A 57,671-nucleotide genomic window follows, 5' to 3' on the forward strand; every position below is an offset into this window, starting at 1 on the left:
AGAGGCATCAGCGGTCGCGCTGGTTTCGCGGGCGATGTTCACGGCGGGCGATCTGCTCACCGCGGGAGTTGCCGCACTCGCCGCTTTCGTGATGCATCGTAGACTGCGGGCGGCGGACGAAGCTGGCTCCGAGTACTCTGACGTGCTCGACTGAGCGACGTCCTTCCATCGATCAGCCCAGAGGTTTTCGTGTCTGAAGAACGCATTGATCCGCTCGCCTTGGTCATCATCCCGACATACAACGAAAGCGAGAACATCGAGTCGATCGTCTCCCGTGTCCTCGCAGCGGCACCCTCGGTTCGCGTACTTGTCGTCGACGATGGCAGCCCCGATGGGACGGGTCGGATCGCTGATCGCCTGAGCTCGGAGGACCATCGCGTTCACGTGCTCCATCGCACCGAGAAGAACGGTCTGGGTGCCGCATATTTGGCGGGGTTCTCCTACGGCATTTCGCAGGGCTACAGCCTCCTCATCGAGCTCGATGCCGACGGATCACACCCGCCAGAGCGGCTTCCCGCCCTCATCTCCGCGGTAACAACGGACACGACAGGTAGGGTCGGCGGGTCGATCGGGTCACGATGGGTACGCGGCGGCTCTGTCGTCAACTGGCCGTGGACGCGGCAAATCATCAGCCGTGGAGGCAGCTGGTACGCACGTACCATGCTGGGTCTTCCCATCCGGGATGTGACAGCTGGGTACCGCGTCTACCGCTCCGACGTCCTCGAGCAGATCCTCGCTGAGTCCGTCGAATCACGCGGGTACTGCTTCCAGATCGATCTCACACGCCGCGTCATCGGCGCGGGATACGGACTCGTCGAAGTGCCCATCGAGTTTCGAGAACGCGAAGCCGGTGAATCCAAGATGAGCGGCGCGATCGTCAAAGAGGCCATGGTCAGAGTCACGCAGTGGGGATTCGAGCGAATCTTCCGACACTGACCGGCGCGGGGAGTCCCGATCAGCCGGACGTGTGGGCCAAGATGTCCTCGCACAGGATGTCGATCGAGCGATCCGGCGCGACCGGCAGAGTCACCGCTTCCGGCGCGCTGGAGTTGCCGCAAACGACGACGGCCTCCCGGACAGCGGGCGACCAGCGATCGACCCAGTCACGGAGGGAGATCGTATACAGGCTCCCGTTGGCGAGGATGAGCAACAAAGCGACGGTGGATAGCCACGCCAGAATCCGAACGACCGCGTTCCGCGGATATCGACGCAGGACGACAGCCGCGGCGATCGGAACTACCGCGACGAGCATCATTCCCGATGCGACGCCGTACCTGATGTTGACGACGAGGTTGGCGATACTGTCCAGCCCCTCCTCCGCGTACATGAACCACACATCGCTGTTCGCCCAGGCACTCCCGGTGTAGATCGCGGCTGACCCCAGGAGCAACGCCACGGTGAGGAGCCGCTGGTCACCGTTTCCCCAGATGAGCGCCACAGCGGCGGCGGCGGTGATGGGGAGGAGGATCACCAGCGCGACCAGCAGTCCGTAGTCGAGAACCCAGGCTCGAATGGTGTCCGGGTCGGCGGTGACGAGCGGCATGACCGAGTTGATCATCCAACCGATCACGGTCGATGGGATGCTCAGCGGCCCATTGCCCGTTCCGCGGTCAACGGTGATGGCCGTCAGCAGTTGCAGGGCGGAGGCGACCACGAATGCGCCGATGATCGGCCAGGACCGGCGTTCATCCCTTCTCAGACGGAAGAAGATCAGGAAGATGAAGAAGACCGATTGGATCTCGGTCATCACCACCGCGAAGGTTACAGCGGCCCACCCCGCGCTCGACCACCAGCTCCGCGGTCGATAGAGCAGCAGCCAAGGGGTCAGCCACATGGCGTAGGTGTGAAGATCCGCCAGGTTGCCGATCGTTTCTTGCGTTGCGAGCGGTATGACCACTGTGATCAGCCCCAGCGCCACACGTCCGGGCTGCCACGGCACGAGGTCACGGGAAAGCCAATACACAGCTCCAGCAGTCAACCCCGTGAGCACCGAGCACACCGCGAAAATGACGACCGGATAGGCCTCAAGGTCCAGGAACGGGAAGAGACCGGCGATCACAAGTCGCGGAACGAAATGCTGGTACCCCGCGTAACCATTGAAGAGAACCGCCAGCGGCCCCTGATCGAGAGCCTCGCCGAGGAAGATGTTCGAGTCCTCGGCCCACACTCGGTCCCGATGGTCATCCGGCACCCTGAACCAGGTGACAACGGTTCCGACGAGCACGAGGAGCGATAGGACGAACAGATCGATTCGAGACGACACGTGTTCCGCATTCGTGCCGGTCGACGCCGGCACCGTCCGCGTCATTTCGAGATCTCGCGAAGCCGCGGATGCAGGCGATCCTTCTCTGACAGCTCCGCTTCGCTCAGCGGGATCGGCCACGCGATGGCGGCATCCTCGTCGGCGAGATTCAGGAAGGTGTATTCGCCCTGCGAATGCGGGCTCCAGTGGTCGTTGACCAGATACGTGTAGGCGGTGTTGGGTTCGAGGGTCTGATAAGAGTTACCCACGCCTCGAGGTACGAAGATCGCCGTCGAGGGGTCCAATTCGGCGGTGAACACCGAACCGAAGTCGTCGCCGGCACGAAGATCAACCCACGCTCCGAAAACCGATCCGTACGCGATCGAGATGAACTTGTCCCAGGGCTCGGCGTGGATTCCCCTTGTGGTTCCCACGGCGTCGTTGAAGGAGATGTTGTTCTGAACCGGCCCGAAGTCGGGAAGGCCGATGGCCATCATCTTCTCGCGCTGCCAGTTCTCTTTGAACCAGCCACGGTTGTCGCCGTGGACCGGGATGTCGATCAGGAGAAGTCCGGGTATCGGGGTGGTGTGCGCTTGCAGGGGCTTTCCGTATTCGAGTGCCACCGGCCCATCCTACTCAAGGGCATTCAGGGCCCACTGCCCGCGGCCAATCACCGACCGGAGATGCCGCCGGCGTCGGTCATGATCTGCCGGATCCGCGTGGCATCCCCCCAGACCGCTGGCGAGTCGTAAGGACGATCCGGGAACGCACCGTACTCAAGGGAGATCGGAAGGCGGTTCTCCTGGATGAAGGCTTCCACCTGATCGCCGAGGGAGACGGGGTTGCCCGAGGAGCAGTTCACGATCCCGGAGACGCCGGACGTGAGTGAAGCGACAGCGATCTGTTCCGCGAGCGCGTGCACCTCGATGAAGTCGTACTTGTTGAGTCCCGACGTGAACGGCAACGTGTCCTGTCCCCGGTCGACCGCCTCGAGCAGCCGGGTGAAGATCGAGTTGTTGCGGCGGTCATCGCCGTAGATGTAATAGCAGCGAAGCCACGCCACCTCGGCCTGCCCCGGCAGGCTGAGCAACACCGCCTGCCGAAGCGCATTTTTCGCGATCCCGTACAGTGAGCGCGGACTGGGCGGCGTGTCCGCATCTATAGCCCCCTCCCAGTATCCGATCTCGTGCATGGTCCCCAGCACACTGATCCTTTGGACTCCGAGGTCGGCCATTGCCGTGATGAGACGGTAATGCGACGACAACGCCAGCATGTGCGAGGGTGCGTTGTGTGAGAAACCGTCTTGCCAAGCGAGGTGGATGAAGACATCGGGAACCTCCTCGAAGACTGTCACCGGATCGAAGTCCGGGGCGAGGATGTCGGCTTCGACGATGCGCGCGCGAGGATCGACCTCCCCGGATCGGCCCGGCCGGACGACGGCGACCACCGCGTGCCCGCGGTCGAGGAGAGCAGAGACGACGTGTCGTCCTATGTATCCCGCTGCTCCTGTGACGACGACGCTGACCGCTTGCTGAGAAGACCCCATGATGGGGTCAAGTATATTCTTGTTGTGTCCATGACCCTTGCCTGGCGGAGCCCGTCAGATGACAGCTGAGGCCCGCTACGCCCGACTGGCCGAACTCCCGATGCGACCAGTGGGTGGGACCTCCAGATCACCCAAGCACCGCCTCAGGGAGATCGCCCAGCACCGCGAATTGCTCGTTCTGCTGACGAAACGAGACCTCCAGGTTCGCTACCGCGGGAGCGCGCTCGGTTTCCTTTGGACGCTTATTCGGCCACTCGTCATGCTGCTCACGTACTACCTGATCCTCGGTCAGGTGCTCGGAGCCGCGAGAGGGGTGCCGAACTTCGGCATCTACATCTTCTCGGGCTTGACGATCTACATGCTTTTCTCGGAGTCTGTCGGAGCTGCTGCCGGCTCGATCGTGAACAACGGGGGCTTGGTAAAGAAGATCTATCTTCCGCGCGAGATCTTCCCGCTCGCGAGCGTGGGGGGCGCCATCTTCCTCTTCGGCATGCAGATGATCGTCCTCATCGGATCGGTCGTGGTATTCCAGCAATGGCCTGACCCGTTTGGGCTCCTGTACCTCATCCCGGCGATCGTACTGATGCTGATCTACTCCCTGACGCTCGGGCTCCTTCTTTCCGCGCTGAATGTGTATCTGCGCGACGTGCAGTACATCACCGAGATCATGCTCACCCTCTTGATGTGGGCGTCTCCCATCGTCTATTCCTGGCAGATGGTCGCCGACGTCATCGCGCGTTTCCGGTTGCCCGAGTGGGCTCTGGAGGTTTACACGAACAACCCGTTGACCCTCGCCGTCCTCGGATTCCACCGGGCGATATGGTCGGGGGGGACACCGAGCGATTACCCGCCCGACCTCGCTTTGCGCATGCTGATCGCCGCCCTGGTGGGGCTCGTTCTTCTCGGCTTCGCCCACCTGCTGTTCCAGCGCATGCAGGGCAGCCTCGCTCAGGAGCTGTGATGACCTCCACCATGGCGCAACCCGAAGTCGTGCGGATCGAACACGTGTCCAAGTCCTTCGTCGTACGCACCGACAACACGATCAAGGATCGTGTCTTGAGCTACTTCAAGGCTCGACGTCACCGCAAGGTCCACACAGCTACGGACGACCTTTCGTTGTCGATTCAGGCCGGGACGACCGTCGGTCTCCTCGGCGCCAACGGGTCGGGCAAGAGCACGTTGCTGAAGTTGATCGGCGGGATTCTCAGCCCGGACACCGGCGAGGTCCTCGTCCGCGGCAGAGTGGCGGCCTTGCTCGAGCTGGGGGCTGGCTTTCATCCCGAACTCAGCGGTCGCGAGAATGTTTACCTCAATGCGTCCTTACTGGGGCTGAGCCGTCAGGAGACGGAGGCGCGCTTCAACGAGATCGTCGCGTTCTCCGGTATCGGCGAGTTCATCGAGACGGAGGTGAAGTTCTACTCCTCGGGAATGTACATGCGTCTCGCTTTCGCGGTCGCCGTGCATACCGACCCGGACATCCTCCTCGTCGACGAGGTCCTGGCGGTGGGCGATGAGGCCTTTCAGCGCAAATGCATGGACAAGATCCGCACTTTCCAGCGCGAAGGCCGGACGATCATCATCGTGAGCCACGCGTCCTCTCAGATCGCCGAGCTATGCGATGAGACGTACGTTCTCGATCGCGGCAAGGTTGCCTTCCACGGGAACGCGCAAGGCGGTCTCTCCGCGTTGCGCGACATCCTGGAACATGGCAGGGTCGGCGCGAGCGCAGCGATTGCAGAGGAAGAATCCGAGGAGGAGGAAGAGAACGCCGAGGCGTCCCGTGTTCTGCGCGTCTCCTCCGTGAGCGCGATCGGGCGCGACGGAGGATCGACCGATCACTTCACGCAGGGCGCGCAATTGACGCTCCGCATACGGGTGACCGCGACGGAGCGCGTGGACGACTGGACGGTCGGATTCGGCATAGATACTCCCAACGGCCAATTCGTTCTGGGCACGAGCAGTGACCGACTCCAGCAGGATCTGACGCCCCTGGAAGCCGGCGATTCGAGGGATGTCGATTTCTCGATCCGCTCCCTACATCTGGGCGTCGGCGAGTATTACGTCAACGCCCGCGCAACCGACCTCGGGCGCTCCGATTCCGACATCTCGTGGCAGGCGGCGATGATTCACATCGATGGAAGCGAGCGAAGTGTCGGGACAGTGGCCGCAGACGTCGAATTCGCTACGAACGGCTGAATGACACGCCACCGCCGTTGGACCGAGCGACTCCGTTCTGAAATTGCTGGGTGCACCCTGAAGCATCACAAGTGGCGGGGGCAGTGGGCCAGCCGAGCCATGTCGATTCCGCGCCGTACCGGTACCACATATCGATGATGGGGCCGTACGCGCTGAAGACGGGATCAGAGCCGACCCGCTGCGTGAGGATGCCAGTGGTGTAGTGCTGACTCCAGCCACCACCGCTCGCCGACCCGAATCGGATCGAGTTGACCGCGGGCCCTGGGCCTGCCATACCACCCAACGACCTCCACGCGGAGGCCAGGGATCCGAAAGTGGCAAAGCTCCCCCACGATGAGGACGACAAGACGCTTCTTTGGAAGGTCTGGGTGCAGCCGGCGGCGGTGCACGCCTGCGCCCCTGTGGGCCAGCCGTCGCCACCCGCCTGTGCTCCCGCTCCGGTCCAGAGTCGTTCGATACCTCCGTACGGCACAAGGAATCGCCCGGCGGGGCTTTCCACGAGCACGCCGCTGGCGAAGTTCTGTCTCGACCCACCACCGGAAACCGAGCTCGAGGACTGCGTGTTCAGCGCGGCGCCCAGGCCCGACATGGCGCCGCGAGACAGCCATTCGTTTGCGAACGGTCCGACGATCGGGTGCGCGCGATAAACGGGGTGGTCGGTCACAGCACCGCCGGTGAAACGCTGAAAGCAGCCCGCAGCCTCGCAGGCGTAAGCCGTCGTAGGCCAGCCGAGCTGGCCCTGCCCACTCCCACCCGCTGTCCACACCTGCTGTATCGGGGAGTACGGCACGAGAACGAAGCCTGCGGCGCTCTGCACCAATATGCCCGCTTCGAAGTTCTGCACCCACGCCACCCCCGCAGCGGGGGTCGAGTAGACCATGGTGTTGACCGCAACGCCGAGCCCGCCGGCCAGACCACCGCTCTGTAACCAATGGTCCTTGATCCCGCCCCAGAGCGCATGACCGCCGTATGTGGGCGTGGAGGTCATCCACGCCCCCACGAAGGATTGTGCGCATCGGTTGCCGCTGCGGCACTCCTGCTCCCCATTGGGCCACCCGACTGCCTGATACGGCCCGCCCTCTCTGTTGTAACCATCGAGCAGAGGACCGCGCGGTATGAAGACGGTTCCTCCCTGGTAACTGCCGTAGAGCGTGCCGCCGGAGAAGCGCTGATACCAGCCCTGACCGTTCTGTTCCACGAACACCGCGTAGGACACGGGCGCTCCGATGCGGCCCGACGCCCCGCCGTTTGCGTTGTAGTACGACGCGAAACCATCGAGGACCGTATAGCGGCGCGGGTCTCCGAACCAGTCGGTGAAAAGCCGCCAGAAGTTGCGATTCCCGTAGCTCGAGCAGGCGTCACCCGTGCCGTAGAGGTTGTTGAGTGCAGCCTGATTCGGCGTGTAGGGCGTGTAGATGTAGAGGGACGCCGTCGCCTGATTGGCGATGTACACACTCTTGGTTCCGCAGGACAGGGTCGGACTGTACAGGATGTTGTTCGTTCGTCCCGCCCGGTAGCCGAACGAGTCAGGATTCAAGCGATAGATCTCGAACTGGCGCGCTGCGTAGTAGACCTGGTAGAAGAAGCCCGACACAGAGGCGTCGCAGGGGGCGGTATCGGGACACCCCTGACCCGTTGCCGCGGCATAGGCGTTCTTCGACGGGGCGCGGGACGTCACGAGGCTCTGTTCTTTCTCCAGGAGAACCAGGAGCACTCGTTGGCTGATCCCACAGCTGCGAGCAGCCGAGTCTATGATCTGAGCCGCCGTCTGATAGGAAGATCCGGAGTAGCCGTCGCAGTAACGATCCGCTGCTATCGATGCCGTCGACTGTCCGTAGGACTTCAGGCAGGTGAAGCCGGATGCACACGATGCGACGCGGCTCTCCAGAAAAGACTGGATGTCGGCCGCAGTCATCGCATTCGAGTCGTAGAACACCGTGTCATCGATGATGTAACCGGCGTCCCAGTCGGCCGCCGACGCAGCCGACGCTGACTGCCCTGGTCCCGTGATCGGGACGAGAATCGCCAACATCACTGCGAGGACCGTGAGCGCTGCCCTGCGGCGACGGAGTGACTGACGCATCACGGGACGCTCACCGTCATCGGAGATGATTCCCCGGTCGCGCCTGTGGCGTCCTCGTAAGAGAGGACGACCGTCCAGTCGCCGGAAGTCAGGGCGTCGCGAGGGATGCGGAGAACAGGACAATACGAGTTCTCGCCATTCGGAGTCGCGGAAGCCTGCGTCGCGCGAACGGTCCCTCCCGCCGAAGCCGTGACGGTGCAGACTCCGGTGGGGTCCGTCCGCCCGACGACGATCCCGCTTACCTCAAGACCCGATTCCTCAAGCTCCGCGGTGATGATGCTTACTCCGGCCAAGCTCGACGGAGCTTCCGGCCCGGAAGGCTGCGCCTCTGGCGGAGGCTGCGACGCCGGTGGGGCGGTGGAACCCCCCGGTTGCGCTGTCGACGCGGTCTCATTGTCCGTCGGCGCCGGACGATCAGCGCCAGCGGAGCTTCGTGTCGAGGACGTCGAAGGGGTCGATGAAGGTTCGGGCACACAGCCGGTGAGTATGACCACCAGCATTGCCGTTATCAGCAGCCGGACGTATCGCACGAGGAATGTCCTGAAGCCGCCGTCACGCGTTTCAGGCTAGTACGCGGCCCCCGCAGGCGGTGTATTGATGAGATGTCGTTCGGCGAGTTGCAGAACGACGACATCAGGAGAGTGCTGCGCAACGAGATCCCGATAGTTCGGCCACGCTGAGAAATCCGTGTAGTCGTGCCCAACCTGCCACGTTGGAGAGTAGGCCTGGCCCCAATAAGGCGAGATCGCGCCCCCCATCGAATCGCGGATGATCAGGGCACTCTTCCCCGTCCACGGCTCGGCGACGGTCGTTTGGAGCGGAAGCCAGCTGGCATCCATCACGGAGTCCCCGGGCACTGTCTTGGTGATCCCGTCCTTATCTGTGAACGTCACATCCTGCATCGGCTCGGAGAACCTCGGGACAGCCCAGTCCGCGCCCGGACTCGACACGCCAAAGCTCGCCCACTCGTTGAAGTCCCCCACCACCTCATACCCGGAGATCGCCGGTACACGCATCGCGGGATCCTCCGGGTTCATCGCGTTCACGCAGCGCGCGATCTGTTTCCACCCCACGTAGCCGCCGAAATCGGTCCAGTGGCTGTTGCTCCAGCTGAACAGATTGACATCCGACGTCTTTTCGGCGATCAAGCTCGCACGCAGATCGATGACGGGGAGGTCCCCCTCGACCGCCATGAACTGATCGAGAATAGTGGAGCCGCGCAATTCCTGCATCCAGGTGGGTAGTTGCTCGGGATAGATGCTCGAAGTCGACGGCGTGACGATGATCTGGAAATCGACGCCCTCCGCGGCCAGGCCGTCGCGTATCGAGCTGTAGTAATCGACCCAGCGATTCAACTCCGACTCGCTCAATGTGTCCCGCCCCACAGCCTGCGACGCGTATTGCTCGATGTAGTCGCTCCAGAAGATCCATCCGTTGGGTCCGACAAGATACGGCTGTGCGACTTCAGCGGCGTTCTCCTGCCACACCCGCTCCGCACTGCCGTCACCCTCAAGCCAGGGTTCCTGCGTGGCCGGCTCCATTGCAGGTCGGCAGACTTCGTCGGTTGAGTCGGACTGCTCCGCCGGGACAGGTACGGGGTGCTGGTCGAGGCGGGCCGAGACCGACGCACCCGCGATGAGCGCCGCTACGGAAGCGACGCCGAGGACCGTCAGCGGCGCATACGACGCGCGCCGCCACCATCTACGCGGTGCAGGCGCGCCGGGGCCATGGCTCTGGACGTCTGGTTGATCGGTCACCGCGCCATCTCCGATCTCGTCAGGACGAGGCGCGTACGCGATCGATCACCCCACCACGACCGGAATGAACTGGTCCGCTGCAGCACCCACTCCCCCCACCGCGGCGTCCAGCGCTTCAGGGTCATGGCGGGCTTTTCCACCAGATGCCAGCTGAGGTAGGCATAGACGTGACAGGCGACGACGACGATGACGTGGTAGGCGACCCAGCCCCACTCCTCGATTTGGAAATAGGTCGCGAGCCACATCAAGGGCCATCCCGCGATATAGATCCCGTAGGACAGATCGGCGTGGCGGTCCCAGCCGGAGAGCCGGGTCACGCGGATCGCGAACCAGATCAAGACGTAGCAGAAGGCGAACTGCCCGACCACGAGCCACCCCCCGCGAGCGTAGGTGACCACTGCAACGATAAGACAGGCAACCGCGATCCTGTCGTCGATCGGGACCTTGTCGCGGAATAGGCAGAACAGCATCCCCCAGGCGAAGGGAGCCAGCAGCAGGAGAAGTCGGAAGTCGGCGAAGACGAAGCTCAACCCCGGGAGGTTCCCGATCGAGAGCCACTGCATCGCGGAGAGCAGCAGGATGCCGCCGGCGACGATACCCCCTACGATCCGGTTGGCAAGCGCGCCGAAAACACCCAGCAGCGCAACGAGGATGTATGCGGCGAACTCGAAAGCGAGTGTCCACGCCGAACCGTTCCAGTCGAGGATCCCGTGATCCACGTAAAGCGGTGTGGTGGTCCCCATGCCTGCGATGTTGAGTTGTCCGAGCAGAAGAGTGAAGTTGTTCGAGAAGTACGTGAAGGGCGACTCACTCGTAGCGTTCCAGAAGCCGTCCCAGCTGCCGTTCTCGCGGATCCACGCGATGGGCGCGAAGACGAACGCGGTCGCGATCAGAATCAAGAAGAACCCGGGGTAGATCCTCAAGAACCGGTGCCAGAAGAATCTGAGCGTGCTCGTGGACCCCATCTTGCTGCGAGTGATGAGGAAGCCCGAGAGGAAGAAGAAACCGCAGACGGCAACGCCACCCAGTGATTGCTCGTCGCTCCACTGCGTGCCGAGGTCAGCACCGCCGTAGAAGCCCGCGATGGGCCCCGCATGCGAGAAGATCACCATGAAGGCCATCAGCCACCGGAGGAACCCGATTGAATTCCTTCGTGGGTTGAAGGCTTCGGCAAGGGTGGTCACAGAAGGTCCATCTCGTCGATGGCCTCATCGACAGGGGAGCCCTTCAGCGACTTGCGCCATCGACGGTAGCGAGGATCGATCGCGTACCGGGTGCGGCGGTAGACGCCGCGCAACGGGCGATAGACGTTCTCGATCAGCGGGTACCAACGAGGGTAGTGAAGACGCGCGTATGCGAGGGCGTAGCCGAACGGGCCACCCCCAAGGAAGTCACCTGACGCGTCGAGGACGTGGACCTGATCGATGGCATACCCCTGGATATTGGCGCTGATCCGGTCCAGCTTGTACTCCAGAGAGGTGTGGCTGATCGCCGCGTACCGCGTCGTCGCCACGGTCTTGGTGTAGAACCCCAGCTCAGCGACTGCGTAGCTGAAGAGTCGTTCTTGAATGTGGGCTACGCTTCCGTCCTTGTGCGCCTTCGGCGACGGGAAATCCGCATACTGCCAATCGACCTGAGTGAGCAAACGCAGCGCCTCAGGCCGGAAGGCGAACATGCATCCGTAGGGTGCGAGCGGAGAGGGCTCGTCGAAGGGAACGTGGATGCCGAGTTCGTCCGCGAGTTCCTTCGCCGCGTCCTTGTTTCCGAACCAGCCTCGCCCCAGGGTCGGATACCCGATGTGGATCGTCGGCGCATATACCATCCCCAGACCCTCCTCGCGCTGGAACAGCCCGAGGAGATTGGAGGTGTAGCCGCGGGAGTTCAGAAGGTTCATCAACTGGTGCCGACGGAAGAGGTCGCCCGCGTTCTTGCCCTCCTGCTCAGTCCTCTTCGAGTGGATCTTGAAGATGACGTCATAAGAGTCGTCGCTGATCACATCGGCGCAACCGACGAAGAAGGCACCCATATCCCGACCCCGATTGGACGGAAGGACCCTGATCTCGACCGTTCGCCGATTCGGATCCTCATGCTCGTCCATGATCTTGCGGATCTCGTTGGCTCGCGTCTCATCGGTGGTGGTGACGAATAAGTCGTAGTCACTCGGAATGGTCGCGGTGTAGTCGAGCATCTCCGCAGTGAGGTCGACGTAGTAGATGTGAGCGACGACGGCGATCTTGAGGGGGTTGTCCTCGTCGTAGTCCGCCACGACGTCGGGCATGACTTCCATCATCGCAGCATTGGTATTGAATGCCTTGGGCTGAGAATTGCGGGAGATGTTCCGCCAGATCATCTGCACCGGATAGCCGAGCGCCGATGCCTTCTCCGCAAAGCGCTTCGCCACGATGGAGTGACGATCCAGCAGCAGCGGGTCGTGGAAGAACGGTCTGCGTTTGAGGACCGGACAACCATCGTCCAGCAAGGCCTCCGCGTCGTAGAAGGCGGGGTGCCAGGTCGAATAGTTGGTGAGGGGAAAAGCCACTTCATAGTCGAAACCACGGGTACGGAAGTAATGCGTGAACTTCGACTCGTGACTCAAAATCGAATCGACGTAAGAGACGATCGGTGGCATATCGCGCCAGTATGATCGCCACGCCTCACTGAGGAACATGCTCTTTCGGACCGCGATCCAATGCGACTGGATGTGACTGTGCAGAACGCCTTTCCGGGTGAAGGGATTGGGAACCTGCTTGTCGTGCATCGTCATGCCCCAGAAGTCGAGGGCGAGGGCATCCATTTTGCGGAACACGGGCTCGAACGGGTTGACGGGCCCGAACCAGGTGTAGTTCATCAGAATGAGTTCGTCGTACTCCGCGAGCTTGTCCTCACCGAAGTGTGCCAGCGCTTCCTTGTACCCCCAGACATCGAACCCGACGTTCTCCCGCTGCCAGAGAGTGTCCGACACAGACTCCAACCTGGCACGACCTTCATCTGTGAGGTGGCCGTTCACGACGATGAAGATGTGGTCCGCGAAGGGGCGGAGCCGCTCGAGTTTGTAGGGGACGTAGTCGTCCACGATGCCCTGCGGATCGTAGTAGAGGTAGAAGATGATGCGCCGCCCGTTCGAGGGAAACGCAGAGAGCTCGCCGACTCGTTCGCCCACCAAAAAACTCCTTGCTCCTGCAGATTCTCTGCGCGCGGTCGAGCGCCCGCCGGTACACATTCAACCGGGGAGTCTACCTGGCGGAGTTTGTGAAGTGCCTCACCGCCGCGTCGAGGTCCGCCGCCCTCGCATCGAAGGAGTGATGGACCCGAACTCGCTGTGCGATCGCCCGCAATTCGGACTCCGCCGGAAACAGGGCGTCGATGTCACCCTGGAGAAGCTCGATCAACTGGTCGACGTCTTCGTACTCCACGACCGCACCTTCGAAGACGTCCCGCAGGAGAGGCACCGACTCGCTGATGACTCGGCCGCCGGCCGCGACGACGTCGAAGGGCCGCATCGCCATGAAGCCCTCGCGACGCATCGCCGGCCAGTGATCGTTGAGGACGACTTTGGCTGTTTCGTATCTCTCGCTCAGATCTCGATTCGGGATCGTGTTGGCAGCGATGGCGCTCGCCGGTATGAAACCACGCCAATCAGGCCCGTACACCATGACCTTCAGACCGGCGTTGATCGGCGCCACGACAGAGGGTCGCGGTATTCCCCGGGCCGTGCCGACGAACACGATGTCATCGCCGCGAGCGTGCCCGCGTGGCGCGAAGAGATCGGCGTCCGTTGCTTCCAGAAGCGGGTTCACCAAGACGCCCCATTCAGCGGTCACCCGTTCTGCCCATCCAGGTGAGACCGCGAATCGGAGATCGAATCGAGCCAGCTCATCCCTCGTGATCTCGTCTGGGTGACTGATGATCCATTCCACTCGGACGCCGTTCTGAGGAGGCGTGATCGGACGGGGGCCTCGGATCACCACGTGGACATCGTCGAGGTACGTCGTGGGCCGGTTCGCTGCGTCGAATGCGTCCACAACGACTTCGTGACCGAGCCGGCGCAACGCATTTGCCAAGCCTCGCGCGAAGTGAGTGTCTCCCCAGACCTCGCCCTTTGGCCCGGCAGGGGCGCACGTCTTGATGGCCCACCGCTGGGCGTCGCTGACCCGACGCAGACGCGGCCGAGCAGCGCCGGTGCTCGACCAGGTCCAACCCTCGAGCGTGAATCCCGCCGCCTCGAAGAATGCGGTCGCAGCCTCGCGGTCGACGGGTATGTCTGACGACGGCCCGACGTCGCCGGATTCGTCCCACTCAGTTCCGGCATCGTCCAACCTCGTCGTCATCGAGGTGAGAACAGTCACAGGCACACCGATGCGATGAGCAGCCACGCTGAGCCCCTGCCCGAGATTCTCTACTTTCCAAGGCGACTCATCGAAGGATCGGAGCAGACCTGCCGGGACCGCCAAAGTGGAACCCGTCAAGAGGGGGACCCGCATGGCTCGGCCACCTAAGCCGGCGAGATCTTCGGTGGGGTGGCCCGCCAGGAGCCGCGCGATGCCTTCTCGGCCAGCGTCGGACACGGGCACCGCGCCGACCGAATCGATAGTCCCGTCGACGGCGAGCATCACCGGGGCGACGAGCTCGTCGGCCCCGTGATCGAGGAGTTCGCGGTAATCGCGCGGCCCCAGGACCGCACGAGGATCGGTCAGAACCACCGTTTGCTCGACACGGTCCGCCAACGAGATCAGAAGGTCTCGCGCCGAAATGGCTGGTGACGATGTGCGGACGATTTCGGTCTCGGGCACGAGCGCGGCCGCAAGCGCGGCAGCGGACCACGTCGAAGGCGTGGGATCCAGGCAGATCAGGCGGACGGCACACTCCGACGAAGCAACGTCGAGGGCTGCGGCGACTTTCGCGTACTCGTCGATCCCCCCGCTACGGATGGAGCGCACAATCAGGTTGCGAACACGGAAGGGAGCTCCCACCGCGTTCGTCGCTCCCGAAAATGCAGAGAGGACCAGACGTCGCCACTCCGATATGGACACCGGTATCGAGCGCCCTGCGATGTGCGCGACGATCGTCGGATCGGTCGAACTCGCCCACACCTGCTCGAGCGCCCCGAGCGAGTCGTCCTCCCCGTGTTCCGGAGCGTCCCACCAAGGGTGCACGGAAACAGTTCGCCTGTCGCTGACGAGGTACGCGTAGAGCGCAGGAACCCTCCCCTCATCCGGAAGCCCCGCACCTGCGTGATGCTCGTCGAAAAGCGGATTGGGCGACACACCTTCTCGGAACCCGCTCCACACGTAGTCCAGCGTCGCGCGCGCAACACCACCGACCTGCCATCCGCGTTGGGCTCGGTAGTAGTCGGCATCGACGAGCCGACTGCCTGCGATCACCCGGATCCACCACAGGCGGTCCACGCCGCGAAGGAACGCGCCAACAAAAGGGGCCGATCGTGCGGTACGCCAGAGTCGTCGCAGAGGTCTCATCACTCCCGCGTTCCCCGGCGTCTCTTCCAGGCCCTCACTCCCCTCCTGCCAAGGGCCATGATTGGGCTGTAGCGACTCAGCTCACGGATGATGGTCGCTTCGAGCTCGACCCTCAGGCGGGCGAACTCGCCCGCGATCATGAGAGGCAGCCCAGGTCCCTCGCGCACGACCCACTCTCTCAATTCCCTGTCTCGCACGAGCGAGTCATCGCGCCGATGTTCAGCCGACAGCGCGAACATGCTGTTTGCCTCGGCGCCCGCGGCCGAGGGTCGTTGCGTCCAGATCGCGAGGACATCCGGGATGAAGCCGATCGTGTGTCGTGAGAGGACACGCAGTGTGAACTCCCAATCTTCCACCGCGTCGAGCGTCTCGTCGTATCCGCCGACCTCGTCGTGGACGGATCTTCGGTAAAGGAAGCTGATGGGGACCGCCCGATTCACTTCGAGCATCTCCGACAACGAGATGCGCGCGAGCTCAGGCCAGAAGGGCGCAATTCCGACGGTCGTCCACGTTCCATTCACGAGCTTCTCGTAGCGGATCTCCGTTCGGCACATCACGCCGATATCGTCGGGGTGTTCGTCGAGCCATTGCACCGAAGACGCGAGAAATCCATCTCGCCAGAGGTCATCGTCATCGTGAAGGACGACGAACTCTGCTCTCGACGCGGCGATTCCGGTGTTCGCTGCGCGGCAACGGCCACCTTCTCCTGCAGGGAGGTGTATCACCCGCGCTCGGCCGTCCATCGGACTACCCGCGACAACAGACTCCACCGTCGTGGCGTCGCCACCGTCGTTGACAACCACGACGTCGACAGGAAACCGCTGTGATGCGACGTCCTTGAGCGCGCGGGCGAGAAACCAGGGCCGATCCTTCGTCCGGATGACCACACTCACGCGAGACATGGCGTCAACCCTAATCGGATCGAGTGAATCGCTTCCGTCACCCCCGCGACAGCCGTTGCGCTCAGCGCTTCTCAGCGCGGGAGGTCTTGAGGAGATTTCGCTGCGTCATCTCGTGGAGCGACCGTTCCAGCTCGTCTCGACCGATGGGCTCGTTCATCACCCACTGCGCGAATCTCTGCACACCCTCGCGGAATGTAACGCGGGCTTCGAAGTCCATGACTTCGCGGATCCGGCGTGTGTCTGCCATGTTGTGACGGATATCGCCGAGTCGGAACTCCCCGGTGACCTTCGCGTGGACGCGTGCCCCGTACGCGTCGAAGAGTGCTTCGACCACCTCGAGCACCGTTGTCGGGACACCAGAGCCTACGTTGAAGACCTCGCCAGCGGCGTCAGGATGCGACACCGCCCGCGCGGTAGCGGCAACGACGTCGTCGATGTAAACAAAGTCCCGTGACTCGAGCCCGTCCTCGAAGATCCGGATCTCCCGTCCCTGTCTGATGCGTGTGGAGAAGATGGACAGAATGCCGGTGTACGGATTCTGCAGCGATTGCCCAGGCCCGTAGACGTTCTGGTATCGGAGCGAAACCGGTTCGATCCCCAAGGTAGGGGCGACGGTCATCACGAGCGACTCCTGCATCTGCTTCGTGATCCCGTAGACACTGGATGGGTGGAGTCGCGCGTCCTCGGCCGTGGGAATGACCTCGATGCGGCCCTCTCCGGGCATATGGACGTCGAAGTCCCCGACCTCCAGATCGGTCTCCGCGCGATGCGGTGGGTGAACTGTGCGACCGTCCTCGGTTCGATAAGACCCCTCACCGTAGATCGACCGCGACGATGCGACGACGATTCGCTTGACACCGTGCGGTTCCCTGGTGAGGAGGTCCAGAATCTTCGCCGTGCCCCCAACATTGACGGACACGTATTTGTCTATCTGGTACATGGACTGGCCCGTGCCCGTCTCCGCGGCCAGATGAACGATCTCCGAGACCCCTCGTAAAGCTTGGCGGAGGTCGGAATCAGACGTCACGGACCCCACGATGACGTCGGCGACGGTCCGCAACTCGTGAAGGGCCGCCATTTCGTCGGCAGGTACATCGCCATGAACCTGCGGCGACATTGAATCGAGGACGACGACATCGCGACCCTCGTCACGCAGTCGACGGGCCAAGCGAGACCCTATGAACCCTGCGCCGCCGGTGATCAGTACGCGGCCATCTGTCGATCCACCCATTTATCGAGGCCCCTGGTCGTCTGAGAGTCGCGGATTATTGCCGTTGGACGGGAAACCCGATCCGCCAGACACCGTAGCATCGCGCGACACACCTGATGATTCAAAGGTCGGCGTGCAGCTGCCAGACACGATCGCTCGAGCCGGCCCACGAGAACGCCCGACCACGATCAGCGGCGAGGACGCCCAGCCGCTCGGCGGCCGACACCGACCCGAGCGCCTCGGCCAGGGCAGCGCCGAGCGCCTCACCGAGCACAGCGTCCTCCGACTCGTCGACGAGCTGACCGCCGTCCGAGATCACCTCGGCGTGCGAATCGGATGCCGCGGCGAGCACCGGCACGCCGAGGGTCAGCGCGTCCACGACGCGCCAGGGGAACGCCTCACGCCGCGACGGCGCGAGGAACGCCAGCGCCGCACCGAACACGGCCGCCCGGTCCCAGGTCTCCAGCGCGCCCCGCACGTGCAGGCGACGCTCCGGCAGCCCCGCGGCCTCGGCGAGGTCGGCGATCGCCGGCTCCTCCCCCTCGGGCGCGTCGATGACGACGACGGGCAGATCCACGCCCGACCGCGCCACCGCGCCCAGCCCGACCGCAAGCCCGTCCGAGGCGCGCGATGCCGACCCGGCGAGCAGCACGAACCCCTCGGGCAGGTCGAGGGCACGCCGGCGCCCGACCTCGTCGTTCGGCACGGCGAAGCCGAGCGGCGATGCGCCGGGGATCACGCGGATCCGCTCCCCCAGGTTCACGACCCCGGCGATCCGCCGTGCGAGCGCATGGGTCGGCACGACGACGGCGTCGGCATGCTTGGCGGCGCGCTTGATCATCGCCCGCTGGAACGACAGCGCTCCACGCGAGAGCTCTCCCGGCGCATCCCAGGCCCGGCTGTCCCAGACCGTGACGACCGTCTGGTCGTGGTTGTGCACCCGGTCGTGGCGGACGAGCGGCGCGAGCAGCGTCGGCGAGTGGATCATCCCACCACCGATGCCCGTCGGCGCGCCCAGCTGCACGGCCATGGCGAGCTCGCGGCGCGGCAGCGCCGCAGCATGCACCCCCGCGAGGCCGGGGACGGCGGCACGCAGCGCCGTGGCATCCGTCTGCGCCGGCACGACCGCCTCGACGTCGGTCCCCGAGGGGGCCCCGGCCACGAGCGCGCGTGCGAGTTCGCGGGATGCTTCGGCGAGATCGTGATCGGTCGGCACCGCGACCTGGTCGAGCATGACTCGGAGCGTGGCGGTCATCAGCCCTCCGGCGTCGGCGTCGGGGTGGGCGGATGCAGGGCGTTGCGCACGAGCTCCTGCACGTAGGCGTAGTCGGGGTCGTACTCGTCGATGCCGAACTCGGGGATGAGCTCGATCGTCGTGACCGGTTGCTCCTGCGCCTTCAGCGCCAGGTCGGCGAGGTAGGGCAGGAGCGACTGCGGCAGGTCGGTCTGGACGATGTCGGCGCCGGCGGCGGCGATGTCCTGGAACCGGGTCAGCACCGTCTGCGGCGTGAACTGGTTGAGGATCGCCTGCTGCAGAATGCGCTGACGCTGCATCCGGTCGAAGTCGCTCGTGGTGTAGCGCGAACGGGCGTACCACTGGGCGGTGTCGCCGTCCATGCGCTGCAGGCCCGGCTCGATCCAGCCGATCGCCCACTCCTCGGCGGGCTGTCCGTCGTACTGCGGCCCGCCGCCCTTGGGCAGCCGCTCGGTCACCTCGATCTCGACCCCGCCGAGCGCGTCGACGAGCGAGGCGAAGCCGTGCATGTCGATGAAGACGTAATACGGGATCTCGATCCCGAGGATGCCTTCGGCGGCATCCTTCGTCGCCTCGATCCCGGGAGCCGAGCCGTTCGCGACGGCGTCGGGGTAGAGGGCGTTGCCGTCCTGGCAGACCTCGACCTCGGTGCGGAGCTGGTTGATGCCGCTCCCCCACCCGCAGCTCGGATCGGCGAACCCCTGGTGCCCGTCGGGATAGCGGTCCTGCATCGGCCCGGGCGCGAAGGGGAAGTGCGGCATGTCCCGAGGGATGCCGGTGATCGTCGTCGCACCGGTGTCGGCGTTCACCGACACGACCGAGATGCTGTCGAACCGCATCGAATCGCGTCCCTCGCCGCTGTCGGCGCCCAGGAGCAGGATGTTGTAGTACCCGTCCGAGGGAGGAACGGAGGGGCCGCTCACGCCGAAGATTGCCCCGAGGGTGTCGCGCGCCGTGCCCGTGACCTGCGCGGCGTAGCCCACGGTGCCGCTCGCGACGACGAGCAGGGCGACGGCGAACGCGGCGATCCCGAAGCGGGCACCCCGGCCGGTGCGGACGAGCCGGACGAGCCGCAGGGTGTCGATCGTCAGCACGATCCACAGCGCGGCGTAGGCGATGAGGATCCCCTGGATGAGCAGGAGCACGAACCAGTTGGTCGCGAGGGTGAGGAACACCGTCTGCGCGAAGGTGGAGGTGAGGACCGCGCCCACCGCGAGGAGCCACGACACCAGGGTGGCGGTGATGCCGACCCGGCCGAGGCGGCGATTGCCGGCGACGACCTGCGCAGAGCCGGGGAGAAGGAAGTTCAGTCCGACGAGCCACCAGCCGCGCTTGGTCATCATCGCGGGCGAGCCGGCGTCGGGGAAGCGCAGGGGGCGCTCTTCGAGCACGCGATTGCGCGCACCGGATGACCCGTGCGCCGCGGTGCGCGGCGGGCTCGCCACGCTCACAGCGAGTCCTTCAGGCGACGGTTCTTCTCCTCGACGGCGGCTTCGAGGTCACGGGCGTATGCCTCGACCTGCTCTGCGATGCGGGGGTTGCTCGCGCCCAGGATGCGGACGGCGAGGAGCCCGGCGTTCTTGGCGCCGTTGATCGACACGGTGGCGACGGGGATGCCTGCGGGCATCTGGACGATGCTCAGCAGCGAGTCGAGTCCGTCGAGGGTCGCCAGCTGCACCGGCACGCCGACGACGGGAAGGGCGGTGACCGAGGCGAGCATGCCCGGCAGGTGCGCGGCGCCTCCGGCGCCGGCGATGACCACCCGGATGCCGCGGGACCGCGCCCCGCGCCCGTAGGCCATGAGCTTGTCGGGCGTGCGGTGCGCCGAGACGACCTCGACCTCGTGCGGAATGCCGAAGTCGGTGAGCACCTGGGAGGCGTCGCTCATGACTCGCCAGTCGGAGTCGGACCCCATGACCACGCCGACCAGCGGATCGGTGGCCGCGTGCAGCGGGGTGTCGTGATGCAGAGCGGTGCGCGCGTCGGATTCAGCGCTCGCGAAAGACCCAGTCACCCGACAAGGGTAGGGCGCCGAACTGGAAGAAGCCCGCAACGGCGCGCAAGCGCCGGTGCTGAGGTGCCGTCGGCGCGCAAGCGCCGGTGCTGAGGTGCCGTCGGCGCGCAAGCGCCGGCTCAGTCCACGAACACCGCCGCTGCCGCCCGCGCAGCGTAGGCGACGTCGTCGAGGTCGTCGCCCGAGACGTTGACGTGCCCCACTTTGCGTCCGGGCCGCGGTGACTTGCCGTACGTGTGCACCTTCGCCTCGGGGTGGCGTGCCATCGCGTCGCCGAATCGCTCGACGAGGCCGCCCTCGGCGGGCCCGCCGAGGATGTTGATCATCACGGTCCACGTCGCCTTGGGCGAGGAGTCGCCCAGCGGCAGGTCGAGCACGGCGCGCAGATGCTGCTCGAACTGGCTGGTGACGGCCCCGTCCTGGGTCCAGTGACCGCTGTTGTGCGGTCGCATCGCGAGCTCGTTGACGAGTACCCGGTCGGCGGTCTCGAACAGCTCGACCGCCAGCATCCCTGACACGTCCAGTCCCTCGGCGATGCCGACGGCGATCTCGCTGGTGACCTGCTGCTCGCGCTCGCCGGTGCGCTGCGCGGGAGCGAGCACCTCGGCGCACACCCCATCGCGCTGCACGGTCTCGACGAGCGGGTACGCCCGCACCTCGCCCGAGGGGCGGCGCGCGACCTGCTGGGCGAGCTCGCGAATGAAAGGCACGAGCTCTTCGATGAGGAGCTCGCCGCCGCGACCGTCTTCGGCGAGCGCCGTGAACCAGTCGTCGGCCTCGTGCGCCGACGACACCACCCGCACGCCCTTGCCGTCGTACCCGCCCCTCGGCGTCTTCACCACGGCGCGGCCGCCGTGTTCGGCGAGGAACGCCTCGATCCCGGCGGCGTCGCTGACCGCCGCCCAGTCGGGCTGGGGCATGCCGAGCTCGTCCAGGCGTCGCCGCATGTGCAGCTTGTCCTGCGCGAACCGCAGCGCGTGCGGCCCGGGCCGCACGGCGATGCCGGCGTCGACGAGAGCGCCGAGGACATCCTGCGGCACGTGCTCGTGGTCGAAGGTGACGACATCCACGTCGCGGGCGAAGCGCACAACGGTGTCGGCGTCACGGTAATCGCCGACCGCGGTCGCGGCGAGCGCCGCCGACATCCCGTCGTCCTCGGCCAGCACGCGCAGCTCCACACCCAGTTCGACCGCCGGCGCGATCATCATGCGCGCCAACTGTCCACCGCCGACGACTCCGACTCGCAGGGTCATGGACATCCTTCCGCTCGAACTTCCATCTTGGCGCAGTCCACGTCGGTTGCGCAGACGCGGTCCGCGCGCGGGCGCCCGCCATCACCCGGATGAAGGAGGTCAGCCGAGCTGCGGGAGGGGCGGAGGGGGCGCGGGCGGCATCGGACCCGAAGGGAGGGCCTGCGCGTCGCGATGCGCGAGGATCTGGTTGACCTCGACCTGGTCGACGAGCACCTCGTGCACGAGGACCACGCCGGGGATGTTCTTCATCCGGAGCGGCTCGTCGGCGCCGTTGGAGAGTGTGAGGGTCCCGGCTCCCCACATCCGCTGCAGGATGCCGCGACGCACCTGGATGGTGTAGCCGCGGACGTGCGAAAGGTCGCGGCGACGGGTCGCGAGGATGCCGGAACGCTCGATGACCCGGCGCGTGGTGATGGTGTAGACGCGGCTCCACCAGGCCACGAACGGAAGGAGCACGAGGAGGAACACGACAACGGCCGCCGCGGTCAGCAGCATCCAGTTCTCCAGCGGCGCCGGGAGGTTGCCCCAGAAGAACCCGGTCGCCCCGGAGACCGCGATGAGGATGAGGGCCGACCAGAAGAGCCTCCGTGCGTGCGAGCGCACCCGCGCGATCCGCAGCTCGGGCGTCGGCACCCCCGGTGCGGGAGTGGCGGGACGCCCGGCGATGCTGGTCGGGTGCGTCATACACCCATTGTCGGGGCAGCGGCGGACATTCCGGCGCACCACACCCGGCGCGCGGCGGTCTGGCCCGCGATCGGCTCAGCGCACGTGCACGACGTCTCCGGCAGATACCGCGGTCTCGCGGCCGGTGGCGTCTTCGACGACGAGCCGTCCGTCGGCGTCGAGCCGCGCCGCGCGGCCGGTGAGCCGGGTGCCGTCGGGCAGCTGCACGGCGACGTCGGCGCCGAGGGTCGAGCACAGGGCGCTCACCTCGCCCGAGACGCCGGATGCCGCGGCATCGCCTCGCGCGGTGACGAGTGCGGTGAGCTGCTCGTCCAGAGCCGTGAGGAAGTCGGCGACCAGCCGGTCGTCGTCGCAGGTGAGTCCGAGGGCGGCGAACGAGACGGCGGTGTCGACCGGGAGGTCTGCCCGGGTCATCCGCGTGTTCACTCCGGCGCCGACGACGACGGTGTCGGGATCGCCTCCGACGACCTCGGCGAGGATGCCGCAGACCTTGCCCCCGTCGACGAGGACGTCGTTCGGCCACTTGAGGGTGGCCGAGTGCGGCGTGCCGCGCAGTTGCGCGCCGACCGCGCGGGCCATCGCGGCACCGGCGACGAGCGGGATCCAGCCGCGGGACTCGAGGGGAAGCGCCGGCACGCGGACCACGACCGACAGGGCCAGCGCAGTGCCGGGCGGAGTGGTCCAGCTGCGGTCGAGGCGGCCGCGACCGGCGCGCTGGTCCGTGGTGAGGAGCACCGACAGGTGCGGCCAGCCGTCGGGGTCGGCCGCGGCGGCCGCGAGGACGTCGGCGTTAGTGGAGTCGGTGGACTCGGTGATCTGAACGCGGGGGCTCACGGCGGCGGCGCGGGGATACCCGTCGGTGGGGATCGGCATGCCTTCACCCTATGCGGGGGCGGTCACTGCGCGCGGGGGCTTGCATAAGGCGCGGTCACTCCTCTTCTCCCCCTCCTCGCGCGTACGATCGGCCGGCAGGCGGACCTTGCGCGCGCGGTGTACGCGTCTCGGCCGGTCGTACGCGCGCGGAAGACGGCGCCGTCGCGGCATCCGTTCCTGCCCATGTGGCGCCGGCGCCGAGTCATCCCCAGATCGCCGTGAGGCACGGTCGACCGCCCTGCGACGTCGCGATGCTGACCGGATGCGACGCATCATCCTCCCCTCTCAGGGGTACCTGCACCGCGCCAGCCTCCTCGAGACCGGATGGCGCCCGGACGCCCTCCGCCGAGCGATGACCGAGCAGGGCCTTGAACTCCTGCGACGCACCTGGGTGGTGGCGCCCGACCTCGATTCGCGGCTGCGCCACGCGGCGACCCTCGGCGGCGTCGTGACCTGCGTGAGCGCCACGGACGCGTTCGGCCTGTGGCGCCCCGACGGCACGACCCGCCCGCATGTGCGCCTCCCGCCCCATTCGAGCAGCGTGTCGGATGTCGCGCGGCTCCACCGTTCGCAGGCGGTCACTCTCGCTCCGGCGCGGCAACTCGTCGACGCGATCGAGAACGTCCTGGCCGCGGTCACGGCCTGCCTCCCGTTCGCCGACGCCCTCGTCGTGTGGGAGTCGGCCCTCCAGCGCGGCGTCGTCGCATCCGCGCATCTCCGCGCGGTCGCCTGGAAGACCACGGCCGCACGCCAGTTGGCCGACACCGCGGGGGCCCTCTCGGACTCGGGCCTCGAGACGCTGTTCGTGGACGGGATGCGGCGTGTGGGCGTGGGCGTCCTGCAGCAGGTGGTGATCGGGGGTCAACCCGTCGACGGTCTCATAGGAGATCGCCTGGTGGTCCAGATCGACGGGTTCGCGCATCACTCCGATGCGGCGCAGCGGCGGAAGGACATCCGCCACGACCGGCTCCTGCGCTCCCTCGGGTACACGGTCTTCCGCTTCGACTATGTCGACATCGTGCACAACTGGCCGCGAGTGCAGGCCGAGGTGCTGCGCGCACTCGCGCAGGGCCTTCACCTCGCGCCCCGCGGGGCGCTGGCGTGAGGACGATCGGTCGAGCGGAGTACAGAAGGGCCCGGAAGGTACGCGTGCGGGCCGATCGTACGCGCGCGGGGAGGGGAACGGCCGGATGGCGCGGGCGCGGGCGCCCGGGGGGGAGGGGAGGGAAGGACCGATGCCACGCGCGGGAAGGGGGACGGTCTCATGCCGCGGGCGCGCGGAGGAAGGACGGATGCCGCAGGGCGCGGCGTCGACGGACGGATGCCGCGGGCGCCGTGGGCCGCGCACAGGGCAACCCCGAACCGCTTGTGCGAACCCTCCAAGGGCTGGCAGGCCCCCGCCGATAGGGTGGAACCCGTGACCGATCAGCCCGACCTCTTCACGACCGCCGGCAAGATCGCAGACCTTCGGGCGCGCTATCAGGAGGCCGTTCTCGACGCCGAGGCGACGGCGCAGCAGAAGCAGCACGCCAAGCACAAGCTCACCGCCCGCGAGCGGATCGAGCTGCTCGTCGACACCGGCTCGTTCGTCGAGTTCGACGAATACGTCCGCCACCGCACCACCGCCTTCGGCATGGACAAGTCCCGCCCCTACGGCGACTCGGTGGTCACGGGCACCGGCACGATCCACGGCCGGACGGTCGCGGTCTACGCGCAGGACTTCTCCACCTTCGGCGGTTCGCTCGGCGAGGTGGCGGGCGACAAGATCATCAAGATCATGGAGTTCGCCCTGCGCGGCGGCATGCCCGTCATCGGCATCCTCGACTCCGGCGGCGCGCGCATCCAGGAGGGCGTTGTCGCCCTCGGCAAGTACGGCGAGATCTTCCGACTGAACACCGCCGCCTCCGGCGTCATCCCCCAGATCTCGATCATCATGGGCCCCGCCGCGGGAGGTGCGGTGTACTCCCCCGCCCTCACCGACTTCGTCATCATGGTCGACAAGACCAGCCAGATGTTCGTCACCGGCCCCGACGTCATTAAGACCGTCACCGGCGAGGACGTAGGGATGGAAGAGCTCGGCGGCGCCCACACGCACAACACCCGGTCGGGGGTCGCCCACTACCTCGCCGAGGACGAGGACGACGCGATCGACTACGCCCGCACGCTCCTGGGATTCCTCCCCGACAACAACATGTCGGAGCTGCCGGTGTACGAGACGGCGTTCGAGTTCGAGACGACCGACGCCGACCGCACGCTGAACACCGTCATCCCCGACTCGGCGAACCAGCCCTACGACATCCACGGGGTGATCTCGCACCTGGTCGACGACGGCGACTTCCTCGAGGTCCAGCCCCTCTTCGCCCCGAACATCGTCATCGGATTCGGCCGGGTCGAGGGCCGCACGGTCGGCGTCATCGCCAACCAGCCGTCGCAGATGGCGGGAACCCTCAACATCGACGCCGGCGAGAAGGCGAGCCGGTTCGTGCGCTTCTGCGACGCGTTCTCGGTGCCGATCCTGACCCTCGTCGACGTGCCCGGCTACCTCCCCGGCACCGACCAGGAGTGGACGGGCGTCATCCGCCGCGGCGCGAAACTGCTCTACGCCTACGCCGAGGCGACCGTTCCGCTGGTCACCGTCATCCTCCGCAAGGCCTACGGCGGCGCCTACATCGTGATGGGCTCCAAGCAGCTCGGCGCCGACGTCAACCTCGCCTGGCCGACCGCCGAGATCGCGGTCATGGGCGGCCAGGGCGCGGTGAACATCCTTTACCGCGGCGAGATCAAGCGCGCGGAGGAGGCAGGAGAGGATGTCGCGGCGGTGCGCACCCGCCTCGCCAACGAGTACACCTACAACGTGGCCTCCCCCTTCCTCGCCGCCGAGCGGGGCGAGCTCGACGGCATCATCGAACCGGCCCAGACCCGGGTCGCCGTCGCGAAGGCGCTGCGCTCGCTGCGGGGAAAGCGCGCGAGCCTGCCGCCGAAGAAGCACGGGAACATCCCGCTGTGAGCGCGGCTCCCGACATCCCCTCCGAGGCGACGGACACGCCCGGCGCACCCGGTGCGCCCCTGCCCCCCGTGGCGATCGACGTGCGCCGGGGCGCTCCCACCGAAGAGGAGCTCGCGGCGCTCATCGCCGTGGTCAGCGAAGAGTACGCCGCCGAATCGGCCGAAGCCGTGGCCGACGACCGTGCCGCCCGGAGCGCCTGGTCGCTCTCGCAGCGCGGGCTTCGTCAGCCCCTGCGTCGCGAGGTGGGCTGGGGACGCTACGCGGGCTGAAAAAAAGTCCCGAAATCGCCCATTTGTCCCCCAAACTACCTACAGACAGACCGTTTCGGACCTTGCATACTGGAGGAGCTGGAACGCTCTGCGTTCGGCCCGACCGCCCGTCGTCTCTTCGACGGTCCAAGCGGTTTGGCTGCGCGAACGGTTTTCGGGTAACCGTTCGCTCAGGCGAGGGGCGGGCGGCTTCGCCGCCCCTCGCCTCCTCCCCCCGGATGTGTCGGCGGTCGCAGACTGTGGGCGGGGTGTGAGGACGACGCGTGCGGGCGACCCGCCGCTGTCAGCGACCGGGGTGATCGATCTCGCGCCACAGGTCGACGGCGTCCTCGTCGGACAGCCCGTTCTCGGTGCCCGAGCGACCGACCACGGTCACCGCGACCCGCGTGTGCGGCGACGTCCGGATGTAGAGCCGGTCAGACGTGGCCGAGCGGAGCGTCTCGGCGAGCTCCGAGCGGATGATCGCCAGCGAACGCTCGTCGATGCCGTCGAGGCCGCCCTCGTCGAGCATGGTGACCGACGCGCCGCGCCGCCGGAGGCGTTCGACTTCGGCGCGCACGTCGTCATCCAGGAGGCGCGGCCCCCGCATGTCGTCGCGCAGTCGACCCTCGGCCAGCCGCGCCTGGAGTCGCTCCTCGGGAGTCAGGCGACCGCCGGTCGACACGGTGCGGGTCAGGAGCGGTCCCGCGATCGCAAGGGCACGCTGCACCTGGATGCGTCGCTCGCGCTGGCGGGTCAGCTGCGACGCCTGCCAGGCCGATGACACCCGCTGAAGCTCGGCGAGCTGGGCGGTGTCGCGCGCCGCGCGGTCGAGCCCGCGGATGAGCAGCTGCGCCACGACCACCCACACCACCGATCCCACGAGCCCCAGCGCGAGTGCGTTCAGCGGGCCCATCCACAGCGCCGAGAGCGCCGCGAGGATCACCGTGCCGAGCCAAGCGAAGAGCGGGCGGCGGCGGGCCATGACGATCGTCATGAGAGCGCCGATCCCCCCGAGGTACCAGGTCGCGAACGGTTCGGTGCGGATGTCGTCGGTGACCCCCATCGAGATCGCCGCAGGAACGACGACGGCATTGGCGATGGCGAGGAGGGAGATCCACACCGGCAGGCGCGTGGGACCGCGCACACCGGCGGTGACGGAGCTCTCCACCGGGTCGTCGTCGTCGGCGGCCAGGCGCGGCTCCCAGAAGATGCAGAGCCAGGTGGTGGGGAGGTAGAGCAGCAGCGCCGCGATCACCAGCGAGGGGTTCTGCACGTCCTCGGTCCACCACAGCCCGCGGGCCGCGAGGTAGGCGGTGAAGGCGAAGGCCAGGCCGAGGAGGATGCTGCGGACGCTGATCATGCGGTCACCGGCCGCCATTCCAGGGTCACCGTGGTCCCCTGCGGTGTCGGTTCGACGATCGCGACCCCGCCGACCGCGGCCACCCGGGCGACGATCGAGGCCCGGATGCCGAGGCGGTCATCCGGGATCGCATGCAGGTCGAAGCCCTGCCCGGTGTCGGAGACGACGACGGCGATGCGGTCCATTCGCCCCGACAGATGGACGGCGAGTCCCGCGCCGCGAGCGTGTTCGACGGCATTCGCGACGGCCTGGGTCGCGGCGAGGGTGAGCGCCCGGGCCACGCGCCCCGGAAGCGGCGGGGTTCCCGGTTCGATGTCGCGACTGCGCGCGGGCCGAGCACCCAGGTTCTCGGCGGCGCGTTCGACGGCGTCGGCGAGCGTGTGAGCGTCGGTGGGTTCGTCGCTCCCCTCCTCCACCCCCTGCTCGGCGTTGGCGAAGCGGGTCAGCGCCTCGCGGGCCATCGCCACCGCGAGCGTGCGCTCACGCTCGGTCTCGGCCCGTTCGCTGGCGATGAGGGCGGCCAGCACGCTGTCGTGCATGAGCGCCGCCACCGCGATCCGCTCCTCTTCCGCGGCGTTGGCGGCTGCGGCGCGGGCATAGCTGGCGACGGCTTTGGTGCGCGCGTCGTCCACGTCGGCGGCGATCCGCCGGAACACCCGGCCGAGGGTGATCAGCATCATCCCGAGGATGAGGGCGAACGAGACGTCCAGCACCAGCGGGATCCACAGCTGCGGGGCCGCATCGGTCTGGAGGATGCGCACCGACCCGAAGAACATCGGCACCATGAGGGTCCACGCGACCTGCCACAGGAAGGGCACGACGACCACGGATGCCACGGTGGCGACGTTGACCAGGTACCAGATCCACGGCTGCGTGGTGGGATCCGACGGCTGTCCGACGGTCGCCGCGGGCCACAGGGCGAGCGCGACGACGTAGCTGATGCAGAACAGGGACGCGAAGAAGCGCACGCCGCGCCCCACCGCGCAGGCGATCAGCATCGCCGCCAGCGGGCCGAAGGTGAGGACCATCAGCGGGACGTGCCACCCGGGGGCCTCATCGCTGGGCCCGAGGGCGTCGACGAAAGCCTGGGCGCCGAGGATGAGGCATCCGATCGCGATGGCGATGGTTAGGACCCGCTCGACCCGGCGGCGGGTGAACGAGCCGAGGGATGCCGCGCCCTCCGGCCCCTGCGGGACGCGCCCGGCGATCTCGGGCGGCACCGCCCGCTGCGCCTCAGCGCCGACGCTCATGGCCGACCGATCCGTCAGCCGCCGGCGGGGTGAGGATGCCGTCCTCGATCGCGCGACGCATGAGATCGAGCTTGGTCGGGGCCGGCCGTCCGACCTCGACGTACTTCACCCGGACCCGGGTGATGTTCTCCTTGGCCGTGGAATAGGCGACACCGAGCCGCTCGGCGACGGCGCGCAGCGGCAGGCCGGCCGCGTACAGGCGCAGCACGTCGCGCTCGCGCGCCGACAGCTGTGCGTCTGCGAAGGCCCGGTCTCCCTCGACCGCGCTCGCCCATTCGACGTTGTTCAGCGGTTCCCCTCGCGAGACGGTGTCGATGGCGGCGGTGACGTCGTCGATGCGGGAGGACTTGCTGACGATTCCGGCCGCCCCCGCCAGCAGCGCCTCTCGCACGGCTTCCGGACGATCGGCGACGCTGTGGATGATGACGCTCGAGCCGTCGTGGACGAGCCGGCGGACGTTCTCGGAGACCGTGGTGCCGTCGCCGAGAGTGAGGTCGAGCACCACGACGTCCGCAGGCGACGAGGCGCTGAAGGCACGCCAGTCGATGTACTCGGCGACCGAGCTGCCCGAGAACACCACGGTCTGATTGCCGACGCGATCGCAGGCGGCTTCGAGCCCCAGGCGCACCGACTCGTGGTCGTCGATGAGGGCCACGCGGGTCATGTCAGCACTCTATCCACGCGGAACCCCGCTATCCACGAGGCGCGACCGGTGTCAGCACCGCCACGGCTTCGACGTGATGCGAATGGGGGAAGAGGTCGATCGCCTCGACGAGGGCGGTGTCGTAGCCGTGGTCGCGGAAGGTGCGGAGGTCGCGCGCGAGCGCGACGGGGTCGCAGGCGACGTAGACGACGGCGGCGGGCGCGAGGGCGGCGACGGCGTCGACGACTTGGCGCCCGGCACCCGCGCGCGGCGGATCGAGCAGGATCGTGCCTCGCGAGAGGGCCTCCGCATCAGCGCGGGCGAGGTCGTGCGCGAACCGGGGAAGCCAGCGGTCCACACGCCCGGTCTCGGCCCGCATCGCCGGCCACGCCTGGAGGTTCGTCGTCGCGTGCGCGGTGGCCTGGGCGTCGGACTCGACGCTGACGACCCGAGAGCCGGGTCCGCCGAGGTCGCCGAGGGCCGCGGCGAACAACCCCACGCCGCCGTAGAGATCGAGGTGGAGGGCTTCGGGGTCGAAGGCTCGCGAGCGGCCGAGAGCCCGCGTGACGACTTCGGTGAGTGTCACAGCGGCCAGGTGGTGCACCTGCCAGAAGCCGCCCGCGTCGACGTGGAAGACCCGATCACCGACGCGCTCCGTGACGACCTCGCGAGCCTCGGGCGAGCGATCCGGCGCACGGCGCCCGCGTTCGGGACGGCGGATGACGCGCACCTGACCGTCCGCGGGCCGGACGAGGTCGACGCGGCCGGGCTCCACCTTCCCGAGGGACGACATCGCCTCCTCGATCTCGGCGGTGGCGAGGGGGAGCTCGGTGACCTGCACCACCCGGTGACTGCGCACGGCGTACGGGCCGACGGCGCCGCGGGCGTCGACATGGAGGCTCACGCGGGTGCGCCAGCGCGTGGCATCCGTGGTCTCCCTCTCCCCTGCGATCCCTGCCGGGGCGATCGTGACCTCGCGCTCGGCGCCACCGATGCGGCGGAGCGCATCCTCGAGCACGCGCTTCTTCAGGGCGCGCTGGGCTTCGAGGGCGATGTGGCCGAAGTCGGCGCCGCCCGGGCGGTTCGCCGGGGGTGTCGAGAGGTCGGCCTGCGCCCAGACATGGGTGCGCCGGTCGGGCGAGGCGCGCAGGACCTCGACGACCTCCGCGCGCCAGAACGCCTTCTTCGACGTGTCGACGAGTCGCGCGCGGACCTCCTCGCCGGGGAGGGTGTCGGGGACGAACACGACGCGGCCGCGCTCCCCCTCGCCTGCGCCGTGGCGGGCGACGAACACGCCGCCGTGGGCGACGTCGTCGATACGGAGATCGAGGTGGTCACCGACATCCATCCGACCACTCTATGACCGACGGCGACCCGTTCCCTCGCTAGCGTGGGTGTCATGCGCGTGCTCCTCGCCTCGACGTCGCCCGCCCGTCTGATGCTGCTGCGCGGCGCCGGTATCGAGCCCGAGACCCTCGCCCCGGATGTCGACGAGGAAGCGGTGATCGCAGCCGTCGAGACCGCGGAGGGGCGCACGCTCAGCCCTCAGGAGCACGTGCTGCTGCTCGCGCGGCGGAAGGCGGCGGATGTCGCGGCGCGCGTGGTCGCGGACGATCCCGCCTTCGACGGCGTCGTGATCGGCGGCGACTCGATGTTCGAGCTGGACGGCGAGATCCTCGGCAAGCCCTACGAGCCCGACGTCGCCGTCGCCCGGTGGCGGGCGATGCGCGGGCGTACGGGCGTGCTGCACTCGGGCCACAGCGTGTTCCGCATCGCCCCGGGCGTGGCCGCACATGAGGAGCACGCCGTCGCGGAAGCGTCGGTGAGCTTCGCCGCCGACGTCACCGACGCGGAGATCGACGCCTACGTCGCCACCGGCGAGCCGCTGCAGGTCGCGGGCGCGTTCACCGTCGACAGCCTCGGCGGGGCCTTCATCGAACGGGTCGAGGGCGACCCTTCGACGGTGGTCGGGATGTCGCTGTCGACCCTCCGGCGCCTGATCGCCCGCCACGGCATCACCTGGACCTCGCTCTGGACGACCGAGGAGTGAGCGGCCGATTGTGGTTGGACGCCCACGTTTCTCGACGGTTCTTGTACGAACCAGTCAAATGACCGACCATCCGCGTCGGTAGGCTGGCCTCCATGCCTCGAATCGCCAAGGTGCTCATCGCAAACCGCGGCGAGATCGCCGTCCGCGTCATCCGTGCCGCCCGCGACGCCGGGAAGGCGTCCGTCGCCGTCTACGCCGACCAGGATCGCGACGCGCTCCACGCCCGCCTCGCCGACGAGGCGTATGCGCTCGACGGCTCGACGAGCGCCGAGACGTACCTGTCGATCGAGAAGATCCTCTCGGTCGCCCGCCGCTCCGGCGCCGACGCAGTGCACCCCGGCTATGGGTTCCTCGCCGAGAACGCCGAGTTCGCCCGCGCCGTCATCGACGCGGGCCTGGTGTGGATCGGGCCGTCGCCCGAGGCGATCGAGGCCCTCGGCGACAAGGTCACCGCCCGCGCCGTCGCTGAAAAGGTCGGCGCCCCGCTGGCGCCGGGCACCCCCGGGCCGGTCGCCGGCGCCGACGAGGTCGTGGCGTTCGCCGAGGAGGTCGGACTGCCCATCGCGATCAAGGCCGCCTACGGCGGCGGCGGACGCGGCCTCAAGGTCGCGCGCACTCTCGACGAGGTGCCCGAGATGTTCGAGTCGGCCACGCGGGAGGCGATCGCGGCCTTCGGCCGCGGCGAGTGCTTCGTGGAGAAGTACCTCGACAAGCCGCGGCACGTCGAGACGCAGTGCCTGGCCGACAGCGCAGGCAACGTCGTGGTGGTCTCCACCCGCGACTGCTCGCTGCAGCGCCGGCACCAGAAGCTCGTCGAAGAGGCCCCGGCGCCGTTCCTCACCGAGGAGCAGAACCGCATCCTCTACGACGCCTCCAAGGCCATCCTCCGCGAGGTGGGCTACCTGGGCGCAGGGACGTGCGAGTTCCTCATCGGCGCCGACGGCACCATCTCGTTCCTCGAGGTCAACACCCGTCTGCAGGTGGAGCACCCCGTCTCGGAGGAGGTGACCGGGCTCGACCTCGTGCGCGAGCAGTTCCGGCTCGCCGAGGGCGAAGAGCTCGGCTACGACGACCCGGCGCCGGTGGGCCACTCGATCGAGTTCCGCATCAACGGCGAGGACCCCGGTCGCGGGTTCCTCCCGCAGCCGGGCCCCATCCACGTGTTCAAGACCTTCGGAGGGCCGGGCCTGCGCCTGGACTCCGGCGTCACCGCCGGCGACAGCGTCTCGGGCGCGTTCGACTCGCTCCTGGCCAAGATCATCGTCACCGGTCGCGACCGCGACGAGGCGCTCGAGCGTGCGCGGCGGGCCCTGGACGAGTTCGAGGTTGCGGGGCTGCCGACGGTCCTCCCCTTCCATCGCAAGGTCGTCCGCGACCCCGCCTTCACCGCTGAGAACGGCGCGTTCGGGGTGTACACGCGCTGGATCGAGACGGAGTTCGACAATGACATCCCGCCGTGGGACGGCGAGCTCGACGCCCCCGCCGCTGGCGACGGCCGCCACACGGTCGTCGTCGAGGTGGGCGGCAAGCGTCTGGAGGTGAGCCTTCCCGACCGGGTCGCCACCACCTCGCACACGAACGGGCGACCGGCCGCCGTGCCGCCCTCGCGGCGCTCGCACACCGCCTCGGCCGTCGCGGGCGCCTCGGGCGACGCGGTGAAGGCGCCGATGCAGGCGACCATCGTGAAGGTCGCCGTGGCCGAGGGTCAGCAGGTCGTCAAGGGCGACCTCGTCGTCGTGCTCGAGGCCATGAAGATGGAGCAGCCCATCCAGGCGCACAAAGACGGCACCGTCGGATCCATCAACGCCGACCCCGGCACGACCGTCGCGGCCGGACACCAGCTCCTGACGATCGCGTAGCGCGGGCGCGCGCGGTGCGGTGCGGCCGCTCCCGAGCATCCCTCCTCCGCGCGCCCCCGCGCACACACCCCCGTCGCGCGACCCGCTGGTTCGCACGAGCCCCTCGTTCGCACCACCCCCTCGTTCGCGCGACCCGTCGAAAAGTGCGGTGCGACGCCGCGCCAGGCCGCACGTAATGACGGATCGCGGTGAGGAGGCGGCGGGAGGCGGCGCGCGGCCCGCTACGCGGCGCGATGCCGCGCGAGGAAGGCCGCCGTGCGCTCGAAGGCCACATCACCCTCGGGCGACTGCACGCCCGGGAAGAAGTAGAACCCGTGCGGCATGCCCTCGGGGAAGTAGCCGTCGACCGGCACGCCCTCGGCGGCGAGCGCCTCGGCGAATGCCTTCGCCGAATCGACGATCGGGTCGTGGGTGCCGGTGGCGAGGAAGGTCGGCGGATATCCGGCGAGGTCGCCGTAGATCGGGCTCGCGAGCGGGTCGGTCCAGTCCGTCGTCGGCAGGTACGCCCCCCGGATGAACCCGAAGAACGCGCTGTCGTACACGATCCCCCGCGGCGCCTGCGCCTGGAACGACGGCCACCGCTCCTGCACGAAGTCGACGAACGCGCCGTACATCAGCACCGCGTCGGGGGCGGGAAGCCCGCGCGTGCGCACGAGAAGCGGAAGCGCCGCGGCGAAGTTGGACCCGGCCGAGTCGCCCGCGACCGCCACCCACCCCGGGTCTCCGCCGATTCGGCCGGCGTCGGTTCGCAGCCACGCGTAGAGGTCGGCGACGTCGTCGAGCGGGGTCGGGAACGGGTACTCGGGCGCCAGCCGGTAGTTGGCCGAGACGACGATGACTCCGTTGTCCTTCGCCAGGCGCCGCGTGATGTAGTCGGTGTCGGCCGCGGAGCCGACGGTGAAGCCGCCGCCGTGGACGTACAGGATGACGCCCAGCATGTCTCCGGGCGCGACGCCCTGCGGGCGGTAGACGAGGGCCGAGGCGACCCCGTCGCGGACGGGCAAGTAGACGGTGTCGACGTCGACGTCGGGCACCGCTTCCGCCCCGGTGGGCGGCACGAGCGCGGGATCGGGCTTGAGACGATCCTGGCCGATGTAGCCCGTGCGGACCGGGAGGATCATCATGTCGCGCAGCGCCACGGGCTGACGGTTGTTGGCGATCACGCGGTAGGAGGGCATCGCCGGGTCGTCCGGATCGATGTAGCTCAGGCCGTCGATCTCGCGGACGACGGTGACATCGACCGCGCCGTCGGGGATCGTCAGCAGCGCAGGATCGATCGGGCGGGATGCTGCGGGGGCGGCGTCGGCGCCGGGCGCCGAGCGCGCCGCGGGATTGATCGGCACAGGGGGAATTCTAGGGGTGGGGGGCGTTTCGACTCGCTGCGCTCGCTCAACGACCGGGCGGGTCAGACCTGGGCGGCGTCCATCGGCCGGTCGACGATGTGCATCGCGCGCGCGGCGTCGGTGATGCTGCCCGACAGCGAGGGATAGACGGCGAACACACGCGAGACCTGATCGACGGTGAGGCGACGCTCGACGGCGATCGCGATCGGGTAGATCAGCTCCGAGGCGCGCGGCGCGACGATGACCCCGCCGATGACGGTGCCGCTTCCACGGCGCGCGATCAGCTTCACGAACCCGTCGCGCACGCCCATCATCTTCGCCCGCGGGTTGGCCGAGAGCGGCAGCTTCAGCACGAGCCCGTCGGCGGCACCGGAGGTGACGTCCTTCTCCTGGAATCCGACGGTGGCGATCTCGGGGGCGGTGAAGATGTTCGAGGTGATCCGACGCTGCTCCAGCGGGATGACGACGTCGCCGAGGGCGTGGAAGACGGCGGTGCGACCCTGCATCGAGGCGACGGACGCGAGCGGCACGAAGGTGGTGCAGTCGCCGGCGGCGTAGATGTTCGGCACGCTCGTGCGCGCCACACGGTTCACTTGGATGTGACCGGAGTCGGTCATCTGCACCCCGGCCTCCTCGAGGCCGATCCCCGCCGTGTTCGGGATGGCGCCGACCGCCATCAGGCAGTGGCTCCCCTCGACGACGCGACCGTCGCCCAGGGTCACCTGGACGCCGTCTCCGGTGTTGACCACGCTCTCGGCGCGGCACCGCGACAGCACCGTCATCCCGCCGCGCTTGAACACCTTCTCGAGCACGGTCGCGGCGTCGGCATCCTCTCCCGGGAGCACCTGGTCGCGGCTCGAGATGAGCGTGACCTCGGCACCGAGGTTCATGTAGGCCGAGGCGAACTCGGCCCCGGTGACCCCTGATCCCACGACGATGAGGTGCGAGGGGAGGGCATTCATCGTGTAGAGCTGCGTCCAGGTGAGGATGCGCTGCCCGTCGGGCTTGGCGCTCGGCAGCTGACGGGGCGAGGCGCCGACCGAGACGACGAGGGTGTCGGCTTCGACCCGGTCGAAATCGGTACCGCCGATGTCGGTGGAGACGATGACCTCGTTTCGCCCCTCGAGTCGACCGTGGCCCGAGATGATGCGCACCCCCGCCTCGACGAGCGATGCCCGCATGTCGTCGGACTGCTGGCGCGCGAGCGACAGCACCCGCTTGTTCACCGCCGCGAGGTTGATCGCGATCTCGGGCTTGAGGGGCTTTCCCGTCTCGCCGCGGGCGAACAGCTGCACACCCAGGTCGCTCGCCTCAGAGATCGCCACGGCGGCGTCGGCCGTGGCGATGAGGGTCTTCGAGGGGACGACGTCGGTGATGACGGCCGACCCGCCGACGCCCGCACGCTCGACGAGGGTCACCTCGGCGCCCAGCTGTGCGGCGGCCAGCGCCGCCTCGTACCCGCCGGGACCGCCGCCCAGGATCGCCACGCTCTGGGTCCGCTCGAAGCTCAACGACATGCCTCCATTCAAACAGCCGCGGGGGCCCGATCGGGGGCGGGGAAGTGGCAGGGCGTCGGATCTGGTCCGTATCGTGATCTCATGCATCATCCCAGCGACCATCCGCTCGACGACCCGAACGCCGATCCGTTCGCCGTCGCCGCCCAGGCGGCCGACGACATCGCCCGCCACACGGGCGTGGACCACCACGACATCGCCCTCACCCTCGGCAGCGGGTGGGGGAAGGCCGCCGACCTGCTCGGCGAGACCGTCGCGACGATTCCGGCCACCGAGGTGACCGGGTTCAGCCGACCCGCGCTGGAGGGTCACGTGGGCACGATCCGGAGCATCCTCACCCCCGCCGGCCGACGGGTGCTCGTCATCGGAGCACGCACGCATTACTACGAGAGCCACGGGGTGCGCCGCGTCGTGCACAGCGTCCGGACCGCCGCCGCGACCGGGGCGCGCATCATGGTGCTCACCAACGGCGCGGGCGGCATCCGCCGCACGTGGCATCCGGGGCAGCCCGTCCTCATCAGCGACCACATCAACCTCACGGCCGCCTCGCCGCTCGAAGGCGCGACCTTCATCGACCTCACCGACCTGTACTCCGCGCGGCTGCGCGAGATCGCGCGCTCGGTCGACCCGACCCTCGACGAGGGGGTGTACTGCCAGTTCCGGGGTCCCCACTACGAGACCCCGGCCGAGGTCCGGATGGCCGAGCGCATCGGCGGCGACATCGTCGGCATGTCCACCGCCCTCGAGGCGATCGCGGCCCGACAGGCCGGCATGGAGATCCTCGGGTTCTCGCTCATCACCAATCTCGCGGCGGGCATCCAGACCACTCCGCTGAGCCACGACGAGGTGCTCGAGGCCGGGCGCGACGCCGAGCCGGTGATCTCGTCGCTGCTCGCGCGGGTGGTGGAGAAGCTGTGACCGCACTTCTGCCGGAGGGTTCCGACCTCATCGTGCGCGCCCGCGCCTGGCGCACGCAGGATCCCGACGACGAGACCCGCGCCGAGCTCGACGATCTGATCGCGCGCGCCGAGGCCGGCGACGCCGCCGCGACCGCAGACCTCGGCGACCGCTTCTCGGAGCGTCTGGCCTTCGGCACTGCGGGGCTCCGCGGAGAGCTCGGGGCGGGGAGCAATCGGATGAACCGGGTGCTCGTCTCGCAGGCTGCGGCGGGGCTCGCGGCGTACGTGAGGGCGGCGGCGGGTGCAACCGGCGCGGGAGACGGCGGGGATGCGCCGCTCGTCGTGATCGGGTACGACGGGCGCCGGAACTCCGACGTCTTCGCGCGCGACTCCGCCGAGATCATGGCGGCGATGGGGCTGCGGGTGGTCGTCCTCCCCCGGCTCCTCCCCACCCCGGTGCTCGCGTTCGCTGTCCGCCACCTCGGCGCCGATGCGGGCGTGATGGTCACGGCGAGCCACAATCCGCCGAACGACAACGGCTACAAGGTGTACCTCGGCGGCGTCCACGGCGGATCGCAGATCGTCGCCCCCGCCGATGCCATGATCGCCGCCGAGATCCAGCGGGTGGCCGACACCCTGCGGGTCGACGAGCTGCCGCGCTCGGACGACTGGGAGCTCGCCGACGAGGGCGTCGTGGACGCCTACGTTCGCGCGACGGCGGAGGTCGCCCCCGCGGGGCCCGGGGCTGCGGGCCTGCGCTGGGTGTACACCGCCATGCACGGCGTGGGCTGGGAGACGCTGTCGAAGATCCTCGCAGAGGCGGGCTACCCCGAGCCGGTGCTCGTCGAGCAGCAGACCGCCCCCGACGGACGCTTCCCCACCGTGGCCTTCCCCAACCCCGAAGAGCCCGGAGCGATGGACCTCGCGTTCGCCACCGCGCGCGCCGCGGGCGCGGAACTCGTCGTCGCGAACGATCCGGACGCCGACCGGCTCGCCGTGGCTCTTCCCGACCCGGCTGCCGAAGGCGGCTGGCGCCGGCTCACGGGGAACCAGGTGGGCCTGCTCCTCGGCTGGCGGGCCGCGCGCGAGGCCTCGACCCATGCGGGGCGTGGGCCCGCGGCATCCCTCGCCTGCTCTCTGGTCTCCTCCCCCGGGCTCGAAGCCGTCGCGCGGCACTACGGCCTGGACTTCCACGCCACCCTCACCGGCTTCAAGTGGATCTCTCGCGCGCCGGGGATCGTCTACGGCTTCGAGGAGGCGCTGGGATACCTCGTCAACCCCGAGACGGTGCGCGACAAGGACGGGATCTCCGCCGCGATCGCCCTTCTCGGCATCGTCGCCGACGCGCGCGCCGAGGGGCGGATGCTCGCCGACGTGCTGCGCGAGTTCGACGAGACCTTCGGCTTTTTCGCCAGCGACCAGATCTCGGTGCGCGTGGACGACCTGTCGGCGATCGACCGGGTGATGGCGGCGCTCCGCGCCGACCCGCCCGTCCGCATCGGCACGGTCGCCGTCGAGCGGTTCGAGGACCTGCGCGACGGGCTCGGCGACCTGCCGCCGGGAGACGTGCTGCGGCTGTGGCTCGCCGAGGACGCCCGGGTGATCGTGCGTCCGAGCGGCACCGAGCCGAAGCTGAAGCTCTACCTCGATGTCCGCGGCTCGTCCGCCGCCGACGCGGCGACCCGGGTCGCCGACCTCGCCGCAGGCGCGCGGGCGCTCCTCGCGCAGGTGCAGGGCGGATGACGCCCGGTGCGCGCGAGCTCAGTGAGACCGAGCCCGAGGAGGGGTCGGTCGTGCTGCTGACAGACCCCGTCACCCTCGAGAACGACCACGTGCGGCTCGAGCCGCTCGCGGCGGAGCACGCCGACGGCCTGCGGCGGGCCGCGGTGGGGCTCGAGCACGCGTGGTACACGTCCGTCCCCTCGCCGGAGGGCGTCGAGGCCGAGATCGCGCAGCGGACGGCATGGGCCGAGCGCGGGGATATGAACCCGTGGGCCGTCGTGCGCGCCGACACCGGCGACGCCGTCGGGATGACCACCTTCTGCAACATCGACCAGGCGAACCGCCACGTCGAGATCGGCTACACCTGGCTCGGCCCCGCCGTGCAGCGCACCGCCGTGAACACCGCCGCGAAGCTGCTGCTGCTCGGGCACGCCTTCGAGGCGTGCGACGCCATCGCGGTGGAGTTCCGCACACACTTCCACAATCGTCAGTCGCGTGCCGCGATCGAACGGCTCGGCGCGAAGCTCGACGGGGTGCTGCGCAACCACCGCCTCGGGCCGGGCGGGTCGCTGCGCGACACCGCGGTGTACTCGATCCTCCCCCACGAGTGGCCCGCCGTACGGCTGGGGCTCGAGGCGCGGCTGCGTCGCGGCTGAGCGCGGGGTCTGCCGCCACCCCTGTCCCTGACTCCTGCAGAACTCCGCCGAAAGCCGGCCGAAACGCCGTTCCGGCGCGACGAGCGCCGATTGTGCAGGAGTTCGGGGCGCGCGCCGAGGGGGCTACCCGTCGATGACCGCGACGAGCTCGTCGAGGAATGCGGGGAAGTCGGTGCCCCGCCGCACGATCCGCGCGACGCTCTCCCGCTCGGAGAAGACCTCCACCAGCTGCTCGAACACCGTCTGGAAGGCCTCGCGGTCGCCCTCGGAGAACGCCACGAGGGCGACCACCTGCACGCGCGAGTCGCCCCAGGGGATCGATCCCTCCGCCACCCCGACGGCGATGGCGGTGCGCGACGCAGTCATCCCGATCGCGTGGGGGACGGCGAGCGCGTCGGTGAACGCCGTCGACGACATGCGCTCCCGCTGGATCGCCCGTTCGACGTAGTCGTCGTCGATGATCCCCTGGTCGACGAGCATCGATCCGAGCCGCCGGATGACACCCTCCTCGCCGGTGTCGTCCACATCGAGTCCGCGCACGAACGCATCAGCCGGGAAGTAGCGCTCGAGCTCGGTGCGCAGCCGCGCGAGGCGCCGCGCGCGGCGCACCCGGCCCGCCGCCGCCTGCACCCGCTCGACATCGGCGTCGGTGAGGAACGGCTGGATCCGTACGATCCGCTCCCCCGCGACCGGCGCGTCGATCGTGGTGAGCACGAGGTCGGTGCCGAGGTTCTCCCAGTCGGGGTCGACCCGCGTCTCCACGCCGACCACCTCGATCGCCTGCCCGAGCGAACGGTCGACGCTCGAGCGCAGCAGTTCGTGCAGCTCGTAGTAGCCGGGGCACACGATCGTCGCCGTGAGCAGCTGCGCGTTCTGGCGGCTCCGCTCGAGGCGGCCGCCGACGTGCATCGCGATGTAGGCGATCTCGTCGTCGGGCAGAGGGAATCCCAGCTCGGCGTCGAGTTCGCCGGCGATGTAGACCGCCAGCTCGAAGATCATCGGGTAGGTCGACTTCAGCGACCGGGTGAGCGGATTGCGCGACCACGCCTGATCCTGCGCACGGTGGCGGAGGTTCTGCACGTGCAGCGCCAGCCGGATGATGAAGTCCTCGTCGTCGATGTCGACGAGGAACTCCCGGGCGGCACGGCCGACGGCCGCCCGGACCGCCGCCTCGACCTGCGGATCCAGCGACGGTCGCACCCGGGTCTGCACGGCCTCGCCGCCCGGGGCGATCACCCGGGTCAGCACGAGGGCCGCGAGGTGCTGCACGTCGCCCTCCCCGAGCCGCACCGCGAAGTGCTGCTGCACGAGGCGCTCGATCACGGCGGCGACATCGGCGCCGGCGACATCGCCCGCCGCGGGGTCGTGGGAGAGGGGATGCCGGTGGGCGACCCGATCGGCGGCGATGGCGATGTGCATGACGACGTCGGCGATCCCGAGCTCGTTGACGTAGTACCCCAGGGCGCCGAGCTCGGCGACGAGGTCGGACTTGAACGCACCGAACGCGTCCGCATCGACGGCGGTGCCGGCAAGGCTCCGCCGCAGCGAGCCGAGGTCGAACGCGCCGGCATCCATCTCGTCGTGCGCGAGCCGGCTGAGGAGCCGACGTCGGGCCATCTCGCCGCCCCGCAGCCGCGCGACCGCGGCCGAGCGCTCCAGTGTCAACTCCGTGCCGCTGAGGAGGCCGCGCACCCGCGCGAGGTCGGCCTCGAGTGTGGCGGGGCTGACGTGCAGCTCCATCGCGGTGTCGAACAGATCGATGCCGGCGTCGGAATCGAGGAGGCTCCGCACCACGGTGTGCAGGCGATCGCGCGGCGTCCCGGCATCCGTCCCTCCGCCCGCGCGCAGCGCCGCCGCCCCCTCGGGCCCCGCCCGGTAGCCGAGCGGACCCGACTCGATCGCGATGCCCGGGGCGACGCGCGCGTTGACCGAGGTCACGTACGAGCGGATGCTGCGGGGGGTGACCCCGAGCGCGTCGGCGAGCGTAGCGGCCGTCGCCCAGGCACCGTCACGCAGCAGCAGCGTCAGCAGTCGATCCTGCCTGGCTCTGGTCACGGGCACCCCTTCGCCGAGCCGCCGTGCCGCGGTCCGGATCGACCACCAGTCAACCACGCCCCGGCGCGCCGGGCCCGGGCGGCAGGCGGCGCTTTCCGCCCGGGCGGAAGAACGCGTGACTTGTCGGCACTCAGCGTCTTCACAAGAATCGCTCACGAGGAGGGCGGATCGATGCGGATCCTTGTCGTGTGTGGAGCGGGTGCGTCCAGCACCTTCGTGGCGCAGCGTGTGCGTCGCGCCGCACAGGATGCAGGACTCCCCTGGACCGCCGTGGCCGGGACCGAGCAGTCGCTCCCGATCGACCTCGATGCCGCCGACGTGATCCTCGTCGGACCGCACCTGCTCGACGCGCTCCCGCACATCGAACAGGCCGCGGCCCCGCGGAGGACGACGGTGGTCCTGCTGCCCGACGACGTCTTCGCCGACCTCGACGGTAGCCGCACGCTGGAGCTCGTCCGTCGCGCGGTCGCCGTCACGTCGCCGGAGACCCTGACGGATGCCGGGGCCGAAGACCCCGCCCGTACCTGACTCCCCCCGAGTCAGCCCCACCGAAAACCGAGGAGAGGAATCCCCAATGGCCCCCACGACCCGCACGGTGCGCATCGGATCGTCGCACGGGCTGCACGCCCGCCCCGCCAAGCTCTTCGCGCAGGCGGCCAAGGAGGCCGGCATCCCCATCACGGTGGCCAAGGGCTCGGGTGAGCCGGTGAACGCGGCGAGCATCCTCGGCGTCATCTCTCTCGGGGTCGACCAGGGCGACTACGTCACCCTCACCGCCGACGGCGACAACGCCGAGAGCGTCCTCGACGCCCTCAGCGAGCTGCTCACCACCGACCACGACGCCGCGTGAGCGTGAGCACCGTGGCACGCACCGAGATCCGCGGGGTCGGGATCGGGCTGGGCGTCGCCCAGGGACCGGTGGCGCGCATGGCCGAGCCGCTCCCCGCTCCCGCCGACGAGCCGAGCACCATCGGCGAGGCCGCCGAGCGGGCGCGCGTCGACGAAGCCGTCGGCGCGGTCGCCCGCGAGCTCGAGGAGCGCGCCGAGCAGGCTGGGGGCGCCGCGCAGGACGTGCTCGAGGCGCAGGCCATGATGGCCGAGGACCCGACCCTGTCCGATGAGATCGGCACGCGCCTGGCGGAGGGCAAGACCGGCGAGCGCGCGGTGTTCGAGGCGTTCGCCGCATTCCGCGACCAGCTCACCGCCGTCGGAGGCTACCTCGGCGAGCGTGCGGCCGACCTCGACGACGTCGCCCAGCGTGTCATCGCACGGCTGCGGGGCGTCGCCGCCCCGGGTGTGCCCGAGCCGGGCCATCCGTTCGTCCTCGTCGCGAAGGACCTTGCCCCCGCCGACACCGCCCTGCTCGATCTCGACCAGGTGCTCGCGCTCGTGACCACCGAGGGCGGCCCCACCTCGCACACCGCGATCCTCGCCCGCGAGAAGGGCATCGTCGCCATCGTCGGCGCCGCAGGCGCCGCCTCGCTCACCGAGGGCCAGAGCGTGATCGTCGACGCCGCCGCCGGGGTGGTCACCGCTGACCCGACCGACGACGAGCTGCAGCGGGCGCGGTCTCGCGCCGACGCCCGGGCGAACGCCGCCTCGGCGCCGATCACGGCGGGCGCCCTCGCCGACGGCACCCCGGTACCGCTCCTGGCGAACCTCGGCAAGCCCGAGGGCGCCGCCGAGGCCGTCGCGCTCGGCGCGGAGGGCGTGGGACTGTTCCGCACCGAGTTCCTCTTCCTCAGCGCCTCCTCGGCGCCGACGGTCGAGCAGCAGCGGACGTCGTACGAGCAGCTCCTCCGGGCGTTCCCCGGCAAGAAGGTCGTCGTGCGCGTGCTCGACGCGGGCGCCGACAAGCCCCTGCCCTTCCTCAACGACGCGCACGAGGAGAACCCCGCCCTGGGGCTCCGGGGCCTGCGCGCGCTCCGCGCGAGCGAAGACATCCTCCGCGAGCAGCTCACGGCGCTGGCAGAGGCGGATGCCGCAACCCGGCGCTCCCCCGAGGGCCCGGCCGACCTGTGGGTCATGGCACCGATGGTCGCCACCGTCGAGGAGACGACGTACTTCACGTCGCTGGCCAAGGAGTACGGCATCAGGACCGCGGGCGTGATGGTCGAAGTGCCCTCCTCGGCGCTCCTCGCCGACCGCGTGCTCGCCCACGCCGACTTCGCCTCCATCGGCACGAACGACCTCACCCAGTACACCCTCGCCGCCGACCGCCTGCTCGGTTCGGTCGCGGGGTTCCAGGACCCGTGGCATCCCGCCGTCCTCCGCCTCATCCGCGAGGTGGGCGACGCCGGCCGCGCACACGGCAAGCCCGTGGGGATCTGCGGCGAAGCCGCTGCCGACCCGCTGCTGGCGGTCGTGCTGGTGGGGCTCGGCGCGACGAGCCTGTCGATGGCGCCGAGCGCCCTCGCGGACGTGCGCGCCACCCTCCTGCAGTACACCCTCGACGACGCCCGTGCGATCGCCGAGGCAGCCCTCGCCGCGGATGACGCCGCGGCAGCCCGAGACGCGGCTCTCCTCGCCACCGAACGCGGAGCCGCAACGACAATGAAGGAGACACAGCAATGACAACGACGTCTGTGCCGGCCAAGAAGCCGGGAGGGGTGCGGGTCGGCGTCCAACGCTTCGGCACGTTCCTGTCGGGCATGATCATGCCCAACATCCCCGCGCTCATCGCGTGGGGCATCTTCACCGCGTTCTTCATCGAGGTCGGGTGGACGCCCAACGCCGACCTCGCGACGATCGTCGGACCCTTCATCCACTACCTGCTGCCGATCATCATCGCCTACACCGGCGGCACGATCGTCTACGGCGTGCGCGGCGGCGTGGTCGCCTCGATCGCCGTGATGGGCGCCATCGCCGGGTCGGACAAGCTGGTCGCGGACTTCAACGCCACCCTCCCCGAGGGCGCGTCGGAGCTCGGTCAGGTGCACATGTTCATCGGCGCGATGATCATGGCGCCTCTGGCGGCCTACACGATGAAGTGGCTCGACAGCCTCTGGGACGGCAAGATCCGCGCCGGCTTCGAGATGCTCGTGAACATGTTCTCGGCCGGCATCTGGGGCTTCGTGATGGCCGTGGTCGGCTTCTACCCGATCGCGTGGCTGGTCAACGGCCTCATGTCGACCCTGAGCAACGCCGTGGACTTCCTCGTTTCGGCGAACCTGCTGCCCTTGACGAGCATCATCATCGAGCCGGCGAAGGTGCTGTTCCTCAACAACGCCATCAACCACGGCGTGTTGACTCCGCTCGGCATCCAGCAGGCCGACGAGCAGGGCGCGTCGATCCTCTTCCTCCTCGAGGCCAACCCCGGCCCGGGCCTCGGCCTGCTGCTGGCGTTCGCCATCTTCGGACTGGGCGCGGCGCGCGCGTCGGCGCCCGGGGCCGCGGTCATCCAGTTCTTCGGCGGCATCCACGAGGTCTACTTCCCGTACGCGCTGATGAAGCCTGCGGTCATCCTCGCGCTCATCGCGGGCGGTATGACCGGTGTCACCACCAACATGCTGCTCGGTGGGGCGCTTCGGGCGCCGGCAGCTCCCGGAAGCATCATCGCGGTGCTGCTGCAGACCGCGAACGGCGCCTACTTCGCGGTCATCCTGTCGGTCATCCTGTCTGCGGGCGTGACGTTCCTCATCGCCGCGGTCATCCTCCGAGCTTCGCGCAAGCGCGACCTCGAGGCCCTCGCGGCGACCGACGACGCGTTCGGCGCGGCGATCACCCAGACCGAGGCGGCCAAGGGCAAGTCGTCTGACGCGCTGTCGAACCTGCGCGGCGGGGCGGCCACCCAGGCCGGCGGCGGCGTGGAGCCGGCGGTCATGACCGAGCGCGAGGTGAAGAGCATCGTCTTCGCCTGCGACGCCGGCATGGGGTCCTCCGCCATGGGCGCCAGCGTCCTGCGCAACAAGATCAAGAAGGCCGGGATCGAAGACGTGACCGTGGTCAACAAGGCCATCGCCGCGCTCGACGACTCCGCCGACCTCGTGATCACGCAGAACCAGCTCACCGATCGGGCTCGGCGGCAGACGCCGAACGCGATCCACGTGTCGGTGGACAACTTCATGAACTCGCCGCGGTACGACGAGGTCGTGGAACTGGTGCGCGATCAGCACAAGGATGGTGCGTGAGCATCTGATCGACCCGGATGCCGGGGGCCGGCGCGTGGACGCGCGGCTCCCGGCATCCGTCATCCAGACCGCGACAACGACGTACGACGAGACGAGCGAAAGGCGAAATCATGGCACGTGAGGTCCTCACCCCCGGGCAGGTCCGCATCCACTCCGGCAGCGCGACCCGCGAGGAGGCGATGCGCGAGGCCGCCGAGATCCTCGAGTCGGTCGGTGCCGTCACTGGCGCCTACTTCGATGCGATGCAGCAGCGCGAGCAGACGGTCTCGACCTACATGGGCAACGAGCTGGCGATCCCGCACGGTACGAACGAGACGAAGGACACCATCCTTGAGTCTGGCCTGTCGGTCGTGCGGTACGACGGCGGCGTCGACTGGGACGGCGAGCGGGTGACCTTCGTCATCGGAATCGCCGGCAAGGGCGACGAGCACCTCGAGATCCTCTCGCGGATCGCGCTGTTGTTCTCGGAGGAGGATGACGTGGCGCGACTGAAGGCGGTCTCGACCGCGCAGGAGCTCTACGACGCCGTCGCGGCGGGCGTGGAATGAAGGCGGTCCACTTCGGCGCCGGGAACATCGGGCGGGGCTTCGTCGGGCTGCTGCTGCACGAGGGCGGCTACGAGGTGGTCTTCTCGGATGTCGCGGGGCCGCTCGTCGACGCCATCAACGCCGTGTCGGAATACACGGTGCACGAGGTCGGTGAGGGCGGGCGCGACCACGTCGTCACGGGGTTCCGGGCGATCAACAGTGCCGAGCATCCCGACCAGGTGATCGAGGAGGTCGCGGGCGCGAACGTCGTGACGACGGCCGTGGGTCCGACCATCCTGCGCTTCGTCGCGCCGCACCTCGTGGCGGGTCTCGCGCTGCGCGACCCGTCGTCTCCGCCGCTGCAGATCATGGCCTGCGAGAACGCGATCAACGCCACCGACCTGCTCCGCGACGAGATGGTCGAAGCCGCGGGTGAGGCGTGGGCGGCACTGGAGCAGCGCGCGGTGTTCGCCAACACGGCGGTCGACCGGATCGTGCCCGAGCAACCCGCCGGAGCGGGGGTGGATGTCACGGTCGAGCCGTTCTTCGAATGGGCGATCGAGCGGCATCCGTTCGGCGACGACCCGCCCGCGATCCCCGGGGCGCATTTCGTCGACGACCTCGCCCCGTACATCGAGCGGAAGCTCTTCACCGTGAACACCGGGCACGCGGCGACGGCGTACTTCGGCGCGCAGGCGGGTGTCGAGCGGATCGCCGACGCCCTCGCCGGCCCGGCGATCGCCGCGCGGGTGGCGGCAGCGCTCGAGGAGACCTCGGCGGTGCTGATCGCCAAGCACGAGTTCGCCCCCGAAGAGCTGGCGGAGTACCGCGCCACGATCCTCGCGCGCTTCGCCAACCCGGCCCTCCCCGATCACGTGCGCCGGGTCGCGCGGCAGCCGCTGCGGAAACTTTCGCGCAACGAGCGGTTCGTCGGGCCGGCGGCCGAAGCCGCCGAGCGGGGGTTGCCGGTCGACGCGCTCGTTGCGGCGATGGCCGCCGCGCTGGCGTTCGACGACCCTGACGACCCCCAGGCGGTGGAACTGCAGGCGATGCTGCGGGAGCAGGACGCCGATGCGGTGACCGCCGCGGTGACCGGGCTCGAGCGGAGTCACCCGCTGTACGCGCGCGTGCGCGACGCGGTCGCCGCGCGGCAGGCGGCGCTCGCGGGCTGAGCTCGGGCGCCGCGGGGTCGCGGGCTCGGGGTGGGAACACTCGGGCGGCGGTACGCTCGGGGGGTGTCATCCGGGTCTTCCGACAGGGCTGCAGACGGGTCCCCCGCGTCGTCCGATGCGGCACCCCACCCGCGGCGCCGGTGGCGGCGCGTGCTGGCCTGGGTGCTCGGCTCGATCGGCGTGCTGTTCCTCCTCGCCGTCGGGGGCCTCGTCGTGTGGAGCCAGGTCGGGGTGATGCAGGCGGAAGCGGGCCCGCTCGCCGACGTGCAGAACGATCCCGGCATCCGGTTCACCGACACCTCGACGGCCGTCATCCTCGAGCCGTCCGGCGGAGCGGGAGAGGTGGGCCTCGTCTACATCCCCGGGGCGAAGGTCGAGGCTGCGGCGTACGCGGCGACGATGACGGACGTCGTGGCCGAGGACGGCGTGACGGTCGTCATCACCAAGCCCTGGCTGAACCTGGCGTTCTTCGATCTGCGGCCGCTGTCGAGCTTCACCGACCTCGTGCCCGGTGTCCAGGAGTGGATCGTCGGCGGGCACTCGCTCGGCGGGGTACGGGCCTGTCAGCTCGCCGGCGACGCCGACGCTCTGGCGCTGTTCGCGTCGTACTGCGCAGGCGACATCTCGGACTCGGATCTCCCCGTCATCAGCATCGCCGGCAGCGAGGACGGGCTCTCCACCCCCGAGAAGATCGCCGAGGCGCGGCCGCTGCTGCCCGACGACGCGGTGATGACCGAGATCGAAGGGGCCAACCACGCCGCCTTCGGCGCGTACGGCCCGCAGGCGGGCGACAACGAGGGCTCGATCACCCTGCCCGAGATGCGCGCGGAGCTCGCGGGCCTCCTCGCCCCCTTGGTCGCGGCCCTCCCCCGCTGACCGCCGCGCGCCCGGCCTGATCCCGGCCCGCCCCGGCCGGGTTGTCCCGAACTCCTGCAGAACATCACCGGCCGACCCCACATCACCCTCCTTCGACGCGCGAGGCCGATTCTGCAGGAGTTCGGGAAAGGCGGGGTCGCACCCATCACTCCTGCACACCAGGGAAACCACGCACCCTGTCCACGGATCGCCCGCGCGACGACCCGCGACGGGTCCGCGCCCGTGGAATGGACGTGTGGTCGACCCTCCCCTCACCCCGTCGCAGGCCCTCTCCGCCACCTTCCTCAGCACGCAGGGACTTGCCCGGCGCGGGCTCGACAAGCGGATGATCCGGCGGTTGGTGTCGGAGGGACGCCTCATCCGGCTCCGCAGGGGCCGGTACGCCGATCCGCGCGCCCACCCGCACCTCCTCGATGCCGGCCGCGCGGGAGGCCGCCTCGATTGCGTCTCGCTGCTCGCCACCCTCGGCGTGTTCGTGAGGGAGAACCCGGGACTGCACATCCAGTTCGACCGCAGTGCCAGCCGCATCCCTCCGCTTCGACCCGGGTACACCGCCCACTGGCGGAGCGACCGAGCGATCTCCGAGAACCTCGCCGCCGACCTCATCGGTGCGCTGGCTCAGGCCGTGAGATGCCAGACCCCGAGGGACGCGATCGCGACCCTCGACAGCGCGTGGCACCTCGGTCTCGTCGATGAAGCGGAGATCGCCGAGGTCTTCCGCCGCCTCCCGCATCGTCATCAGACCCTCCGACGGCTCCTCGATCGCCGCATGGAGTCCGGGCCGGAGACGCTCGTCCGCCTGATACTTCGCGGGCTCGGCTGTGGCGTCGACGTCCAGGTTCAGATCCCCGGCGTCGGGCGGGTGGACTTCGTCGTCGACGGGTGGCTCATCATCGAGTGCGACAGCAGGGCGCACCACGAGGGCTGGGACGCGCAGCGCCGCGACCGCCGCCGCGACCTCGCCGCCGCCGCGCTCGGCTACACCACGATCCGTCCGCTGGCCGAAGACCTCCTCTTCGCCTACGACGCGACGGCGACCGCCATCCGAGCCGTCATTCTCACGCGCCGGGCGCGGTGACCCTGTCCCTCACTCCTGCAGATGGCGTCCCGACAGGCCGAAATCCGGGGTTTCGGGCCACGCCCGTGGATTTTGCAGGAGTTGGGGACGCGGCACGCGGCCGGCGGCCAGACGTCAGCGGTCGAAGCCGTCGGAGATGAGGTCGATCAGCTCCTCGCGCTGCTCCACCGGGAGGAAGGCGCCCGCCGCGGCGTTCATCTGGAACGCCTCGAGGTCGTCGAGCCCGTAGTCGAAGGCCTCGACGAGCAGCGCGAGCTCGCGGGTCAGCGACGTGCGGCTCATGAGCCGGTTGTCGACGTTCACCGTCACCGCGAAGCCCAGCTGGTAGAGCAGGTCGAAGGGGTGATCCTCGAGGTCGGTGCCCCACCGCTGGATCGCACCCGTCTGCAGGTTCGACGACGGCGAGAGCTCCAGCGGGATCTCGCGGTCGCGCACCCAGCGGGCGAGGTCGCCGAACTCGACCAGCACCTCCTCGCCCGACCGCTGCACGATCTCGAGGTCCTCGGCGATGCGCACGCCGTGGCCGAGCCGAAGGGCGCGTCCGTCGAGAAGCGCCGACCGGATCGACTCCAGCCCCGCCGCCTCCCCCGCGTGCACCGTGACGGGGAAGAACTCCCCGGCGAGGTAGTCGAACGCCTTGCGGTGCCGTGAAGGGAGAAACCCGTCCTCGGGGCCGGCGATGTCGAACCCGACGGCGCCACGCCCGCGCCACTCCACGGCGAGCCGAGCGATCTCGTGCGACCGGTCGGTGTGCCGCATGGCGGTGATGAGCTGACCGACGCGGATGTCCCGCCCGGCGTCGGCGGCGAGATCCTCGCCCTCCTCGATGCCGTCCTGCACCGCCTCCACGACCTCGTCGAGGGTGAGGCCGCCGCCGAGGTGCTGCTCGGGCGCCCACCGCACCTCGCCGTAGATCACGCCGTCGGCGGCGAGGTCCTCGACGAACTCACGGGCGACGCGGGTCAGGCCCTCGCGGGTCTGCATCACCGAGAGGGTGACGTCGAAGGTCTTGAGGTACTCCACGAGCGACCCCGAGTCGCTCTTCTCGGCGAACCACTCCCCGAGCGCCTCGGCGTCGTCCTCGGGCAGATCGAGGTCGGCGTCGTCGGCGAGTTCGACGATGGTGGCGGGGCGGAGCCCGCCGTCGAGGTGATCGTGCAGCGAGATCTTGGGCAGGCTCCGCAGAGACACACCCTCCAGCTGGGCGTCACCGTGCTGATCGATGGCCATCGTGTTCCTCCGGGGGTTGGGGTGTGCGGCGGGTCAGATCGAGTCGGCGGTGATGCGTTCGCGAACGAGGGATGACGCGGCGGGCGCGTCGTCGCCGATGTCCCACGCCCCCTCGATGGCCTCCAGTGCCCGGGCGAAACGCGCCGGGTCGTCGGCCGAGAGGGTGAAGACGGGTGCGCCTTCGGCGACGATGTCGCCGGGCTTGACGTGCAGGTCGATGCCGGCCGCGTGGATGACGGCGTCCTCGGCGCGGGCACGGCCCGCGCCCAGACGCCACGCGGCGATGCCGAACGGCAGCGCCTCCATCCGGATGACGGTCCCCCCGCGCGGGGCGGTGACGGTGTGCGTCTCACGAGGAGTGGGGAGGGCCGCGTCGGGATCGCCGTCCTGGGCGCGGATCATCGCGCGCCAGACGTCCATCGCCCGGCCGTCGCGCATAGCGGCCTCGACGTCGGCATCGGGCTGACCGGCGAGGGCGAGCATCTCGCGCGCGAGCGCGACGGTCAACTCGACGACATCGGCGGGACCCCCACCGGCGAGCACCTCGACCGACTCGCGAACCTCGTTGGCGTTGCCGATCGCGAGGCCCAGTGGCGTGTTCATGTCGGTGAGGAGCGCCGTCGTGGCGACCCCCGAGTCGGTGCCGAGGCCGACCATCGTGCGGGCGAGCTCGCGGGCGCGGTCGATGTCCTGCATGAACGCCCCCGACCCGAACTTGACGTCCAGCACCAGGGCGGCCGTCCCCTCGGCGATCTTCTTCGACATGATGCTCGACGCGATGAGCGGGATGGCCTCGACGGTCCCGGTCACGTCACGCAGCGCGTAGAGGCGCTTGTCCGCCGGGGCGAGCCCGGAGCCTGCGGCGCAGATGACCGCCCCCACGTCGCGCAGCTGCGCGTGGAGCTCGTCGTTCGACAGCGCGGCGCGCCATCCGGGGATCGACTCCAGCTTGTCGAGGGTGCCGCCGGTGTGCCCGAGGCCGCGGCCGGACAGCTGCGGCACGGCGACGCCGAACGCCGCGACCAGCGGCGCGAGCGGCAGCGTGATCTTGTCGCCGACGCCGCCGGTGGAGTGCTTGTCGACGGTGGTCTTGCCGAGGCCGTCGAAGCTCATCCGCTCGCCGGAGGCGATCATGGCATCGGTCATCACGCGGATCTCGTCGCGGGACATGCCGTTCAGCAGCACCGCCATCGTGAACGCCGACATCTGCGCGTCCATCACATAGCCGCGGGTGTACGCGTCGATCATCCACCGCAGCGCATCCTCGGGAACGGCGCCCCCGTCGCGCTTGGCGCGGATGACATCGACGGCGTCGAAGGGCTCGGGTGCGGCAGCGCCGCTCATCGCACCGGCTCCGACTCGCGGCTCGGCCGCGCCTCGAGGTCGCGGGGCCCGAACGCGTCGGGGAGCACCTCATCGATGGTGCGGATGCCCGAGACGGTCTCGAGCAGCATCCCGGGGATCGCGTGCTCGAACAGCAGCTGCCGGCAGCGACCGCACGGCATGATCGTCTCACCCTCGCCGTTGACGCACACGAACGCGACGAGCTGGCCCCCGCCGGACATGTGCAGCTCGGAGACCAGTCCGCACTCGGCGCACAGGGTCACGCCGTACGAGGCGTTCTCGACGTTGCACCCCGCCACCACGCGCCCGTCCGAGACGAGTGCGGCCGCACCCACCCGGTAGCGCGAATACGGGGCGTAGGCCCGCGCGGCTGCCTCGATGGCGACGGTTCTCAGCTGGTCCCAGTCGATGTCGACCGGGACCTGATCGTCATGGTCGTCGGATGACGCGTCCCAGCCGCGTCCGGATCGTCGTGCCACACTCACCCCTTGATGTACGGCTTGCCCGCCGCCGCCGGTCCGCGCACCTGGCCGGCGAAGCCGACCACCGCCAGAACCGTCACGACGTACGGCAGCATCGCCATGAATTCCGAAGGGATCGGCGACCCCAGGTTGGTCAGCAGGGTTCGCAGGTTGGTGGCGAACCCGAACAGCAGCGCGGCCAGCGACGCCTTCACCGGGTCCCAGCCTCCGAAGATCACGGCGGCCAGCGCGATGAAGCCGAGACCGCCGGTCATCTCCTTGTCGAACGAGCCCACCGAGCCCAGCGTGAAGTACGCCCCGCCGATGCCGGCGACGGCGCCGGCGAGGAGGACGTTCCAGAAGCGGGTCGGGTTGACACGGATGCCCACGGTGTCGGCGGCCTGCGGGTGCTCGCCCACCGCGCGCAGGCGCAGACCCCAGCGCGTCTTGTACAGGCCCCACGCCACGAGCGGGACGGCGACGTACATGATGTAGACGATCAGCGTCTGGTTGAACACGACCGGACCGATGACCGGGATGTCGGAGAGGAACGGGATCGCCCAGCGCGGGAAGCGGGGCGGCGAGTTGAGCGCCTCGGAGTTGGGGGTCAGCAGCGCCCCGTGCAGGAAGCTCGTGAGCCCCGTGATGAGGACGTTCAGGACGACGCCCACGATCACCTGGTCGACGAGGTACTTGATCGAGAACGCCGCGAGCACCGAGGCCACGAGCGCTCCCGAGAGCATGGCGGCGAGGAGCCCCGCGATGAACGATCCGGTGATCGAGGCGACGATCGCCGACGAGAACGCCGCGAGCAGGAACTGGGCCTCGATGGCGACGTTGACCACACCCGCACGCTCGCCGATCACGCCGCCGAGTGCACCGAAGACGAGCGGCACCGACAGCGACACGGCGCCGAAGAGCAGGCCCGTCACCGGCACCAGCCCGTCCGCGGCCGACCATGTGAGGAAGGCGAAGACCGCGACGAACGCGAAGACGATCGGGAGCCACAGCCCCGGGCGGCGATACGTGTAGGCCGCCCAGATCGCGTAGCCCGTCATGATGACGAGCAGGACCGTGCAGACCGCCACGGTGGCGAAGGTCGGGAGCCCCACGTCGCCGAGGTCGACCGTGGAGGTGCGGTCGCCGAGTCGGTAGGTGCTGACCCCGTCGCGCGGGAAGGCGAAGGCCATGATGCCGATGAGGACGGTCGAGACCGCGAGCGAGATCGCGAGCTTCCAGCGTCGCTGGCGCACGGTCTGACGCGTGATGACCTCGTCGGCCTCGGCGGGTGCGGGGTTGACGGTTGCGGTGCTCATGCGTTCACCTCCTCCTTGCGCGCGGGCGCGGTCGGGTTCTTCGCCGCCGCCTTGGCGGCACGGCGCGCGCGTCGCCCGGCCGAGAGCTCGCTCGGATCCTTCGGGAGGAAGAAGATCGTGCGAACGAGCGGCGGTGCGGCGATGAAGAGCACGATGAGCGCCTGCACCACCACGACGATGTCGACGGGGATGCCCTCGGAGACCTGCATCGTGAAGCTGCCGGCCTTGAGGGCACCGAACAGGATGCCGGCGGCGAAGACGCCCCAGGCTTTGCTGCGGCCGAGCAGCGCGACGGTGATCGCGTCGAACCCGATACCGGCGTCGATGCCGTTGCCGAAGCCGCTGGTGATGGTTCCCGAGATCTGGTTGACGCCGGCGAGCCCCGCAAGGCCCCCCGCGAACGCCATCGCGTAGATGATGATGCGCTCGACGTTGATGCCGGCCGCGCGGGCGGCGAACGGGTTCTCACCGACCGCGCGCATGCGGAAGCCCAGGCTCGAGCGTTCCACCAGCCACCAGACGAAGACCGTCGCGCCGATGGCGACGATGAAGCCCCAGTTCACCGTCAGCGGCGCACCGAAGAGGCTCGGGAACTGCGCCGAGGCGGGGGTCGGCGACGAGATCGGCTGCGATCCGCCGGGCCTCTGCAGCAGCCCCGGGGTGTTCAGCAGCCACGAGAGGAAGTAGAACGCCACGAAGTTGAGCATGATCGTGAGGATCACTTCGTTCGCCCCGGTCCGGGCCTTCAGCAGCCCGACCAGACCGCCCCAGATCATCCCTCCGGCGATGCCGGCCGCGATCGTCAGCGGCAGGTGGATGAACAGCGGTGCGCTGAACCCGGTCGCCACGAACGCCGCGGTCGTCACACCGATGAGCATCTGGCCGCGCGCGCCGATGTTGAACAGGCCCACGCGGAACGCCAGGCCCACGCCCAGGCCCGCCGCGATCAGCGGCGTGGCGAAGTTGAGGGTGTCGGTGATGGGCTTGATCGCGCGGACGAACGACTCGGCCTCGTAGTTCCAGATCGCTCCGCGGAAGAGCGCCGCGTAGGCGCCGGACACCGCGTTCCAGATCGCGACGAGCGTGTCCTGCGGGCGGGCGAAGAAGTACCCCGACGTCCGCTGCACTTCGGGGTTGGTGAAGGCGACCAGCACACCCCCGATGAGCATCGCCAGCACGATGGCGAGGATCGTCGCGACGGCGTTGCTGCGGAGGATCTCGCGGATGATCTGGTTCTGCCGCGGCGGCGGCGGGATGTCGGCGGCGGGCGTCTGGACGGCCGGCTCACCGTGGGCGGTGCGGGCGATGCCGGGGTCGACGCCCGGCCCGAGCCCTGTGCCTTCGGGGGGAAGCGTGCTCATGCCGACACCCCCTGCGCGGGGACGGCCTCGGCGGGCATTTCGCCCGCCATCATCAGGCCGAGGGTCTCGCGCGGCGCGTCGCCGGGGACGATGCCGACGATCTTGCCCCGGTACATCACCGCGATCCGATCGGCGAGCGCCGAGACCTCGTCGAGCTCGGTCGAGACGACGATCACGGGCACGCCCGAGTCCCGGGTGGCGACGATGCGCTTGTGGACGAACTCGATCGACCCGACGTCGATGCCGCGGGTCGGCTGGGACGCGACGAAGAGATTCAGATCGCGGCTCAGCTCGCGCGCCAGCACGACCTTCTGCTGGTTACCGCCGGACAGCCGCCCGGCGGCGAGGTCGGGACCCTGCGTGCGGATGTCGAACTCGGCGATACGCTCCTCGGCGAAGGCCCGGAGCACCCCGCGGCGCAGCGTCGCGGCGGAGAAGAACGGCGCACCGCTCGAGCGATTGAGGATGAGGTTGTCGGCGACGCTGAACTCGCCGACGAGTCCTTCCACCTTGCGATCCTCGGGGACGAACCCCACGCCCTCGTCGATGATGTGCTTGACCGACTTGCCGATCAGCTCGGTGTCACCCAGGCGGATCGACCCGGTGACCTTGCGCTGGAGGCCGATGATCGCCTCGGTGAGTTCGGTCTGGCCGTTGCCTTGCACCCCGGCGATGGCGAGGATCTCCCCCGGTCGCACCTCGAAGCTGACGTCGTCGACGACGATCTGGTCGTGGTCGTCGAGCACCCGGAGGTTCTGTACGACCAGGCCTCCCGGCGACGGGTTGGCCGGCTGCTTCTGGACCGTGAGCTCGACGGCGCGACCGACCATCAGGTTCGCCAGGTCCGCGTTCGTTGCGGTGGGCTCGGCCTCACCGACGACCTTCCCGAGGCGCATCACCGTGATGCGGTCGGCGACCTCGCGGACTTCACGGAGCTTGTGGGTGATGAAGACGATCGCGGTGCCGTCGTCGCGCAGCTGGCGCATGATCGCCATGAGCTCGTCGGTCTCCTGCGGCGTCAGCACCGCGGTCGGCTCGTCGAAGACGAGGACCTTGGCGTTGCGCGAAAGCGCCTTGATGATCTCCACGCGCTGCTGCGCGCCGACCGGCAGGTCGCCGACGAGCGCATCGGGGTCGATCTGGAAGCCGAACCGCGCCGCCACTTCGCGGACGTGGGCTCGTGCCTTGTCGAGGTCGAGGGCGCCGGCGAAGCCGGTGTCCTCGTGGCCGAGCATGACGTTCTCGGCGACCGTGAAGACGGGGATGAGCATGAAGTGCTGATGCACCATGCCGATTCCGGCGGCCATCGCATCGCCGGGTCCGGTGAAGCTCTGCACCTCGTCGTCGAGGAGGATCTCACCTTCGTCGGCGGTGTAGAGGCCGTAGAGGACATTCATGAGAGTCGACTTGCCGGCGCCGTTCTCGCCGAGCAGGCAATGGATCTCTCCGGGCTTGACCACCAGGTCGATGTGGTCGTTCGCCACCAGGGCGCCGAACCGCTTGGTGATGCCCCGAAGTTCGAGCGTCATAGCCGCCAATCTAATGGAGTCGTGAGGCGGCCGGACAGATGCACGCATCTGTCCGGCCGCCCGGTGTGTGTCGAAGAGGTGTTACGGCGATGCAGGCGAACGGGCGTCGATCGACCCGTCGATGATGCCCGCGCGGATCTCCTCCAGCTCATCCGCGAGCGCCGGGTCGACGAGCGACTCGAAGTCGTGGAAGGAGGAGATGCCGACACCGTCGTTCTCGAGCGTGCCGATGAACGGGGTCGGGTCGAATGCGTCGTCGGCGGCCTCGGTCGCGGCCTCGCTCACCGCGACATCCATGCCCTTGAGCACGGACACCAGCAGCAGGTCGGCGACGCTCGGGTCGGTCTCGTACACGTCGGCGTCGACACCGAGCAGCGCGATGTTGCCGCCCGAGTCGCGGATGGCCTCAGCGGCCGACTGGTAGATCGGGCCGCCGACCGGCAGCAGCACGTCGGCACCCTGGTCGATGAGACCCTGGGCGACCTGCTTGGCGGTGTCGTTCGCGAGGAACTCCTCGGTGAACTGGCCCTCCTGGGTCTCCATGTCCCA

49 protein-coding genes and 1 pseudogene (2 of these 50 cut by a window edge) are annotated in these 57,671 nt (G+C 68.9%); 20 read left to right on the forward strand and 30 right to left on the reverse strand.

Annotation, left to right across the window (positions count from 1 at the left end):
- On the forward strand, positions 1–154 hold the final stretch of the coding sequence (locus T9R20_RS12310; RefSeq protein WP_322409599.1) for a YbhN family protein. It extends 824 nt beyond the left edge of the window; 154 of the gene's 978 nt are visible here — the last part of the coding sequence; its start codon lies off the left edge, out of view; it ends in the stop codon at positions 152–154.
- Positions 155–189: 35 nt separating this feature from the next.
- The gene (locus T9R20_RS12315) at positions 190–936 is read left to right on the forward strand and encodes a polyprenol monophosphomannose synthase (protein WP_322409600.1); all 747 of its coding nucleotides are present in this window, start codon (positions 190–192) and stop codon (positions 934–936) included.
- Between the two features lie 19 nt (positions 937–955).
- Here T9R20_RS12315 and T9R20_RS12320 read toward each other — a convergent pair whose 3' ends face one another.
- The 3 genes and pseudogenes from T9R20_RS12320 to T9R20_RS12330 all read right to left on the reverse strand — a co-directional run bounded on the left by T9R20_RS12320 (position 956) and on the right by T9R20_RS12330 (position 3,788).
- On the reverse strand, positions 956–2,308 hold the full coding sequence (locus T9R20_RS12320) for a hypothetical protein (protein ID WP_322409601.1): 1,353 nt from the start codon (positions 2,306–2,308) through the stop codon (positions 956–958).
- Positions 2,309–2,313: 5 nt separating this feature from the next.
- Positions 2,314–2,865: pseudogene (locus T9R20_RS12325) on the reverse strand (dTDP-4-dehydrorhamnose 3,5-epimerase family protein); the annotation flags it as partial.
- Positions 2,866–2,912: 47 nt separating this feature from the next.
- Positions 2,913–3,788 carry an NAD(P)-dependent oxidoreductase gene (locus T9R20_RS12330; RefSeq protein ID WP_322409602.1) on the reverse strand — a complete coding sequence of 292 codons (876 nt, stop codon included), beginning with the start codon at positions 3,786–3,788 and terminating at the stop codon, positions 2,913–2,915.
- A 100-nt stretch (positions 3,789–3,888) separates the two neighbouring features.
- On the opposite strand from T9R20_RS12330, the gene T9R20_RS12335 reads away from it, so the two are divergent.
- Positions 3,889–4,749, forward strand: coding sequence for an ABC transporter permease (locus T9R20_RS12335; protein WP_322412173.1), 861 nt, complete (start codon positions 3,889–3,891; stop codon positions 4,747–4,749).
- The gene (locus T9R20_RS12340; RefSeq protein WP_322409603.1) at positions 4,749–5,984 is read left to right on the forward strand and encodes an ABC transporter ATP-binding protein; all 1,236 of its coding nucleotides are present in this window, start codon (positions 4,749–4,751) and stop codon (positions 5,982–5,984) included. Before T9R20_RS12335 ends, T9R20_RS12340 begins: the two co-directional genes overlap by 1 nt.
- On the opposite strand, the gene T9R20_RS12345 is transcribed toward T9R20_RS12340, so the two are convergent.
- From T9R20_RS12345 to T9R20_RS12405, 13 genes are all read right to left on the reverse strand, one after another.
- A complete protein-coding gene (locus T9R20_RS12345; protein ID WP_322409604.1) occupies positions 5,971–8,067 on the reverse strand; it encodes a hypothetical protein in 2,097 nt (698 codons plus the stop codon). The genes T9R20_RS12340 and T9R20_RS12345 overlap by 14 nt on opposite strands.
- 566 nt (positions 8,068–8,633) lie before the next feature.
- Positions 8,634–9,824, reverse strand: a complete 1,191-nt coding sequence (locus T9R20_RS12350) for an alginate O-acetyltransferase AlgX-related protein (protein WP_322409605.1) — start codon at positions 9,822–9,824, stop codon at positions 8,634–8,636.
- Positions 9,821–11,008 carry an acyltransferase gene (locus T9R20_RS12355; protein ID WP_322409606.1) on the reverse strand — a complete coding sequence of 396 codons (1,188 nt, stop codon included), beginning with the start codon at positions 11,006–11,008 and terminating at the stop codon, positions 9,821–9,823. Before T9R20_RS12355 ends, T9R20_RS12350 begins: the two co-directional genes overlap by 4 nt.
- Positions 11,005–12,984, reverse strand: a complete 1,980-nt coding sequence (locus T9R20_RS12360; RefSeq protein WP_322409607.1) for a rhamnan synthesis F family protein — start codon at positions 12,982–12,984, stop codon at positions 11,005–11,007. The genes T9R20_RS12355 and T9R20_RS12360 overlap by 4 nt, the downstream gene beginning before the upstream one ends.
- 73 nt (positions 12,985–13,057) lie before the next feature.
- On the reverse strand, positions 13,058–15,229 hold the full coding sequence (locus T9R20_RS12365) for a glycosyltransferase (protein WP_322409608.1): 2,172 nt from the start codon (positions 15,227–15,229) through the stop codon (positions 13,058–13,060).
- 68 nt (positions 15,230–15,297) lie between these two features.
- A complete protein-coding gene (locus T9R20_RS12370; protein WP_322409609.1) occupies positions 15,298–16,200 on the reverse strand; it encodes a glycosyltransferase family 2 protein in 903 nt (300 codons plus the stop codon).
- A gap of 61 nt (positions 16,201–16,261) precedes the next feature.
- Positions 16,262–17,431 (reverse strand): NAD-dependent epimerase/dehydratase family protein, encoded by a 1,170-nt coding sequence (locus T9R20_RS12375; protein WP_322409610.1) that lies wholly within the window; start codon positions 17,429–17,431, stop codon positions 16,262–16,264.
- 100 nt (positions 17,432–17,531) lie between these two features.
- Positions 17,532–18,665, reverse strand: coding sequence for a glycosyltransferase (locus T9R20_RS12380; RefSeq protein WP_322409611.1), 1,134 nt, complete (start codon positions 18,663–18,665; stop codon positions 17,532–17,534).
- Entirely contained in the window at positions 18,665–20,116 is a 1,452-nt protein-coding gene (locus tag T9R20_RS12385; protein WP_322409612.1) for an LCP family protein, read from the reverse strand. The genes T9R20_RS12380 and T9R20_RS12385 overlap by 1 nt, the downstream gene beginning before the upstream one ends.
- A complete protein-coding gene (purE, locus tag T9R20_RS12390; protein ID WP_322412174.1) occupies positions 20,113–20,580 on the reverse strand; it encodes a 5-(carboxyamino)imidazole ribonucleotide mutase in 468 nt (155 codons plus the stop codon). The genes T9R20_RS12385 and purE overlap by 4 nt, the downstream gene beginning before the upstream one ends.
- A gap of 218 nt (positions 20,581–20,798) precedes the next feature.
- Entirely contained in the window at positions 20,799–21,932 is a 1,134-nt protein-coding gene (locus T9R20_RS12395) for a 5-(carboxyamino)imidazole ribonucleotide synthase (RefSeq protein WP_322409613.1), read from the reverse strand.
- Between the two features lie 99 nt (positions 21,933–22,031).
- Positions 22,032–22,616, reverse strand: coding sequence for a PH domain-containing protein (locus T9R20_RS12400; RefSeq protein WP_322409614.1), 585 nt, complete (start codon positions 22,614–22,616; stop codon positions 22,032–22,034).
- Between the two features lie 75 nt (positions 22,617–22,691).
- Positions 22,692–23,489: a biotin--[acetyl-CoA-carboxylase] ligase gene (locus T9R20_RS12405; protein WP_322409615.1), complete on the reverse strand. Its 798-nt coding sequence runs from the start codon at positions 23,487–23,489 to the stop codon at positions 22,692–22,694.
- A gap of 262 nt (positions 23,490–23,751) precedes the next feature.
- Between T9R20_RS12405 and T9R20_RS12410 the strand changes: the two genes are divergently transcribed.
- The 3 genes from T9R20_RS12410 to T9R20_RS12420 all read left to right on the forward strand — a co-directional run bounded on the left by T9R20_RS12410 (position 23,752) and on the right by T9R20_RS12420 (position 26,765).
- Positions 23,752–24,594 (forward strand): endonuclease domain-containing protein, encoded by an 843-nt coding sequence (locus T9R20_RS12410; RefSeq protein ID WP_322409616.1) that lies wholly within the window; start codon positions 23,752–23,754, stop codon positions 24,592–24,594.
- A gap of 303 nt (positions 24,595–24,897) precedes the next feature.
- Positions 24,898–26,496, forward strand: coding sequence for an acyl-CoA carboxylase subunit beta (locus T9R20_RS12415; RefSeq protein ID WP_322412175.1), 1,599 nt, complete (start codon positions 24,898–24,900; stop codon positions 26,494–26,496).
- Positions 26,493–26,765: an acyl-CoA carboxylase subunit epsilon gene (locus tag T9R20_RS12420; protein WP_322409617.1), complete on the forward strand. Its 273-nt coding sequence runs from the start codon at positions 26,493–26,495 to the stop codon at positions 26,763–26,765. The genes T9R20_RS12415 and T9R20_RS12420 overlap by 4 nt, the downstream gene beginning before the upstream one ends.
- A gap of 283 nt (positions 26,766–27,048) precedes the next feature.
- Here the strand turns inward: T9R20_RS12420 and T9R20_RS12425 are convergent, their stop codons facing one another.
- Genes T9R20_RS12425 through T9R20_RS12440 form a run of 4 tightly spaced genes read right to left on the reverse strand, consistent with a single transcriptional unit; the run spans position 27,049 to position 31,348 of the window.
- Positions 27,049–28,125 carry a hypothetical protein gene (locus T9R20_RS12425; protein WP_322409619.1) on the reverse strand — a complete coding sequence of 359 codons (1,077 nt, stop codon included), beginning with the start codon at positions 28,123–28,125 and terminating at the stop codon, positions 27,049–27,051.
- Complete coding sequence (locus T9R20_RS12430; RefSeq protein WP_322409620.1) at positions 28,104–29,357, reverse strand: sensor histidine kinase; 1,254 nt, start codon at positions 29,355–29,357, stop codon at positions 28,104–28,106. The genes T9R20_RS12425 and T9R20_RS12430 overlap by 22 nt, the downstream gene beginning before the upstream one ends.
- The gene (locus T9R20_RS12435; protein WP_322409621.1) at positions 29,341–30,021 is read right to left on the reverse strand and encodes a response regulator transcription factor; all 681 of its coding nucleotides are present in this window, start codon (positions 30,019–30,021) and stop codon (positions 29,341–29,343) included. Before T9R20_RS12435 ends, T9R20_RS12430 begins: the two co-directional genes overlap by 17 nt.
- Positions 30,022–30,049: 28 nt before the next feature.
- Positions 30,050–31,348: a class I SAM-dependent RNA methyltransferase gene (locus tag T9R20_RS12440; RefSeq protein ID WP_322409622.1), complete on the reverse strand. Its 1,299-nt coding sequence runs from the start codon at positions 31,346–31,348 to the stop codon at positions 30,050–30,052.
- Positions 31,349–31,399: 51 nt separating this feature from the next.
- Between T9R20_RS12440 and T9R20_RS12445 the strand changes: the two genes are divergently transcribed.
- A complete protein-coding gene (locus T9R20_RS12445; RefSeq protein ID WP_322409623.1) occupies positions 31,400–32,050 on the forward strand; it encodes a Maf family protein in 651 nt (216 codons plus the stop codon).
- A gap of 92 nt (positions 32,051–32,142) precedes the next feature.
- A complete protein-coding gene (locus T9R20_RS12450; RefSeq protein ID WP_322409624.1) occupies positions 32,143–33,909 on the forward strand; it encodes an acetyl/propionyl/methylcrotonyl-CoA carboxylase subunit alpha in 1,767 nt (588 codons plus the stop codon).
- A 221-nt stretch (positions 33,910–34,130) separates the two neighbouring features.
- Here T9R20_RS12450 and T9R20_RS12455 read toward each other — a convergent pair whose 3' ends face one another.
- On the reverse strand, positions 34,131–35,252 hold the full coding sequence (locus tag T9R20_RS12455; protein ID WP_322409625.1) for an alpha/beta hydrolase: 1,122 nt from the start codon (positions 35,250–35,252) through the stop codon (positions 34,131–34,133).
- Between the two features lie 62 nt (positions 35,253–35,314).
- Complete coding sequence (locus tag T9R20_RS12460; RefSeq protein ID WP_322409626.1) at positions 35,315–36,769, reverse strand: NAD(P)H-quinone dehydrogenase; 1,455 nt, start codon at positions 36,767–36,769, stop codon at positions 35,315–35,317.
- Positions 36,770–36,850: 81 nt separating this feature from the next.
- Between T9R20_RS12460 and T9R20_RS12465 the strand changes: the two genes are divergently transcribed.
- Genes T9R20_RS12465 through T9R20_RS12475 form a run of 3 tightly spaced genes read left to right on the forward strand, consistent with a single transcriptional unit; the run spans position 36,851 to position 40,043 of the window.
- Positions 36,851–37,684 (forward strand): purine-nucleoside phosphorylase, encoded by an 834-nt coding sequence (locus T9R20_RS12465; RefSeq protein ID WP_322409627.1) that lies wholly within the window; start codon positions 36,851–36,853, stop codon positions 37,682–37,684.
- Positions 37,681–39,408: a phospho-sugar mutase gene (locus tag T9R20_RS12470; protein WP_322409628.1), complete on the forward strand. Its 1,728-nt coding sequence runs from the start codon at positions 37,681–37,683 to the stop codon at positions 39,406–39,408. Before T9R20_RS12465 ends, T9R20_RS12470 begins: the two co-directional genes overlap by 4 nt.
- 50 nt (positions 39,409–39,458) lie before the next feature.
- A complete protein-coding gene (locus tag T9R20_RS12475; protein ID WP_322412176.1) occupies positions 39,459–40,043 on the forward strand; it encodes a GNAT family protein in 585 nt (194 codons plus the stop codon).
- A 123-nt stretch (positions 40,044–40,166) separates the two neighbouring features.
- Here the strand turns inward: T9R20_RS12475 and T9R20_RS12480 are convergent, their stop codons facing one another.
- Positions 40,167–42,098, reverse strand: a complete 1,932-nt coding sequence (locus tag T9R20_RS12480) for a BglG family transcription antiterminator (RefSeq protein WP_322409629.1) — start codon at positions 42,096–42,098, stop codon at positions 40,167–40,169.
- Positions 42,099–42,269: 171 nt separating this feature from the next.
- Here T9R20_RS12480 and T9R20_RS12485 point away from each other — a divergent pair, with 171 nt between their 5' ends.
- From T9R20_RS12485 to T9R20_RS12520, 8 genes are all read left to right on the forward strand, one after another.
- Positions 42,270–42,626, forward strand: coding sequence for a PTS sugar transporter (locus tag T9R20_RS12485; protein ID WP_322409630.1), 357 nt, complete (start codon positions 42,270–42,272; stop codon positions 42,624–42,626).
- A 46-nt stretch (positions 42,627–42,672) separates the two neighbouring features.
- Positions 42,673–42,948 carry an HPr family phosphocarrier protein gene (locus tag T9R20_RS12490; protein WP_322409631.1) on the forward strand — a complete coding sequence of 92 codons (276 nt, stop codon included), beginning with the start codon at positions 42,673–42,675 and terminating at the stop codon, positions 42,946–42,948.
- A gap of 77 nt (positions 42,949–43,025) precedes the next feature.
- Positions 43,026–44,672: a phosphoenolpyruvate--protein phosphotransferase gene (gene ptsP / locus T9R20_RS12495; RefSeq protein ID WP_416182979.1), complete on the forward strand. Its 1,647-nt coding sequence runs from the start codon at positions 43,026–43,028 to the stop codon at positions 44,670–44,672.
- The gene (locus tag T9R20_RS12500; RefSeq protein WP_322409633.1) at positions 44,669–46,228 is read left to right on the forward strand and encodes a PTS mannitol transporter subunit IICB; all 1,560 of its coding nucleotides are present in this window, start codon (positions 44,669–44,671) and stop codon (positions 46,226–46,228) included. Before ptsP ends, T9R20_RS12500 begins: the two co-directional genes overlap by 4 nt.
- A 110-nt stretch (positions 46,229–46,338) precedes the next feature.
- The gene (locus T9R20_RS12505) at positions 46,339–46,776 is read left to right on the forward strand and encodes a PTS sugar transporter subunit IIA (protein ID WP_322409634.1); all 438 of its coding nucleotides are present in this window, start codon (positions 46,339–46,341) and stop codon (positions 46,774–46,776) included.
- Positions 46,773–47,927 (forward strand): mannitol-1-phosphate 5-dehydrogenase, encoded by a 1,155-nt coding sequence (locus T9R20_RS12510; RefSeq protein ID WP_322409635.1) that lies wholly within the window; start codon positions 46,773–46,775, stop codon positions 47,925–47,927. Before T9R20_RS12505 ends, T9R20_RS12510 begins: the two co-directional genes overlap by 4 nt.
- Positions 47,928–47,990: 63 nt before the next feature.
- Positions 47,991–48,803 (forward strand): alpha/beta hydrolase, encoded by an 813-nt coding sequence (locus tag T9R20_RS12515; RefSeq protein WP_322409636.1) that lies wholly within the window; start codon positions 47,991–47,993, stop codon positions 48,801–48,803.
- 235 nt (positions 48,804–49,038) lie between these two features.
- Positions 49,039–49,881, forward strand: coding sequence for a type IV toxin-antitoxin system AbiEi family antitoxin domain-containing protein (locus T9R20_RS12520; protein ID WP_322409637.1), 843 nt, complete (start codon positions 49,039–49,041; stop codon positions 49,879–49,881).
- Positions 49,882–49,995: 114 nt separating this feature from the next.
- Here T9R20_RS12520 and T9R20_RS12525 read toward each other — a convergent pair whose 3' ends face one another.
- The 7 genes from T9R20_RS12525 to T9R20_RS12555 form a co-directional block, all read right to left on the reverse strand.
- On the reverse strand, positions 49,996–51,111 hold the full coding sequence (locus tag T9R20_RS12525) for an adenosine deaminase (RefSeq protein ID WP_322409638.1): 1,116 nt from the start codon (positions 51,109–51,111) through the stop codon (positions 49,996–49,998).
- A 33-nt stretch (positions 51,112–51,144) separates the two neighbouring features.
- Positions 51,145–52,455: a thymidine phosphorylase gene (locus tag T9R20_RS12530; protein WP_322409639.1), complete on the reverse strand. Its 1,311-nt coding sequence runs from the start codon at positions 52,453–52,455 to the stop codon at positions 51,145–51,147.
- Positions 52,452–52,865: a cytidine deaminase gene (locus T9R20_RS12535; RefSeq protein ID WP_322412177.1), complete on the reverse strand. Its 414-nt coding sequence runs from the start codon at positions 52,863–52,865 to the stop codon at positions 52,452–52,454. Before T9R20_RS12535 ends, T9R20_RS12530 begins: the two co-directional genes overlap by 4 nt.
- A gap of 71 nt (positions 52,866–52,936) precedes the next feature.
- Positions 52,937–54,232: an ABC transporter permease gene (locus tag T9R20_RS12540; RefSeq protein ID WP_322409640.1), complete on the reverse strand. Its 1,296-nt coding sequence runs from the start codon at positions 54,230–54,232 to the stop codon at positions 52,937–52,939.
- Positions 54,229–55,593, reverse strand: a complete 1,365-nt coding sequence (locus T9R20_RS12545; protein ID WP_322409641.1) for an ABC transporter permease — start codon at positions 55,591–55,593, stop codon at positions 54,229–54,231. The genes T9R20_RS12540 and T9R20_RS12545 overlap by 4 nt, the downstream gene beginning before the upstream one ends.
- Positions 55,590–57,122, reverse strand: a complete 1,533-nt coding sequence (locus tag T9R20_RS12550) for an ABC transporter ATP-binding protein (RefSeq protein ID WP_322409642.1) — start codon at positions 57,120–57,122, stop codon at positions 55,590–55,592. Before T9R20_RS12550 ends, T9R20_RS12545 begins: the two co-directional genes overlap by 4 nt.
- 81 nt (positions 57,123–57,203) lie before the next feature.
- Positions 57,204–57,671 carry the 3' portion of a BMP family ABC transporter substrate-binding protein gene (locus tag T9R20_RS12555; protein WP_322409643.1) on the reverse strand. It continues 645 nt past the right edge of the window, so 468 of the gene's 1,113 nt are visible here — the last part of the coding sequence; its start codon lies beyond the right edge, outside the window; the stop codon is at positions 57,204–57,206.

Source organism: Microbacterium invictum (assembly GCF_034421375.1).
In the GTDB taxonomy this organism is placed as follows: domain Bacteria; phylum Actinomycetota; class Actinomycetes; order Actinomycetales; family Microbacteriaceae; genus Microbacterium; species Microbacterium invictum_A.

Excerpts from the sequence above, each read along its gene's own strand:
- T9R20_RS12320 (WP_322409601.1), bottom strand. The coding sequence starts at position 2,308 with ATGACGCGGACGGTGCCGGCGTCGACCGGCACGAATGCGGAACACGTG.
- T9R20_RS12330 (WP_322409602.1), bottom strand. The coding sequence starts at position 3,788 with ATGGGGTCTTCTCAGCAAGCGGTCAGCGTCGTCGTCACAGGAGCAGCG.
- T9R20_RS12335 (WP_322412173.1), top strand. The coding sequence starts at position 3,889 with ATGCGACCAGTGGGTGGGACCTCCAGATCACCCAAGCACCGCCTCAGG.
- T9R20_RS12340 (WP_322409603.1), top strand. The coding sequence starts at position 4,749 with ATGACCTCCACCATGGCGCAACCCGAAGTCGTGCGGATCGAACACGTG.
- T9R20_RS12345 (WP_322409604.1), bottom strand. The coding sequence starts at position 8,067 with ATGCGTCAGTCACTCCGTCGCCGCAGGGCAGCGCTCACGGTCCTCGCA.
- T9R20_RS12370 (WP_322409609.1), bottom strand. The coding sequence starts at position 16,200 with ATGTCTCGCGTGAGTGTGGTCATCCGGACGAAGGATCGGCCCTGGTTT.
- T9R20_RS12375 (WP_322409610.1), bottom strand. The coding sequence starts at position 17,431 with ATGGGTGGATCGACAGATGGCCGCGTACTGATCACCGGCGGCGCAGGG.
- T9R20_RS12380 (WP_322409611.1), bottom strand. The coding sequence starts at position 18,665 with ATGACCGCCACGCTCCGAGTCATGCTCGACCAGGTCGCGGTGCCGACC.
- purE (WP_322412174.1), bottom strand. The coding sequence starts at position 20,580 with ATGGGGTCCGACTCCGACTGGCGAGTCATGAGCGACGCCTCCCAGGTG.
- T9R20_RS12395 (WP_322409613.1), bottom strand. The coding sequence starts at position 21,932 with ATGACCCTGCGAGTCGGAGTCGTCGGCGGTGGACAGTTGGCGCGCATG.
- T9R20_RS12400 (WP_322409614.1), bottom strand. The coding sequence starts at position 22,616 with ATGACGCACCCGACCAGCATCGCCGGGCGTCCCGCCACTCCCGCACCG.
- T9R20_RS12405 (WP_322409615.1), bottom strand. The coding sequence starts at position 23,489 with ATGCCGATCCCCACCGACGGGTATCCCCGCGCCGCCGCCGTGAGCCCC.
- T9R20_RS12410 (WP_322409616.1), top strand. The coding sequence starts at position 23,752 with ATGCGACGCATCATCCTCCCCTCTCAGGGGTACCTGCACCGCGCCAGC.
- T9R20_RS12425 (WP_322409619.1), bottom strand. The coding sequence starts at position 28,125 with ATGGCGGCCGGTGACCGCATGATCAGCGTCCGCAGCATCCTCCTCGGC.
- T9R20_RS12430 (WP_322409620.1), bottom strand. The coding sequence starts at position 29,357 with ATGAGCGTCGGCGCTGAGGCGCAGCGGGCGGTGCCGCCCGAGATCGCC.
- T9R20_RS12435 (WP_322409621.1), bottom strand. The coding sequence starts at position 30,021 with ATGACCCGCGTGGCCCTCATCGACGACCACGAGTCGGTGCGCCTGGGG.
- T9R20_RS12440 (WP_322409622.1), bottom strand. The coding sequence starts at position 31,348 with ATGGATGTCGGTGACCACCTCGATCTCCGTATCGACGACGTCGCCCAC.
- T9R20_RS12445 (WP_322409623.1), top strand. The coding sequence starts at position 31,400 with ATGCGCGTGCTCCTCGCCTCGACGTCGCCCGCCCGTCTGATGCTGCTG.
- T9R20_RS12450 (WP_322409624.1), top strand. The coding sequence starts at position 32,143 with ATGCCTCGAATCGCCAAGGTGCTCATCGCAAACCGCGGCGAGATCGCC.
- T9R20_RS12460 (WP_322409626.1), bottom strand. The coding sequence starts at position 36,769 with ATGTCGTTGAGCTTCGAGCGGACCCAGAGCGTGGCGATCCTGGGCGGC.
- T9R20_RS12465 (WP_322409627.1), top strand. The coding sequence starts at position 36,851 with ATGCATCATCCCAGCGACCATCCGCTCGACGACCCGAACGCCGATCCG.
- T9R20_RS12485 (WP_322409630.1), top strand. The coding sequence starts at position 42,270 with ATGCGGATCCTTGTCGTGTGTGGAGCGGGTGCGTCCAGCACCTTCGTG.
- T9R20_RS12490 (WP_322409631.1), top strand. The coding sequence starts at position 42,673 with ATGGCCCCCACGACCCGCACGGTGCGCATCGGATCGTCGCACGGGCTG.
- ptsP (WP_416182979.1), top strand. The coding sequence starts at position 43,026 with ATGGCCGAGCCGCTCCCCGCTCCCGCCGACGAGCCGAGCACCATCGGC.
- T9R20_RS12500 (WP_322409633.1), top strand. The coding sequence starts at position 44,669 with ATGACAACGACGTCTGTGCCGGCCAAGAAGCCGGGAGGGGTGCGGGTC.
- T9R20_RS12505 (WP_322409634.1), top strand. The coding sequence starts at position 46,339 with ATGGCACGTGAGGTCCTCACCCCCGGGCAGGTCCGCATCCACTCCGGC.
- T9R20_RS12510 (WP_322409635.1), top strand. The coding sequence starts at position 46,773 with ATGAAGGCGGTCCACTTCGGCGCCGGGAACATCGGGCGGGGCTTCGTC.
- T9R20_RS12525 (WP_322409638.1), bottom strand. The coding sequence starts at position 51,111 with ATGGCCATCGATCAGCACGGTGACGCCCAGCTGGAGGGTGTGTCTCTG.
- T9R20_RS12530 (WP_322409639.1), bottom strand. The coding sequence starts at position 52,455 with ATGAGCGGCGCTGCCGCACCCGAGCCCTTCGACGCCGTCGATGTCATC.
- T9R20_RS12540 (WP_322409640.1), bottom strand. The coding sequence starts at position 54,232 with ATGAGCACCGCAACCGTCAACCCCGCACCCGCCGAGGCCGACGAGGTC.
- T9R20_RS12545 (WP_322409641.1), bottom strand. The coding sequence starts at position 55,593 with ATGAGCACGCTTCCCCCCGAAGGCACAGGGCTCGGGCCGGGCGTCGAC.
- T9R20_RS12550 (WP_322409642.1), bottom strand. The coding sequence starts at position 57,122 with ATGACGCTCGAACTTCGGGGCATCACCAAGCGGTTCGGCGCCCTGGTG.